This window comes from Exiguobacterium sp. Leaf187 (assembly GCF_001423925.1).
Taxonomy (GTDB): Bacteria; Bacillota; Bacilli; order Exiguobacteriales; family Exiguobacteriaceae; genus Exiguobacterium_A; species Exiguobacterium_A indicum.
This window is the reverse complement of record NZ_LMPR01000011.1, coordinates 888-57,517: the sequence shown is the minus strand read 5'-3', so window position 1 is coordinate 57,517 and position 56,630 is coordinate 888. Positions and strand designations below refer to the sequence as shown.

At 48.2% G+C, this 56,630-nt stretch carries 60 protein-coding genes, 2 tRNA genes and 1 riboswitch (1 of these 63 only partly in view); of the genes, 32 read left to right on the top strand and 30 right to left on the bottom strand.

All coding sequences use genetic code 11. The features are described 5' to 3' along the window. Positions 1–1,521, top strand: partial view of an arginine--tRNA ligase gene (argS, locus tag ASF99_RS14335; RefSeq protein WP_023469677.1) — the 3' portion only. Its footprint begins 162 nt before the window's first position; the window shows 1,521 of its 1,683 coding nt (coding positions 163–1,683); the start codon falls outside the window, past its left edge; the stop codon is at positions 1,519–1,521. Between the two features lie 30 nt (positions 1,522–1,551). Then, complete coding sequence (locus tag ASF99_RS14330) at positions 1,552–2,157, top strand: hypothetical protein (protein WP_050678446.1); 606 nt, start codon at positions 1,552–1,554, stop codon at positions 2,155–2,157. A 62-nt stretch (positions 2,158–2,219) separates the two neighbouring features. Here ASF99_RS14330 and ASF99_RS14325 read toward each other — a convergent pair whose 3' ends face one another. The 3 genes from ASF99_RS14325 to ASF99_RS14315 all read right to left on the bottom strand — a co-directional run bounded on the left by ASF99_RS14325 (position 2,220) and on the right by ASF99_RS14315 (position 4,273). Beyond that, positions 2,220–2,813 carry a metallophosphoesterase family protein gene (locus ASF99_RS14325; RefSeq protein ID WP_035395612.1) on the bottom strand — a complete coding sequence of 198 codons (594 nt, stop codon included), beginning with the start codon at positions 2,811–2,813 and terminating at the stop codon, positions 2,220–2,222. Between the two features lie 76 nt (positions 2,814–2,889). Then, a complete protein-coding gene (locus ASF99_RS14320; RefSeq protein WP_023469674.1) occupies positions 2,890–3,303 on the bottom strand; it encodes a carboxymuconolactone decarboxylase family protein in 414 nt (137 codons plus the stop codon). 91 nt (positions 3,304–3,394) lie between these two features. Then, positions 3,395–4,273, bottom strand: coding sequence for a LysR family transcriptional regulator (locus ASF99_RS14315; protein WP_055969588.1), 879 nt, complete (start codon positions 4,271–4,273; stop codon positions 3,395–3,397). Between the two features lie 121 nt (positions 4,274–4,394). Between ASF99_RS14315 and ASF99_RS14310 the strand changes: the two genes are divergently transcribed. Further along, positions 4,395–5,180 (top strand): 3-hydroxybutyrate dehydrogenase, encoded by a 786-nt coding sequence (locus ASF99_RS14310; protein ID WP_055969587.1) that lies wholly within the window; start codon positions 4,395–4,397, stop codon positions 5,178–5,180. Between the two features lie 109 nt (positions 5,181–5,289). Here ASF99_RS14310 and ASF99_RS14305 read toward each other — a convergent pair whose 3' ends face one another. Next, entirely contained in the window at positions 5,290–5,784 is a 495-nt protein-coding gene (locus tag ASF99_RS14305) for a YajQ family cyclic di-GMP-binding protein (protein WP_023469671.1), read from the bottom strand. 111 nt (positions 5,785–5,895) lie between these two features. On the opposite strand from ASF99_RS14305, the gene pulA reads away from it, so the two are divergent. After that, positions 5,896–7,902, top strand: a complete 2,007-nt coding sequence (gene pulA / locus ASF99_RS14300; RefSeq protein WP_235515953.1) for a type I pullulanase — start codon at positions 5,896–5,898, stop codon at positions 7,900–7,902. 182 nt (positions 7,903–8,084) lie between these two features. After that, complete coding sequence (locus tag ASF99_RS14295; protein WP_023469669.1) at positions 8,085–8,567, top strand: site-2 protease family protein; 483 nt, start codon at positions 8,085–8,087, stop codon at positions 8,565–8,567. Between the two features lie 46 nt (positions 8,568–8,613). On the opposite strand, the gene ASF99_RS17145 is transcribed toward ASF99_RS14295, so the two are convergent. After that, positions 8,614–8,787, bottom strand: coding sequence for a YycC family protein (locus ASF99_RS17145; protein WP_023469668.1), 174 nt, complete (start codon positions 8,785–8,787; stop codon positions 8,614–8,616). Between the two features lie 115 nt (positions 8,788–8,902). Here ASF99_RS17145 and ASF99_RS14290 point away from each other — a divergent pair, with 115 nt between their 5' ends. From ASF99_RS14290 to ASF99_RS14280, 3 genes are all read left to right on the top strand, one after another. After that, positions 8,903–9,697 carry a hypothetical protein gene (locus ASF99_RS14290; protein ID WP_023469667.1) on the top strand — a complete coding sequence of 265 codons (795 nt, stop codon included), beginning with the start codon at positions 8,903–8,905 and terminating at the stop codon, positions 9,695–9,697. Between the two features lie 69 nt (positions 9,698–9,766). Beyond that, complete coding sequence (locus tag ASF99_RS14285; protein WP_055969583.1) at positions 9,767–11,857, top strand: MMPL family transporter; 2,091 nt, start codon at positions 9,767–9,769, stop codon at positions 11,855–11,857. 92 nt (positions 11,858–11,949) lie between these two features. Next, complete coding sequence (locus ASF99_RS14280) at positions 11,950–13,065, top strand: NADH-dependent flavin oxidoreductase (RefSeq protein WP_023469665.1); 1,116 nt, start codon at positions 11,950–11,952, stop codon at positions 13,063–13,065. 420 nt (positions 13,066–13,485) lie between these two features. On the opposite strand, the gene ASF99_RS14275 is transcribed toward ASF99_RS14280, so the two are convergent. The 8 genes from ASF99_RS14275 to ASF99_RS14240 all read right to left on the bottom strand — a co-directional run bounded on the left by ASF99_RS14275 (position 13,486) and on the right by ASF99_RS14240 (position 21,352). Next, positions 13,486–14,052 carry a 3'-5' exonuclease gene (locus ASF99_RS14275; protein ID WP_035395622.1) on the bottom strand — a complete coding sequence of 189 codons (567 nt, stop codon included), beginning with the start codon at positions 14,050–14,052 and terminating at the stop codon, positions 13,486–13,488. 108 nt (positions 14,053–14,160) lie between these two features. Beyond that, entirely contained in the window at positions 14,161–15,549 is a 1,389-nt protein-coding gene (locus tag ASF99_RS14270; protein ID WP_035395624.1) for an MATE family efflux transporter, read from the bottom strand. A gap of 150 nt (positions 15,550–15,699) precedes the next feature. Continuing rightward, entirely contained in the window at positions 15,700–16,773 is a 1,074-nt protein-coding gene (locus tag ASF99_RS14265; protein WP_023469662.1) for a site-2 protease family protein, read from the bottom strand. A 67-nt stretch (positions 16,774–16,840) separates the two neighbouring features. Further along, the gene (locus ASF99_RS14260) at positions 16,841–18,112 is read right to left on the bottom strand and encodes a sensor histidine kinase (protein ID WP_035395628.1); all 1,272 of its coding nucleotides are present in this window, start codon (positions 18,110–18,112) and stop codon (positions 16,841–16,843) included. Beyond that, the gene (locus tag ASF99_RS14255; protein WP_035395630.1) at positions 18,109–18,792 is read right to left on the bottom strand and encodes a response regulator transcription factor; all 684 of its coding nucleotides are present in this window, start codon (positions 18,790–18,792) and stop codon (positions 18,109–18,111) included. The genes ASF99_RS14260 and ASF99_RS14255 overlap by 4 nt, the downstream gene beginning before the upstream one ends. 19 nt (positions 18,793–18,811) lie before the next feature. Next, positions 18,812–19,696 carry a hypothetical protein gene (locus ASF99_RS14250; protein WP_055969580.1) on the bottom strand — a complete coding sequence of 295 codons (885 nt, stop codon included), beginning with the start codon at positions 19,694–19,696 and terminating at the stop codon, positions 18,812–18,814. Positions 19,697–19,793: 97 nt separating this feature from the next. Further along, entirely contained in the window at positions 19,794–20,345 is a 552-nt protein-coding gene (locus ASF99_RS14245; protein WP_035395634.1) for a maltose acetyltransferase domain-containing protein, read from the bottom strand. A gap of 122 nt (positions 20,346–20,467) precedes the next feature. Beyond that, complete coding sequence (locus ASF99_RS14240) at positions 20,468–21,352, bottom strand: SDR family oxidoreductase (protein WP_055969577.1); 885 nt, start codon at positions 21,350–21,352, stop codon at positions 20,468–20,470. A 131-nt stretch (positions 21,353–21,483) separates the two neighbouring features. On the opposite strand from ASF99_RS14240, the gene ASF99_RS14235 reads away from it, so the two are divergent. Continuing rightward, on the top strand, positions 21,484–21,966 hold the full coding sequence (locus ASF99_RS14235) for a VOC family protein (protein WP_055969574.1): 483 nt from the start codon (positions 21,484–21,486) through the stop codon (positions 21,964–21,966). A gap of 210 nt (positions 21,967–22,176) precedes the next feature. Here ASF99_RS14235 and ASF99_RS14230 read toward each other — a convergent pair whose 3' ends face one another. Further along, complete coding sequence (locus ASF99_RS14230; protein WP_035395637.1) at positions 22,177–23,526, bottom strand: FAD-dependent oxidoreductase; 1,350 nt, start codon at positions 23,524–23,526, stop codon at positions 22,177–22,179. A gap of 411 nt (positions 23,527–23,937) precedes the next feature. Between ASF99_RS14230 and ASF99_RS14225 the strand changes: the two genes are divergently transcribed. Then, a complete protein-coding gene (locus tag ASF99_RS14225; protein ID WP_050678462.1) occupies positions 23,938–24,555 on the top strand; it encodes a YitT family protein in 618 nt (205 codons plus the stop codon). Between the two features lie 99 nt (positions 24,556–24,654). After that, a complete protein-coding gene (locus tag ASF99_RS14220; protein WP_023469653.1) occupies positions 24,655–25,221 on the top strand; it encodes a GNAT family N-acetyltransferase in 567 nt (188 codons plus the stop codon). 71 nt (positions 25,222–25,292) lie between these two features. Here the strand turns inward: ASF99_RS14220 and ASF99_RS14215 are convergent, their stop codons facing one another. From ASF99_RS14215 to ASF99_RS14175, 9 genes are all read right to left on the bottom strand, one after another. Continuing rightward, complete coding sequence (locus ASF99_RS14215) at positions 25,293–26,672, bottom strand: hypothetical protein (protein ID WP_055969571.1); 1,380 nt, start codon at positions 26,670–26,672, stop codon at positions 25,293–25,295. Further along, positions 26,669–27,586 (bottom strand): FTR1 family iron permease, encoded by a 918-nt coding sequence (locus ASF99_RS14210; protein ID WP_023469651.1) that lies wholly within the window; start codon positions 27,584–27,586, stop codon positions 26,669–26,671. Before ASF99_RS14210 ends, ASF99_RS14215 begins: the two co-directional genes overlap by 4 nt. A gap of 12 nt (positions 27,587–27,598) precedes the next feature. Then, a complete protein-coding gene (locus tag ASF99_RS14205) occupies positions 27,599–28,333 on the bottom strand; it encodes a hypothetical protein (protein WP_235515952.1) in 735 nt (244 codons plus the stop codon). Further along, on the bottom strand, positions 28,330–29,058 hold the full coding sequence (locus ASF99_RS14200; protein ID WP_023469649.1) for a glycosyltransferase family 2 protein: 729 nt from the start codon (positions 29,056–29,058) through the stop codon (positions 28,330–28,332). The genes ASF99_RS14205 and ASF99_RS14200 overlap by 4 nt, the downstream gene beginning before the upstream one ends. Further along, positions 29,055–30,491, bottom strand: a complete 1,437-nt coding sequence (locus ASF99_RS14195) for an alkaline phosphatase family protein (protein WP_035395644.1) — start codon at positions 30,489–30,491, stop codon at positions 29,055–29,057. Before ASF99_RS14195 ends, ASF99_RS14200 begins: the two co-directional genes overlap by 4 nt. Continuing rightward, positions 30,488–31,342, bottom strand: a complete 855-nt coding sequence (locus ASF99_RS14190; RefSeq protein ID WP_055969568.1) for a lysylphosphatidylglycerol synthase transmembrane domain-containing protein — start codon at positions 31,340–31,342, stop codon at positions 30,488–30,490. The genes ASF99_RS14195 and ASF99_RS14190 overlap by 4 nt, the downstream gene beginning before the upstream one ends. Beyond that, positions 31,324–32,235 carry an NAD-dependent epimerase/dehydratase family protein gene (locus ASF99_RS14185; RefSeq protein WP_035395647.1) on the bottom strand — a complete coding sequence of 304 codons (912 nt, stop codon included), beginning with the start codon at positions 32,233–32,235 and terminating at the stop codon, positions 31,324–31,326. Before ASF99_RS14185 ends, ASF99_RS14190 begins: the two co-directional genes overlap by 19 nt. A gap of 26 nt (positions 32,236–32,261) precedes the next feature. Beyond that, positions 32,262–33,446, bottom strand: coding sequence for a hypothetical protein (locus tag ASF99_RS14180; RefSeq protein ID WP_035395649.1), 1,185 nt, complete (start codon positions 33,444–33,446; stop codon positions 32,262–32,264). A 156-nt stretch (positions 33,447–33,602) separates the two neighbouring features. Then, entirely contained in the window at positions 33,603–34,130 is a 528-nt protein-coding gene (locus tag ASF99_RS14175; RefSeq protein WP_023469644.1) for a YbjN domain-containing protein, read from the bottom strand. A gap of 200 nt (positions 34,131–34,330) precedes the next feature. Here ASF99_RS14175 and ASF99_RS14170 point away from each other — a divergent pair, with 200 nt between their 5' ends. The 3 genes from ASF99_RS14170 to ASF99_RS14160 all read left to right on the top strand — a co-directional run bounded on the left by ASF99_RS14170 (position 34,331) and on the right by ASF99_RS14160 (position 38,958). Beyond that, positions 34,331–36,784 carry a CoA-disulfide reductase gene (locus ASF99_RS14170; RefSeq protein ID WP_055969565.1) on the top strand — a complete coding sequence of 818 codons (2,454 nt, stop codon included), beginning with the start codon at positions 34,331–34,333 and terminating at the stop codon, positions 36,782–36,784. A gap of 181 nt (positions 36,785–36,965) precedes the next feature. After that, entirely contained in the window at positions 36,966–38,411 is a 1,446-nt protein-coding gene (locus tag ASF99_RS14165) for an alanine/glycine:cation symporter family protein (protein ID WP_055969563.1), read from the top strand. Positions 38,412–38,496: 85 nt separating this feature from the next. Then, a complete protein-coding gene (locus ASF99_RS14160; protein WP_029342856.1) occupies positions 38,497–38,958 on the top strand; it encodes a hypothetical protein in 462 nt (153 codons plus the stop codon). A gap of 125 nt (positions 38,959–39,083) precedes the next feature. Here ASF99_RS14160 and ASF99_RS14155 read toward each other — a convergent pair whose 3' ends face one another. Beyond that, positions 39,084–39,896 (bottom strand): aldo/keto reductase, encoded by an 813-nt coding sequence (locus ASF99_RS14155; protein WP_023469640.1) that lies wholly within the window; start codon positions 39,894–39,896, stop codon positions 39,084–39,086. 158 nt (positions 39,897–40,054) lie between these two features. Between ASF99_RS14155 and ASF99_RS14150 the strand changes: the two genes are divergently transcribed. Further along, positions 40,055–40,258 carry a hypothetical protein gene (locus tag ASF99_RS14150; protein ID WP_035395656.1) on the top strand — a complete coding sequence of 68 codons (204 nt, stop codon included), beginning with the start codon at positions 40,055–40,057 and terminating at the stop codon, positions 40,256–40,258. Between the two features lie 41 nt (positions 40,259–40,299). On the opposite strand, the gene ASF99_RS14145 is transcribed toward ASF99_RS14150, so the two are convergent. Together ASF99_RS14145 and ASF99_RS14140 are read right to left on the bottom strand one after the other, a co-directional pair. Then, on the bottom strand, positions 40,300–41,610 hold the full coding sequence (locus tag ASF99_RS14145) for a Na+/H+ antiporter NhaC family protein (protein ID WP_055969558.1): 1,311 nt from the start codon (positions 41,608–41,610) through the stop codon (positions 40,300–40,302). An 80-nt stretch (positions 41,611–41,690) separates the two neighbouring features. Next, positions 41,691–41,795: riboswitch (SAM riboswitch) on the bottom strand. Positions 41,796–41,864: 69 nt separating this feature from the next. After that, positions 41,865–42,878: a metal ABC transporter solute-binding protein, Zn/Mn family gene (locus tag ASF99_RS14140; RefSeq protein WP_055969556.1), complete on the bottom strand. Its 1,014-nt coding sequence runs from the start codon at positions 42,876–42,878 to the stop codon at positions 41,865–41,867. A gap of 170 nt (positions 42,879–43,048) precedes the next feature. On the opposite strand from ASF99_RS14140, the gene ASF99_RS14135 reads away from it, so the two are divergent. Beyond that, positions 43,049–44,038 (top strand): alpha/beta hydrolase, encoded by a 990-nt coding sequence (locus ASF99_RS14135; RefSeq protein WP_055969800.1) that lies wholly within the window; start codon positions 43,049–43,051, stop codon positions 44,036–44,038. Between the two features lie 17 nt (positions 44,039–44,055). Beyond that, positions 44,056–44,646 carry a histidine phosphatase family protein gene (locus tag ASF99_RS14130; RefSeq protein WP_050678475.1) on the top strand — a complete coding sequence of 197 codons (591 nt, stop codon included), beginning with the start codon at positions 44,056–44,058 and terminating at the stop codon, positions 44,644–44,646. Here the strand turns inward: ASF99_RS14130 and ASF99_RS14125 are convergent. Further along, the gene (locus ASF99_RS14125; protein ID WP_050678476.1) at positions 44,643–45,134 is read right to left on the bottom strand and encodes a YwpF family protein; all 492 of its coding nucleotides are present in this window, start codon (positions 45,132–45,134) and stop codon (positions 44,643–44,645) included. The two genes, ASF99_RS14130 and ASF99_RS14125, sit on opposite strands and share 4 nt — an antisense overlap. Positions 45,135–45,277: 143 nt before the next feature. On the opposite strand from ASF99_RS14125, the gene ASF99_RS14120 reads away from it, so the two are divergent. Beyond that, the gene (locus ASF99_RS14120) at positions 45,278–45,604 is read left to right on the top strand and encodes a hypothetical protein (RefSeq protein WP_029342848.1); all 327 of its coding nucleotides are present in this window, start codon (positions 45,278–45,280) and stop codon (positions 45,602–45,604) included. A 50-nt stretch (positions 45,605–45,654) separates the two neighbouring features. Here the strand turns inward: ASF99_RS14120 and ASF99_RS14115 are convergent, their stop codons facing one another. Both ASF99_RS14115 and ASF99_RS14110 read right to left on the bottom strand, forming a co-directional pair. Further along, on the bottom strand, positions 45,655–47,106 hold the full coding sequence (locus ASF99_RS14115; protein WP_055969553.1) for a nicotinate phosphoribosyltransferase: 1,452 nt from the start codon (positions 47,104–47,106) through the stop codon (positions 45,655–45,657). A gap of 17 nt (positions 47,107–47,123) precedes the next feature. After that, positions 47,124–47,657, bottom strand: coding sequence for a cysteine hydrolase family protein (locus ASF99_RS14110; RefSeq protein ID WP_050678478.1), 534 nt, complete (start codon positions 47,655–47,657; stop codon positions 47,124–47,126). A 163-nt stretch (positions 47,658–47,820) separates the two neighbouring features. Here ASF99_RS14110 and ASF99_RS14105 point away from each other — a divergent pair, with 163 nt between their 5' ends. Genes ASF99_RS14105 through ASF99_RS14095 form a run of 3 tightly spaced genes read left to right on the top strand, consistent with a single transcriptional unit; the run spans position 47,821 to position 48,869 of the window. Next, a complete protein-coding gene (locus ASF99_RS14105; protein ID WP_023469630.1) occupies positions 47,821–48,096 on the top strand; it encodes a 4a-hydroxytetrahydrobiopterin dehydratase in 276 nt (91 codons plus the stop codon). Then, positions 48,086–48,586, top strand: a complete 501-nt coding sequence (locus ASF99_RS14100) for a hypothetical protein (protein ID WP_050678479.1) — start codon at positions 48,086–48,088, stop codon at positions 48,584–48,586. Before ASF99_RS14105 ends, ASF99_RS14100 begins: the two co-directional genes overlap by 11 nt. Before the next feature lie 19 nt (positions 48,587–48,605). Further along, positions 48,606–48,869 (top strand): hypothetical protein, encoded by a 264-nt coding sequence (locus ASF99_RS14095; RefSeq protein WP_023469628.1) that lies wholly within the window; start codon positions 48,606–48,608, stop codon positions 48,867–48,869. Positions 48,870–48,917: 48 nt separating this feature from the next. On the opposite strand, the gene ASF99_RS14090 is transcribed toward ASF99_RS14095, so the two are convergent. Continuing rightward, a complete protein-coding gene (locus ASF99_RS14090; protein WP_055969550.1) occupies positions 48,918–49,658 on the bottom strand; it encodes a rhomboid family intramembrane serine protease in 741 nt (246 codons plus the stop codon). Between the two features lie 68 nt (positions 49,659–49,726). Between ASF99_RS14090 and acpS the strand changes: the two genes are divergently transcribed. From acpS to ASF99_RS14035, 11 genes are all read left to right on the top strand, one after another. After that, positions 49,727–50,107 carry a holo-ACP synthase gene (gene acpS / locus ASF99_RS14085; RefSeq protein WP_055969547.1) on the top strand — a complete coding sequence of 127 codons (381 nt, stop codon included), beginning with the start codon at positions 49,727–49,729 and terminating at the stop codon, positions 50,105–50,107. Next, positions 50,085–51,158, top strand: coding sequence for an alanine racemase (gene alr / locus ASF99_RS14080; RefSeq protein ID WP_023469625.1), 1,074 nt, complete (start codon positions 50,085–50,087; stop codon positions 51,156–51,158). Before acpS ends, alr begins: the two co-directional genes overlap by 23 nt. A gap of 139 nt (positions 51,159–51,297) precedes the next feature. Further along, positions 51,298–51,522 (top strand): hypothetical protein, encoded by a 225-nt coding sequence (locus ASF99_RS14075; RefSeq protein WP_023469624.1) that lies wholly within the window; start codon positions 51,298–51,300, stop codon positions 51,520–51,522. Between the two features lie 3 nt (positions 51,523–51,525). Next, complete coding sequence (locus ASF99_RS14070) at positions 51,526–51,876, top strand: type II toxin-antitoxin system PemK/MazF family toxin (RefSeq protein ID WP_023469623.1); 351 nt, start codon at positions 51,526–51,528, stop codon at positions 51,874–51,876. Between the two features lie 194 nt (positions 51,877–52,070). Continuing rightward, complete coding sequence (locus ASF99_RS14065; protein ID WP_023469622.1) at positions 52,071–52,397, top strand: STAS domain-containing protein; 327 nt, start codon at positions 52,071–52,073, stop codon at positions 52,395–52,397. Beyond that, the gene (rsbW, locus tag ASF99_RS14060; protein ID WP_023469621.1) at positions 52,394–52,876 is read left to right on the top strand and encodes an anti-sigma B factor RsbW; all 483 of its coding nucleotides are present in this window, start codon (positions 52,394–52,396) and stop codon (positions 52,874–52,876) included. The genes ASF99_RS14065 and rsbW overlap by 4 nt, the downstream gene beginning before the upstream one ends. Further along, positions 52,842–53,639: an RNA polymerase sigma factor SigB gene (gene sigB, locus ASF99_RS14055; protein WP_023469620.1), complete on the top strand. Its 798-nt coding sequence runs from the start codon at positions 52,842–52,844 to the stop codon at positions 53,637–53,639. The genes rsbW and sigB overlap by 35 nt, the downstream gene beginning before the upstream one ends. 63 nt (positions 53,640–53,702) lie before the next feature. Next, entirely contained in the window at positions 53,703–55,823 is a 2,121-nt protein-coding gene (locus ASF99_RS14050; protein ID WP_055969544.1) for a Tex family protein, read from the top strand. Next, a complete protein-coding gene (locus ASF99_RS14045) occupies positions 55,820–56,260 on the top strand; it encodes a SprT family protein (protein ID WP_023469618.1) in 441 nt (146 codons plus the stop codon). The genes ASF99_RS14050 and ASF99_RS14045 overlap by 4 nt, the downstream gene beginning before the upstream one ends. 149 nt (positions 56,261–56,409) lie before the next feature. After that, positions 56,410–56,484 (top strand) — tRNA-Asn (locus tag ASF99_RS14040). Positions 56,485–56,491: 7 nt separating this feature from the next. Then, a tRNA-Ser gene (locus ASF99_RS14035) sits at positions 56,492–56,583 on the top strand. Positions 56,584–56,630 lie beyond the last annotated feature (47 nt).

Here is a 56,630-nt window from a genome sequence, read left to right as displayed (position 1 = left end):
AACATGATTGCTTCGGAGCTCGCAGAAAAAATTGACGCGCCGTTGTTCTCGAACGTTCAAGCTGTTGGTCCTTACATCAACGTCTTCTTGAACCGGGAAGTCGTCTCGCAAGAAATCGTCAACCAAGTCCTGACGGAGCAAGAGGCGTTCGGATCAAGTGAAGCGAATGGAAAAACGATCGTCACTGATTTTTCATCACCAAACATCGCGAAACCCTTCTCGATGGGGCACTTGCGTTCGACGGTCATCGGGAACGCGCTCAACCAAATCTCACGTAAAAAAGGGTACGACGTCGTCGGTGTCAACCACTTAGGGGACTGGGGAACACAGTTCGGGAAATTGATGGTGGCTTACACGATGTGGGGTGAGGAAGAAGCGGTCCGTGCAGAACCAATCAAGGAATTGTTGAAATTATACGTCCGGTTCCACGAAGAAGCGGAAACAAATCCGGCACTTGAGGATGAAGGACGTCTCTGGTTCAAAAAACTCGAACAAGGTGATGAGCAGGCAACGACGCTTTGGACGTGGTTCCGTGAAGTCTCACTCGTCGAGTTTAACCGTGTCTATGAGATGCTCGGTGTTAAATTCGATAGCTTGAACGGAGAAGCCTTCTACAACGATAAGATGCAACACGTCATCGATTTGCTCGAAGAAAAAGATCTCCTCGTCGAATCAGAAGGGGCAATGGTCGTCGACCTCGAAGCAGAAGGTATGCCACCTGCTTTGATTAAAAAGAAAGATGGCGCAACGCTTTATGCGACACGTGACTTAGCAGCTGCTGTCTATCGTCTCGAAACGTACCGCTTTGAGCAAGCGTTCTACGTCGTCGGTGGGGAACAAGCGCTTCACTTCAAGCAATTGTTCGCAGTCTTGAAGAAACTTGGATTTGAGAACGTCGACGGAATGCACCATGTGCCGTTCGGTCTGATCATGAAGGACGGAAAGAAAATGTCGACGCGTAAAGGTCGGATCGTCTTACTTGAAGAAGTACTACAAGAAGCGATCGACGTTGCGAAGCAAAACATCGCGGAAAAAAATCCGAACTTAGCGAATGCCGAAGCCACGGCTCGTCAAGTCGGTGTCGGCGCCGTCATCTTCCACGACTTGAAGAACGAACGGATGAACAACATCGAGTTCGATCTTGAGCAGATGTTGAAATTCGAAGGCGAAACAGGACCGTATGTCCAGTACACGAATGCCCGTGCGCACTCGTTGCTCCGTAAAGGTGGCTATGATGGCACACCATTCGCTGGTAGTGCCGATGATCATGCATGGGGTGTCGTCTCGATGCTAAACCAATTCTCGACGGTCATCGATCGCGCGTTCACACGTCGCGAGCCATCAATCATCAGCCGCTACGTCTTAGATCTTGCACAAAGCTTCAATAAATACTACGGACACGTCCGTGTTCTCGAAGATGACGCAGCAAAACAATCGCGTCTTGCACTCGTCAAGTCGGTCACGATCGTCTTGACAGAGGGTCTTCGTTTACTCGGTGTCGGCGCTCCAGAAGAAATGTAAGACCAATCCACGAATAAGAAGAGGTAGATTATGAAGACTGAGACGAAAGAACGATTACAGCAAGCTGCTTCACAGATGAAGCAGGAGCCTTTGGCAGAAACGGTCGCCTTTATGGCTGATTTTCACGGGAAAGTCGCTGCTTGGTTACCGGGAGAGTCTGTCGATTTCGTTCACGATTTCGTGACGGCGCCGGAAGCCGATTTGATTGCTCCGATTGAAGGAGACGCATTACGGACGAAAGATAATTTTGAATTCTTCATGCGTAAGAAACAGACACGAAAAAAACTGGGTGAACTGTTGACGCTTTGGAAGTCGGCACGTACGACAGAGACGTTGAGTCAAATCGATGCGATCGGATTGAAAAAATGGCTCGCTCGTAATGAATTCCGTTCGGAAGACAAACCATGGGATTATTTGAACCGTCTGCATGTTCTCCTGTTCCTTGATTTGATGACGACGATCATCGATGATCATCGATTGACGAGTCTGCATGAGCAACTTGTCGGTACGACACCAGTCCCGACGAGCTTCGTACGTCGTCAAGGGGATGTCCGTCAAGTCATCGAAACATTCGCGGAAGAGACGAACTTCACACAAGTGGATGTCGTCAAGGCATCGCTTGTCCGTTATCTCTGATCAATAAGATGCATGAACAAAAGCCGTCGAGCCCTGTGCCCGACGGCTTTTGTCGTATCCTCTTACTTCGCCTGATAGAATACGATCGTTTGTTGCTCTGAATCGTAAAGACACCATTCTCGTTCGAAGACGACGGGACCCAGATTGACGGCATATCGTTTTCCTTTGATGGATAAAGTTTGACCTAGTGGGCTCGATTTGGCGATACCATTTCGAAACAAACCTCTGATATGACTATGACCAAAAAAGAGTAACGGTTCGCGTTGTTGTGACAGGTCGGGTAGAAAATCCCGCGACCAACTGAGTTGATCTCCATGAATCAATAACGCCCCCTCGATCCGTTGTTTTCGAGGGCAATCGCGTAATGCATCGATGACAGGAGACAGATGTGGTGGAACGAGAGACAGGATGCGCTCTTCTTGATTACCCAGTAACGTCTTAAAATCAATCAGCTCTATAAAATCATCATCGAGCGTCACGACGAGGGAGAGCGATTCGAAAGAATAGCGCTTCGCTCGCTTTTTACCGACATGGCATTCATGAACATCACCGAGACAAAACAAATGCGCATCGGGAGCGATCCGCCGTATGTCAGCTAGGACAGCCGCTGTGTCGGCTACTGAACTGTGAAGATCCGCAAAAAGGGCATAACGCATGATCGATCACTCCTTTGTTAAGGAGATACCCGAAAATGCGTCATGCCCATCTTTTTTCAATCAAGTCATGCGTATCTTATTCTGTTTCGACTGTGACGCCACGTTCTGCGAAGACGACTTTTGCGACTTCGAGTGCGTTCAAGACACGTGGGAATCCAGTGTAAGGAACAAGATGCATGATAGCTTCGACGATTTCGTTTCCTGTTAAACCAGCTGTCAATCCAGTATTGATGTGGAGAGCGAGCTGTGGTTCTGTACCTTGTGTGACGAGGGAAGCAATCGTCACGATTGCGCGGTCACGATTGACGAGACCATCACGGCTGTAAACTTCACCGTATGCGAAATCCGTGATCCACTCACCGACTGCTGGAGCGATATCTTTCAGGGATTCAGAGATTTTGTCATGCGTCGATTGTGCAGCGTTTGCGTCTGTGAATTCGCTGAGTTTTTTAACGCCTGTTTCGTGACGTGATTCAAAATGAGTTGCCATGGTAAAGGACTTCCTTTCTTTTTTAACGATGTTCTCATCGTAAAGGAAGAATTTCCATTCTACAAATACATGGTTTTTATGAAAGGTATGCTTATTTGGAATACATATCGCTGACGAATTGAATCCATTTCCGCGTCACGTACGATTGGTAGCGACCGGTTGGAACGGCGATTCCTAAGTGCCACGGGACTCGTGTTTCAAGTGGGATCGTTTTGACGCCACGAATCGAAAAGCGATCCGCGATCGAACGCGGAAGGACGGTCACGGTATTTCCTTCTGCGACAAGTAAACATAAGAAGTCCCACTGCGAGCTCACCCGAGACACGTTAGGCGTAAATCCGGCATCTTGGCAGGCGTTCAAGACAACATCGTGGAGCGAGAACGTTTCGTTGAACAAGACGAACGGCATGTCGGAAACTTCTTCTAACGCAATCATCGACCGATCAGCGAGTGGATGATCACTCGGTAAGAATAAATGGAGTTCTTCTTCAATGAAGGGGTGTGTCGTTAAATGCTCATCCGAAGGCAGCACCGTTGCGATCAAATCGACTTCACCGGCGACGACCGCTTTTTCTAACGCATGTCCACCGGCTTCGATTAATTCGATTTGAATCATCGGATACATCTCTTCGAAGCGACGCAGTAGACCTGGGAAAAACAGCGAACCAATTAGTGGGGGTACGCCGAGACGAATCGTTCCCTTCGTCAGATGCATGACATCATAGAGATGAGAAGGCAGATCAAATAACTGTCGCAGAATCTTTTCACCTTCAATCAATAAGGTCTCGCCGGCATCCGTCAGGACGATTTGTCGTTTGCTCCGGTCGAACAATTCCATCTCAAGTTCTTCTTCTAAGTGACGGACCATTTTACTAAGCGTCGGTTGCGTGACGTGGAGATGTTCAGCGGCACGAGTGAAGCTTTTGAAGCGTGCCACTTCCGTAAAGTATTCCAGTTGGCGGAAATCCATTAGTATTCTCCTATTCTTTTGAGTTATAGATGTCATAACAAGTATTCATTTTTATTATTCTTTCAATCAGCGTACAGTAAAGAGACCGAACACGTAAAGATAAAGAAAGAAGGAATCCATCATGATGAAACAACTCGAAGGAAAAGTCGCGTTAATTACAGGAGCAGCAAGCGGAATCGGTCTTGAGATCGCTGAAGAATTCGCTCAAGAAGGTGCGAAGGTCGTCATCGTCGATCTTCAGGAAGAAGCTGCAAAACGCTCTGCTGAAACGCTTCGTGAAAAAGGCTTCGATGCGTTTGCTGTCGCAGGTGATGTGACAAGTGAAGAGGCAATCAAATCAAGTATCGATCAGACGGTCGCACATTACGGAACGATTGATATCGTCATCAACAACGCGGGAATGCAGCACGTCTCACCAATCGAAGAGTTCTCGACTGAGAAATTCGACTTGCTTCAAAGCATCATGCTTCGTGCACCATTCCTCTATACGAAATATGTCTTCCCGATCATGAAAAAACAAGGCTCTGGACGGATCTTGAACATGTCATCGATCAACGGATTGATTGGTTTTGCAGGGAAAGCTGCTTATAACAGTGCGAAACACGGCGTCATCGGTTTAACGAAAGTCGCAGCATTAGAAGGGGCAACTTCGGGTATCACGGTCAACGCGATTTGCCCAGGATATGTCGATACACCACTCGTCCAAAACCAATTGTCTTCGCTCGCTGAAACACGGAATGTACCGCTCGAACGTGTACTAGAAGAGGTCATCTATCCACTTGTTCCGCAACAACGGTTACTCCAAGTCAAAGAAATCGCGGATTACGCTATTTTCCTTTCAAGTGACAAAGCGGCAGGTGTCACGGGTCAAGCTGTCGTTCTCGATGGTGGTTATACAGCGCAGTAAGCAACGATATAAATGAAGGGAGGTACTTTTTGGATACAATCCAGAAAGCACCTCCCTTTTTTGTTTGATGGACTGAACAAAAACGTTCAGCTAATTTGACGTGAGTGGATTAACGGAAGTTAATGAACTGAACATCGACCGATAACGGAAGTTCACGAACGATTTGCATGACTTGTTGCAAGTCGTCACGTGATTTACCTGTGACACGGATTTGATCATCTTGGATTTGTGTCTTCACTTTTAATTTCGATTCCTTGACGGCATTGTTGATCTTTTTCGCATCGTCACGATCAATTCCGCTCTTAAGGATGACACGTTGGCGAACCGTATTCCCAGCAGCCTGTTCGACTTTTTCGTACTGCAGGTTTTTGGTCGGGACTTCGCGCTTGATCAATTTTGCTGTTAAGACATCTTTGACTTGATCGAGTTTGAAATCGTCATCTGAGATTAGAATCAAATCCTCTTTTTCGAGCTTCATGTCGCTCTTTGAACCTTTGAAGTCGAAGCGGTTCGTGATTTCCTTCAATGCGATCTGGACGGCGTTCTTGACTTCCTCGATGTTGATTTGTGACACGATATCAAATGAATTATCTTTTGCTGCCATGTTAATCTCCCCTTTCATTCCACTCTCTATTTTAGAGAGGAATACCGGAAGCGTCCACTGCTTTGAAATTTTGTTATAATAAAAACCATGAAATGAAAGGGGTGCTTAGCTTTGAAACAAACAGCAGACATGTTGACGCTCACACCGCAAGAACTGGATGAGCGATTTGCCTATAGTGGAAATGATTTAGGAGCGACCTTCTCAGAGACGGCGATTCGCGTGCGCTTATGGGCGCCGACGGCAGAACGTGTCGTGATTCGTCTCTACAAGACACTACGCGCACGAAAAGTCGAAGAGGTCGAGATGATGGCAGGCGAACGGGGAACGTACGTCGTTGAACTCGATCGAGCAGCATATGAAGGTTATTTCTATACGTTTCAAGCGAGCATCAACGGACAAAAAGTCGAGGCGGTCGATCCGTATGCGAAAGCCGTCGGAACGAACGGAAAACGCGGTGCGTTAATTGACCCGACAAGTGTGACACCCAAACGATGGATTGAAGAACGCCCACTGTTCCATTCTTCGCAAGACGCAGTTGTGTATGAATTACATGTACGCGATGCAACGAGTCATCCGGCTAGTGGTGTCGTCGCACGTGGTACGTTCGCTGGGCTGACGGAAGCAGGGACACGGACACCAAATGGCGGATTGACAGGACTTGATTATTTAGCGGATCTTGGTGTGACGCATGTCCAGTTACTGCCGATCTATGATTTTGGCTCAGTCAATGAGACAGCGCCGAACGACCCGGATAACTATAACTGGGGGTATGATCCGGTGAATTACTTTGCGCCGGAAGGTTCGTACTCATCGAATCCGGATGATCCACGAACGCGGATCCTTGAGTTAAAGCAATTAGTACAAGCGTTACATGATCGCGGGATCCGTGTCATCATGGACGTCGTCTTCAATCATACGTATGATGCAGCAACGGTTCCGCTCGGTCAATTCGTTCCTGGCTACTTCTATCGTCAAGAGGCGGATGGTAGCTTGTCAAACGGTAGTTTCTGTGGGAATGATACCGCATCTGAACGTCTGATGATGCGGAAGTTCATTCTCGATTGTGTGACGTACTGGGCGAAAGAGTACCATCTGGATGGTTTCCGATTCGATTTGATGGGACTGCATGATGTCGAGACGATGAATCAGGTACGTCATGCACTTGATCGGATCGATCCATCGATTCTGATCATCGGTGAAGGCTGGGATCTCGATACGCCACTTGATCCGGAAGAAAAAGCGAACTATTTCAACGCACCGAAGATGCCAGGAATCGCTCACTTCAATAACGGTTTACGGGACGGGATCAAAGGCGACGTTCAAACGCCGGAAGACCGTGGTTTCATCAGCGGGGCATTCGACCGGACGAGTGAAGTCAAACGGGGAATCGCTGGTAACGTCTCTTCACAAGGATTTGCCGATGAGCCAAATCAGGTTGTCTCGTATGTCGAAGCGCACGATGATTTGACGATTTGGGATAAGTTAACGGTGTCTCGCCCTGAGGATACGGAAGAGACTCGTCGGAAACGGCAAATGCTCGCGAATGCCATCATCTTGACGGGGCAAGGCATTCCGTTCCTCCATGCCGGACAAGAGTTCTTCCGGACGAAGGACGGAATTCGTGACAGCTTCAATGCCGGAGAGGTCGTCAATCGTCTCGATTATGAACGGGCGGAAACAGAGCGTCCGGCCGTCGAGTACGTCAAAGGATTGATTGCCCTCCGTCGTCAGTATCCGATGTTTCGTCTCGCAAACGCAGCGATGATCAAGAAGCATCTTCGTTTCCTCGAAGAAGGGGAAGGTGTCATTGCCTTTGAACTGAAACGAACCTATGAAGGATACATCGAACGGCAGCGTGTCTACCATAATGCGACGGAAGAGGATATCACGATTGAATTGCCAAACGGTGAATTCGAGGTGTTGGTGGAGTCGGGTGCCGTTAAGTTGCACGCACCACGACTGCATGAAGAGAAACAGTTGGTCGTCCAAGCATTGACGACGACGGTCATCGCCGAACGAAAAGCGGATTACAAGAAATATGCGGTAGCAGGCGGTGCAGCACTGACGATCATCGGATTGTTGTACGCAGCGAACAAACGTCGTAAGAAAACCGATTAAATCAAAAAGGACGAAGCGCTATAAGGCTTCGTCCTTTTTTGCGTGGATGACAGTCCGATGTCAGCCTGTCATGAAATTGACTTGCCTGAATTCATCGAAACCTTGTTTGAAGCGTCACCTTTCGGGAAAAAACCTCTTAAGTAGTATATGGGATGTTGTTTTTATGAAAGGATGTACGGCGTATGTTTGGTTTCGAGGATTTATGGAAATTCTTTTTGTCGTTCTTTTTATTGTTGCCTATCGTGACATTGATTCATGAGATGGGGCATTACTTTTTTGCCCGATTGTTCGGTGGAAACATGGAGATCAATATCGGTTCTGGAAAATCGTTACTCCGTGTCGGACCGATTCGTTTAAATCGTATCTATTTTTGGGATGGATGGTGTCAATATGAGGCACTACGTCACGAAACGAAGTTTGCTAATATCATGGTCTACGCTGGTGGATCGATCGCGAACTTAGTGAGTATCTTAGTCGTAAATGGTCTTATTTATGCCGGCGTGTTCGAGGCATCGATTTTTACGTACCAATTTGCGTATTTCTCGTTTTATTTCGTCTTTTTCTCCCTCTTCCCGATCGATCATCCGAATGGTTATCCGAGTGACGGAAAAGCAATCATCAATGTCTTCCGTTACGGTAAATCCGACTATCATCCACAATCTTAAACGAAGATTAAAGCCTCCTTCCATCATTGGAAAAGAGGCTTTTTACTCAAGATTCCGATTCGCTAGACGAATCAGATTCCGTTTTCGCTTGTTCTTGCTCGAGTTCGACGAGCTTTTGAATCAAGATATGGCGCGGCATATGCATCAGTTGTTCAAGTGGTACGTTCAGACGTTTTGCGAGTTCGACAGCCGTCTCTGCTGATAATTGTAAAGGTTTCATCGTGTTCGTCCTCCTTTTTCCATGAGGCTAGTATAACAGGAGGTGCAAGTCGAGCGCATCAATAGTAGCGAGAAACTGAGAAGGTTGATACCGTATGAAGTAGGAAGTGATGCATATGTATAAACCTGCTGCAGAGCTGTTACTCCATGAATCCGTCTCACTGTTCGATCGAATCGGGGAGGATTTGCTTCTTTTTCGAGATCGCCACGGATTTATGAAATGTGATGCGGATTTAAGACCACTATGGGAAACAGCATGTGCGTATGTTCCATTCTCCTGGTACATTGAGCCAGGCGGTGGGCGATTGTTCATCGTATTTGAAGAGTCAGCTTATTTTGGTTTACTAGATTTAGAGCAAGGGCATTTAGATTATATCAAGCGACCCGCTGCTTTTTCCGAAGCGTGGTTCAGTAATTTATTCTTGTGGCAAGACGATGAGATCTTCCTATATTCGGCAGAAACGGATGTTGTCTGCGTGAACGTTCAAACAGGGGACTGGCGGTACTCAAACTATGAAGAGGCACCGTTGTTCGGACGCTTGATTGAGCGAGGATATGATACACGTTTGACGTTCGAACGGTTCATCGCACCTACGACGATCATCTCCTATGATGATCTACAAAAACGGTATGTGATTTGGGATGCCGCGACGAATCAGGAATCGATTATTCCTTTTTCGGATTACGCGGAGTACTCGCTCGTTGACCACCGGCACCAATTGTTTTCGATCACCGATTCATCTCGCTTTTACTTGTATGAGAAGAGTCAGCTGAAATATAAGTTCGAGGGATGCCATTCCTCCGTTTTACTCAAAAGTGTGTTACTCGATGAAGAGGCGCGACGTCTTGCGATCGTGTCGACATCGGCGACATTCGGCAACACATGGGTTCAAATTTTTCAAAAGACGTAATGAAACATCCTTTTCGCTTTTCAGCAAGAAGGATGTTTTTTGTACGTTTATACAGAAAGGGGACGCATCATGCAACGGCTTGGTCATCTGATGAGTACGTATTTTCGAGGAGTGTTGATTGTTTGGGCAATCCTGCTCGTCGTGCTTGGATATTTCGCTTATCAACTACCCGATCGGCTAGAAGGAAACGGATTTACGCGTGACGGTGATTTTCAACGCGTCGAGACAGTACTCGATCAAGACTTCGGTCAGGATCCGCATACGATCATCGTTCTATTTGAAAATCAAGAGAATCTACGACAAACGATGATGCAACATGTCGAGCGCTTCCGTGATATTAATGGCGTCGGGAACGTCATTGGTCCCGTCGAAAATCCGCGAGCGATTCGTGACGATAAGGGATACGTGACGGTCGGTGTACCAACACTTGATGCGAAATGGGCAGCTGCGGTCACGCGTCAACTGGATGATACCGGGACGATTCGACTAACGGGTGAACCAGTCGTCGTCGATGATTTGAATACAGCGTCAAAAAATGACCTCATCCGAGCTGAGTTGATCGGAATTCCGGCAGCCTTGATCGTCTTACTACTTGTTTTCGGTACACCCGTTGCCGCCATCTTACCGTTGATCATGGGACTCGTCACTTTTGTCTTTGGTGCCGGTGTTCTTTATTTCGTTGCCGGACAACAAGAGTTATCGATTTTCGTCTTAAATGCGGTTGCGATGATTTCCCTAGCACTCGGAATTGATTTTTCATTGCTATACGTCAATCGATTCCGCGAAGAACGGCAGGACGGGCAAGATATTCGGAAGGCGGCGATTCGTTCGGTCGAGACGGCAGGACGCTCGATTTTATTTTCTGGAATCTGTGTATTCGTCGGACTTGCCGGATTGTTATTGATTGATGTTGATGTCTTCCGTGCTGTCGCGATCGGGACGCTCGTTTCGGTCCTTGGGGCCGTCATCAGTGCATTGACATTGTTACCGGCACTATTGATCGTTTTCGGGAAGGTGCTAGAAAAAGGGCGACTCTTCCGGCAACGAGCAGGTCGTAGTGAAGATCGTTGGCGCCGCCTCGCTCGTTTCGTCATGAAGCGCCCGGTCGCAGTAACGATTCTATCTTTATTGCTTCTTTTACCTTGTTTATTGCCGTTACGTGACTTGACGTTAAACATTCCGCAAGCGACCGCTTTACCGGAATCCTATCCGTCGCGTCTCGCTTTTGAGTCGTGGGAAAAAACATTCGGGAACGATGGAACGGATGCCGTCCTCATCTTGTCTGCTGATGCTTCCTCAGAGGTGGGACGAGAAAAAATCGAAGATGTGACGATTCGACTCGAGTCGGATCCCGATGTACGCTCCGTCGTATCCGCCGCAACGATCGCCGAACAGCAACAGATTCCGCTCGAGCAGTTAGTCGCTGTTCCGGCCGGGCGCGAAGCTTTGACGGCATTTCTATCAGAGAACGACCAAGCACGAATTGATGTTAACTTAAAAGGAGATCCCGGCGATGCTGCTTCGCAAGACTGGGTGCGAAAGATGCAGGCGGACGGTTATCTTGTCGGGGGACCGGCAGCCTTCAATCAGGAAATTTATGATGCCATTGAATCGAAACTCCCACTAACAGTCGGTGTCGTCGTTTTGGCGACATTCATCATTCTGCTGATTGCGTTCCGGTCCATCTTGATCCCAATCAAGGCGATTCTAATGAATTTGCTTAGTCTAGGAGCGACATTCGGATTACTCGTCATCTTGTTTGAGTCCGGCGCAGTTCTTCCGCAGGAGACGATCGGCATTTTGACACCGGTCTTCATCTTCTCACTCGTCTTTGGTTTATCGATGGATTATGAAGTGTTCCTCGTCTCGCGAATGGAAGAATATTATGACGAGACAGGCGATAACGATTATGCGACCGAGATGGGGCTTGCGAAGACGAGTAAGATCATTACGTCTGCTGCCTTGATTATGATCGTCGTCACAGGGGCGTTTGCCTTCACGGGCGTCAGTCCAATTAAACAACTTGGCGTCGGTATCGCGCTTGCGATTTTTATTGATGCCACAATCGTCCGGATGCTACTCGTCCCCGCACTGATGAAACTATTTGGTCACTGGAACTGGTGGTGGCCGGGTGGTCGTCGTAAAGCGATTCGCAAGTGACACATCGCGTAAGCACATCAGTAGCTATTCGGAGGAAGACGAGCGTATACTGTCGATATTCAATTCAAGAAATTAGAGGAGGCACTTCACTCATGGCAACTCAAGCAATGTTTGAACCATTTACATTACCAAACGGTGTGACGCTGAAAAACCGCGTCTTGATGGCACCGATGACGAACTATGCAGCACAAGAGAACGGCGAAGTATCGGATGCGGAACTCGCGTACTATGCAGAACGTTCAGGCGGCGTCAGTGCGGTCATTACAGCATGTGCGAATGTCACAGCAGACGGTCAAGGATTCCCGAATGAGTTCGGTGCGCATCGTGACGATCTCGTTCCAAGTCTGAAGCGACTCGCAAAAACGATTCAAGATAAAGGCGCAAAAGCGATCTTACAAATTTTCCACGCTGGTCGTATGGCACCACCAGAACTCGTCGGTGGGCAAACAGTCAGTGCAAGTGCTGTCGCACCTGTACGTGAAGGAGCAATGACACCTCGTGCGCTAGAGGCGGAAGAAGTTGAAGCAATCATTGAAGCATTCGGTCAGGCGACACGTCGTGCGATGGAAGCTGGATTTGACGGTGTTGAGATTCATGGTGCGAACACGTACTTGATTCAACAATTCTTCTCACCACACTCAAACCGTCGCGAAGACAAATGGGGCGGTAGCTTAGAAAAACGTCTCGCCTTCCCATTAGCGGTCGTGGATGCAGTCGAAGCTGTCGCGAAACAGGATCCTTCGTTCATCGTCGGATACCGTTTCTCTCCAGAAGAGATCGAAAATCCAGGAATCACACTCGATGATACGATGCGCCTCGTCGATGAGCTGGCGAAAAAAGACCTCGATTACTTGCACGTTTCCGTGATGGACTTCTTCGCAGGTTCGATTCGTGACGAAAATGCAACGACATCACCAATCACGCTCGTCCAAGAACGTGTTGGCGAACAAGTACCTGTCATCGGTGTCGGATCGCTGCACACAGCGGACGAAGTCGAACAAGGTTTGGCTGTCGTTCCAATGATCGCTCTCGGTCGTGAACTGATCATGGAACCGAAGTGGGTTGAGAAAGTCGAAGCGGGTGACCTTGCGTCAATCCGGACAGAACTTGATCCAGAAGCACAAGCAGAACTCGTCGTTCCAGATGCATTATGGGCAGGCATCACAAGTCGTCCAGGCTGGTTCCCGATCAAACAAACAAGCAAATAATAGAACAGCATCAAAAAACACTCTAGATCTCGTGTCTAGAGTGCTTTGAGACTGAAGGTAAAGTGCAATTTTTCTCTAACGAGAAGGATTGCGCTTTTTTGTTCGTCTCGCATCGTTTTCCTGGGACAAGCATCGCGCCGCTTCGCTTCGCTGCAGGGTCGCTCTTGCTTGTTTTTCCCTAGGAAGCGATGTCGAGTGAACAAAACGCGTCTCGGATCCTTCTTCTAGATAAAAAAGAATAACGCGTTTACACGCCACTCCTACAGGAAAAAGCGCATTTATGCGCTGTCAGAGACAAACGAGACCCGTTTCCTGCTCGAATAGAGCGGGAAAACTGGCTTGTGTCTCGCCTGAGGAAAGGGCGTGAAAAGATGCGTCATTTTTTGGAGTCAGCCCTGTTGTCTACAATTTTTTTGTTTATTAATAGGCAACCTGTCCCATCCGAACGCCACAAAACGTATGCAAGGAGACCGGATCCTGTAGATTCGTTCGTTCCAACATATCGTTTAGGAGCAAGGCACAGACGTAGGCATCCTCTTTCGCGTCATGGTGCTGGAAAGAGACGTTGAGGAATTCAGCCATCGTATTCAATCGATGGTTCGGTAACCACGGATACAGTTTGCGGGATAATTTGACCGTGCAGCCGTAGGTGAAAGCGGGCATCTGGTACATATCGTATTTTTGAATCGCTTTTTGGAGCGCCCCCATATCAAATGATGCATTGTGGGCAACGACCAGTTGAGCACCTGCGATTAAATCGTATAAGCCCTGTGCTTCCATCGCTTCAGGTAACGTCGGTGCATCGAAGACATCACTCGGACGAATTCCATGGACCCGGATGTTTCCAGCATCGAAGTTCTCTTCTGGATTGATTAAGACCTGTTTACTCTCCGTGACGCGACCGTTGGAGAGAACGGACCAACCAAACGCACAAATGCTTCGGCTATTCCGATTTGCCGTTTCAAAGTCAATCGCTAATGTATACATGCAGCAGACTCCTTTCTGTCATTCACTAGTAACAGAATACATGTTCGTATTATAGAAGTCCATTAAAAAAGACCATCTGCAAGGCAGATGATCTGATATCCATTCCAGTCACTTCGCGGTGGCGACTTTTTGTTCCTCTGCGACGTACTCCTCCGGTTTAAATAATAGAACGCGATCTTTATAGGCGAAGACAAGGGCCGTCAAGACAGCCATCGCATCAGCGATCGGGAAAGCGAACCAGACACCATTGACACCGAAGAACAGGGGTAAGATCAAAACGAGTGGAATCGTGTATAACGTTTGGCGTGACAAGGATAAGAATAAAGCGACTTTCGCTTTGGCGAGCGATTGATACATCCCGTTGACAATCATTTGAATCCCATAGACGAACGATAAAGCGAATAAGATGCGCATCGCACTCGAGCCTTCCTGCAGCAGTGCTGCTTCTTCCGTGAACAAGCCGACCCAGAAGCGAGGGAACAATTGAATCAGTAACCACAAGCTGATCGATAACGATAAGCCGTAACGGATTGCCAACTTGATGGCAAGTGACATCCGGCTAAATTGCCGAGAACCGAAATTATACCCGACGATCGGTTGCATCCCTTGCACGATCCCCATGATTGGCATACCGACGAGCGCCATGAACTTATTGATGACCGCAAACGTCGCTAGTTCCGTCGTACCACCGTACCGGACGAGCATGTGGTTGACGGTGATGAACAAAATCGATTGGGAGACTTGCATGATGAACGACGATGATCCGATTTGCATCATCCGAAACGTTAAACGGAAATCGGGTTTGAAAGCATTCCGATTGAGTGTTAACCCCGTTTGCCGACGTTTCGTAAAGAAGAATCGGAAAACAAGTGCAGCACCGACGATTTGCGCAACGACTGTTCCGAGTGCAGCACCTTGGATGCCCCAATCAAGACCAAAGATGAACAGAGGTGTCAGGACGATGTTGATGGCAACTGTCGTCAGCATGACGCGCATCTGATAGTTCGCGCGTCCTTCTGCGCGGAGCATTGCACTCGACGCCATCGTCAACATGAAGAACGGAGATCCGATCAAGAGGACGCGTAAGAAATCGATGCTATACGGCATGATTTCATCTGTCGCTCCAAAGAGACGAAGTAACGGTTCGACGAAGATGAAAGCACTGATGATGGCGAGCATACTGATGAAGAAAACTGCTATCAAGACGTTCGCATAAGCACGACTGGCACCATCCGTCTGTTTTTGACCAAGCCGTTGTGACGCAATCGCAGCCCCCCCGATACCGATTGAGTTAGCGATCGCCATCAATACGAGCTGGACGGGGAAAGCGATTCCGACAGCGGCAACGGCAGCCGTACCGATGCCTTGAGCGACGAAAATCGTATCGACGATATTATAGAGTGCCGTGACGAGCATCCCGACCATCGCCGGTAAAGAGAGACTAAGTAAGAGCTGGTTGATAGGTGCTTCACCCAAACGGGCAGTATTTTTATTCATGGAAGGAGAGCCTCCTTTTTTAGACAAGTGGTAAGTAGGGTTTTACTCAGAGTAGTCGCTTCTATGAAGAGATGCAAGAAATCACTCTAGTCAATGTGTTCGTCTTATAAAAAAAGGATGCGCCATGAAGCGCATCCGATGGAACTCGTTTTAAGATGGTGTAGGCAAGTACCCTTTCGAGTACTCGAAAGCAATGAATAAAATGGCACCGAGCGCCAAGTAAGCGAGTAAGGTGATCGTTTGTTGTTTTTTCGGCATCTGGTGATACTGGACCGACTCTTCAGCGAGTCGGAGCGGTTCGATCCGCTGATCGATTCGTCGCAACAACGCATCGTAGTCGTTCGCAGCATCATATTGATACCGTAACAGATCGTCCGCTTCCTGACGTGCCTCTTCCGGACTCGCTTGTCGCAAATCTTGTAAATCGAGACGAAGCGACCAAGCGATCGGGTCGTACGTACTTTCGACCGTTTGTTCTTCCTCCACTTCCGGTGCAAGAGCGACTTCCGCGTTTGCACGTTCTTGTTCCGCCTTTGCGCGTAAGACGCGTTCGCGTGCAGCACGGTATAACATCAAGGTCGATCGGTTCGCCTCATATTGTTTTGCGAACTTATACCGTTTCCAGACAGCACTGCCGCCGAAGAAAGCAATCAAGAGCAGAATCAGGCTGAAGTTCGTGATGCCGTAAGCAATCAAGGCAGCAAGACCTGCAACCCAAACGATGATCGGAAGTCCCGCAAGAATCCGTCCGCCGTCAAGCGGACTGACGGGAAGTAGGTTGAAGAGATTCAATAGAGCCCCGAGATGGAAGATGACGAGCCAAAAGTCATTTCCGGTCACAGCGTATCCAATCGCAAGCGGAATCAGGGACACGAGACCCGCGAGTGGTCCACCGTACGCAAGAATCGCTTCTTGTTTTGGTGTCCGGAACGTATCTTTGATCCCGATGACGGCTCCCATGAACGGTACGAAAATCGCGGGACCCGTTTTAAAACCGAGTCGTTTCGCAGCGAGTAGATGTCCCATCTCATGAATGAATAGGAGATAGAGCAATCCGACCCCGAACCAGACACCGAATACTTGAGCGTAAAAGAGAAGCGAAACTCCGAACGAAATCAGAGTGCCTCCAAACTTCGAAAATTTCAATAAGGCAAGGATGACCTTTCCTTTCGTTAAGAGAAAGGCGCCGGCAACAGCAAGTCCACCCCAACGTTTTTTAGCCATCGTGAAATTCCTTCTTTCATCATGTGACGTTCTTCCTTAAGTGTACGACACAAATGTAGAAAAAGTTTCATTTAGACTGCTCGGGAATCAGATAGAAACAACTGCCATCTGGTTGACGGGCTTCACTACCGACCTGAAAATGATGCGTCGTCGCTAGAGCTGCAGCAATCGACAATCCGAGTCCACTTCCTGAACGATCGCGTGCTGCATCAAGTCGGTAAAACCGGTCAAATAACCGGGTACGTTCTTCGTTCGTTAGAGATGTTCCTCGATCAAGAACAGCGAGTCGCTCCTTGCGCAGATGCAATTCAGGAGAAGTGGCATATTTCAGGGCATTATCGATATAAATCGTCAAGATGCGTAGCACCGCTTCGCGATTCGCCAGGATCGTTCCAGAGGCATCAACAGGGATGATCGTCCCTGTCGCGTGATACATCCGATCAGCGAGTTCGCTCCCAAGCTCGGCTAAGTCAATCTCTTCGACAGACGTTTCTTCATAACCGAGACGAGACAGTTCGAGCATGGGCTCGATCAAGGTCGTCCGCATCGCATGCGTCTCCTGTAAGATATTTTCAATCGATTCATCGAGGACGTCCGGCTTCGTTTTGCCCCATCGCTTCAATAATTGCGCATACCCTTCGATGACGGTCAGCGGTGTCTTCATCTCATGCGAGACATCGGCGACGAACTGCCGTTGTTGTTCCATCGTCTGATCGACACGCCCAATCATCTGATTGAAGACGCGACCGAGGCGACCGATCTCATCATCACGTTCGGTCTGCACGGTCTCAAGCGTTCCAGAAGACGAGATCCGTTGCATCGTATCATTCAGTTGCCTGAGCGGGCGGAGCGTCTGATACGCAATCCAGAAGCTACTGATGAACGCGATGACGATTCCAACGACCAACACGATGGTGAAGGTCAAGACGAGTGTCGAGACCGTATCATCGACGCTTTCATCTTCGAATAAATAGGCTTGATCCTGATAGACGATACCGAACCAATCACCAGATTTGAAAGGTTCGTTCGAACGCGGGATACCGGGTAGGTCACTTGCTTGTACGTCTCCGTTAACGGTAGACGAGTCGTCGTCATCTTCATCATTTGAAATGACCCATCGTCCATCTTCGTTCGATAAGACGACGGAATCCTCATGAAGCGTCAACAATGCCCGGACCGATGAATCATCCTCCATCAATTCCTCCGCCTGTTCCAGTTGGGTATAACGCGATTCAATCAAATGATTGCGGACGACGAAGGTCACGACGATGAACGAAAGCAACAATAAAAGTGTCGTAAAGGCGGTGACGGATAAAGCAAGTTTCGTTCGAAGCTTCATGGGTTCGCCTCCCTCAGTACATAACCAACCCCACGAACGGTCTGGATCAAAGCAGGAGGGTGAGCATCGACTTTTTTTCGAAGGTAACGGATGTAGACGTCGACGATATTCGTCTCGCCGAAGTAATCGTATCCCCAGACGCGATTTAAGATTTGTTCGCGTGTCAGGACATGTTCTTTGTTTTCCAGTAAATACGTCAGGAGTTCGAACTCCCGTGGTGTCAAATCGAGTCGCAATTCATCGCGAAATGCTTCATGTCGATCAAGATCGAGTACAAGATCTGCGAACTGTAACGTGCGCGATGCGTTACTAGTTGAAGTCGGAGTGCGTAGTAACGCACGGATCCGGGCAAGGAGTTCCTCCATCTCGAACGGTTTCGTCACATAATCATTCGCACCAAGATCGAGTCCTGCGACCTTATCGTAAACTTCCCCACGTGCTGTTAGCATAATGACGGGGATATGAATACCTTTTCCACGGAGCCTGCGCAACACCTCGAAGCCGCTCAGCTCCGGCATCATCACGTCGAGTAAGACGAGATCAACCGAATGCTCAGCGGCAGCGAGACCATCTTTTCCGTTGGGGGCGACACGTGTCGCGTACCCGGCATATTGGAGTTCGAGTTCAAGGAGGCGTGCGATTTTCGCATCGTCCTCAACGATTAAGATGGTAGTTGGCATAAACATCCTCCTTTAATGATCATTCATCGATTTCTTTCACTTCGTCTGACGCGTTTAACTCAAGTTTAACGGAACCACCGACTCGGATGTCATCATCTTGTTCCATGTTTGATGCACGAGAGTACGATTTTTGCGTACCATTCTGTTCGATGATGATTTCTTGATTCGTTATTTTAGCGAGCGTGCCGCGGACTTCTTGTTCCCGTGCATCGTCACCGTCTTCGTCGCGTGTAGCATTACGATTCTCGTCGTCATCTTCGCGGTCGATTTCACGGACTTGACCGTCTGCATTCAATTCGATTTTCACGATATCCCCAGATTTCGCATCGTCGCGTTCCGCACGATCCGCAATCGCGTAGACCGTCTCTTGTCCATCTTGTTCGAGTGTCAATTCACTTTGTGATAGGGCACGAAGGATGCCGTACCGTTCATTCGCATCGTCTGATGAATCATCTGAGCGATTGCCATCGTCCTCTCGGTCATTCCGATCGTCTTGATCTTCTCGCTCCAGTTCCGTGATTTGCTGATTCGCATTCAGATCGATTTTGACCCAATCGCCTTCTTGCACGGCTTCGCGTTCGACTGACGAAGCAAAGTCATACGTCTGAGTGTCACCGTTGACGTCGATCGTCATTGAACGATCCGATAGTTTTTGTAATGTGCCTTCGATTTCTTGATCGTCACGCATCGAAGCAGGAAGCTTTTGTTCGACTTGGCGCGAAGCAGCTTCGACTTTTTGCTCTGCCTGCTGTGAAGTGGTGACCGTCGAGTTGACGAGAGAGTGTCCCGGACCTGTGAAGAGTAGGAACGCACCGGCTCCTGTTAAGACTGTACCCGTTACGGCAAGTGTAGCGATTCCTTTTTTGAAACGTTTATTCCCTTTATCTGTTCGTTTTTCAGTCATGATGATGTCCTCCTTTAGTAGTGGCTGTTGTTCTTATACATAGAATAACCAGACCATGTGAAAGGAAGCTGAGGAACAGATTAGAATTTGATGAGAATTAGATTGTTTTGATGACTCGGGCTGGATTTCCACCGACGACGCTGTTTGCCGGTACATCCTTGACGACGACACTACCTGAGGCGATGACAGCATTATCTCCGATCGTCACACCGGGATTGATGACCGCGCGTCCACCGATCCAGACGTTATTCCCGATGACGACCGGTTTCCCGAATTCATAACCGCTGTTGCGCTCGACAGGATCGAGTGGATGGGTCGCAGTATAGATATGTACTCCTGGAGCAAGCATGCAGTTGTCACCAATCGTGATCGGACAAATATCGAGCAAGACACAGTCGTAGTTGGCATAAAAGCGAGCCCCTAACGTAATGTTGTAGCCATAGTCACATTTAAAGGTCGGTTCAATGTAAAAGTCGGCTTGCTCCGTCTGGAATAATTGTTGAAGAAGTGCCTTCCGTTTAGTCCCATCATGAACACTCAATTGATTGAACTCATAACAGAGCGATTGTGCCCGGATACGGTCAGCTACGAGTTCCGGATCTTGTGCTAAGTAGAGTTCCCCTTGAATCATCTTTTCTTTTTCAGTCATCTGATTCACTCCTTCATCGTTATTACTCTCATTAGACTAAATGGTGCCTCGTGATGCAACTGATATCCCGTTAAGACACATGAAAACAGGATAGCCGAAGCTATCCTGTCGAGATTCAATCCTTATGCCAATTCGATTCCGCCTGTGACACCATAGATTTGCGCCGTAACATAGCTCGCAGCGTCTGAAGCGAGGAAGACATACACATCCGACAGTTCGACCGGTTGACCACTTCGTTTCAGTGGTGTTTCCTGCCCGAACTCTGGAATGTTCTCGCTTGGCTGACCACCCGAGATTTGAAGCGGTGTCCAAATCGGACCAGGTGCGACGGAGTTGACACGGATTCCTTTTGGCGCGACTTGTTTAGCGAGTCCACGCGTGAACCCGTTGATGGCAAACTTCGTCGATGCATAATCTAAGAGGTTCGCGCTTGGGTTGTATCCTTGAACGGATGTCGTCGTAATGATCGAAGCCCCTTCTTTCAAGAGTGGCAAGGCTGCTTTGACGACCCAGAAAAGGGAGAAGACATTGATTTCGTATGTCTTACGTAATTGCTCCGTTGACAGGTCGAGAATATCTTCGACGGCTTGTTGTTTACCTGCGACAAGTGCCAAAATGTCGAGTCCACCGAGCGATTCGTGTGCTTCTTTAATGAGTTGCTGACAGAACGCTTCATCACTTAAATCACCAGGTAAGAGATATGCTTTTTGTCCCGCTGCTTCAACGAGTGCTTTGACTTCTTCCGCATCCTGTTGTTCTTCCGGTAAGTAGTTGAGCACGATGTCAGCCCCTTCACGAGCATAGGCAATGGCTGCTGCTCGGCCGATGCCGGAGTCGCCACCCGTAATCAGTGCTTTTTTGCCGATCAATTTGCCAGAGCCTTTATAACTCTCTTCGCCACAATCGGGAACAGGTTCCATTTTTGCTTGAACTGCTGGTGCGTCCTGATATTGTTTTGGGAAATCGTCATTGAAGTATTGGGTTAACGGATTTTTCGATGCAGCCATGTAAACATTCCTCCTGAAAGTTGGTTTTGGTATAGGGTGTATGTTCCCTCAACAGGTCGGATTAAACGTTTCTGATCGTAGTAAATTTGGAAATTGATGGTTTACACTAGAAAAAGAGGAGTGTGAAGAAGATGATTACTGGATTGTATGAAGCTCATTTACCGGTCAAAGAACTCGAACGATCAATTGCCTTTTATGAAAAATTGGGACTTGCATGTGCGTTCCAAAATGAACGCGTCGCTTTCTTTTGGATCGAGCACGGCAAGAGTTGGTTAGGTTTATGGAAAGCCGGTCAAGCCGAGTTACCGTATCATCCATCGATTCGACATGTGGCGTTTCGAATGGAGCAAGAAAATATCGATAAAGCACAGGACTGGTTAAAGGAGATGGGCATTATCGTCCGATCCGCCTTTGGTGTAGCGGCAGCCGATCAACCGCTCGTTCTCGATAACCATCCACATGCGCACGCGGCGATCTACTTCGAGGATCCAGATGGAAATTCACTCGAGTTGATTGCACCGTTACGCTTTGACATGGAGACGGTGAACGGCACAATGCCGTATCAGGACTGGCAGCATCTATTTGAGACTGAATCGGAGAAAAAGACGACATAACTGGGGTTTTCATTCGAAATCGCTTCCTAGGAAAAAACAAGCAGGAGCGACCCTGCAGTGAAGCGAAGCGGCGCGATGCTTGTCCCAGGAAAACGATTCGAGACGAACAAAAAAGCGCAATCCTTCTCGTTAGAGAAAAATTGCGCTTTGTCTTCAGTCTAAAACAAGCAACGGTGATCCGTTGCTTGTTTGATTTATCGTGTAATGCGCTTAGACACGAGCGGATTGACGCTCATTCATTGCTTGCAGAGCTGCTTGGTTCAGCAAGTTCCACGGTTTGTTGTAGTGCGGTTGGAAAAAGAAGTCGACGAAAGCGAGCTCTTCAAGTGTCATATCGTTTTGAATCGCGACAGACAGTGTGTTCATCGCTTGTGTCAAATCAACTTTTGAGATGATTTGTGCACCGACGACACGATGGGTTGCTGTCTCGAAGACGAGCTTCAATTGGACGTCTTCTGCTGTTGGCATGAACTCTGGGCGATACGCATCTGTGACTGTTGTGCTACTCACTTCAAGTCCGAACAAGGGTGCCGCTTCTTCTGTCAAACCAGTCGATGCGATATTCAAATCATATAAGCGAAGACCTGATGTGCCTTGTGTTCCTTGGTAGCGAATTTTTGGTGCGCGCAAGTTTTTACCGATCAATGTTCCCATCCGGACAGCATTCGTTGCGAGTGGAATATAGGCATGTGTCCGAGCTGGATTATAATAGACGGCACAGCTGTCACCAGCAGCAAAGATGTTCGGGTTGCTTGTGCGCATATAATCGTCAACGATGATGGCACCGTTCGGTAGCATGTCGACCTGTCCTTTTAAGAGTTCCGTACTTGGGCGGAAACCGACACAGAGAATGACGAGATCCGTTTCGAACGTTCCTTTGTCTGTGACGACGTGTGTCACAGCGCCGTTTTCCCCTTTGAAGCTTTGGACGGTTTGCCCGAGTTCGAGACGAATACCACGGTCTGTCAATTCACGTTCGATGACGTCAGTGAATGAGCGGTCGAGGTATTTGTTGAGAATGCGATCCGCACTATCAATGAACGTGACGTCTTTTCCGTATGCTTCAAACGCTTCGACGAGTTCAGCACCGATATACCCTGCACCAACGACTGTGATCCGTTGTGCTTCTGTCGCTTTTTCAATGATTGTTTGAGCATGGTGATAGTTTTTACAGAGCTCGATTTGATTCAACTCGATGCCAGGAAGCATCGGAATGATTGGCCATGATCCTGTCGTCATGATGAGTTTATCGTACGTATCGTAAACGACTTCACCAGTCATGAGGTTTTTCGCAACGATCGTTTGGCGTTCACTATCGATTTCAAGCACATCATGTTTCAGACGCATCTCAGCGCCGAGTTCAGCGAGTTCACTTGGTGATGAGTAGAAAAGTGATTCCGCATGTTTGACGACACCACCGACGTGAAGCGCGATTCCACAAGAGAGAAACGATACATTGTCATTCCGCTCATAAACGGTAATCTCGACGTCTTGTTGCGAAGCGAGTTCTTTGACTGCTGCTGTTCCTGCGTGTGTACATCCGATGACTGCTACTTTCATGGGTAAAGTCTCCTTTGTGTTTTGTTTGTGATAAATATCACATTCATTTGATATACTTAGTGTAATCCTTCACAAGGTCGTTTTCAAGTAGTTTGTTCAATGTTGAGCATAATCTTGTCTAAATTGTGAATGAGTGAGCAAAAGTGTTTGGATTATGTGAAGAACGCGTAAAACTGTTTTAGTTACTGAAATTCGGGTTATAATGAATGTAGATTTTTAATGAAGGGGTGGAAACCGATGGATACCGAGAGGACCAATCATCTATTCAGCTTACCTGATTTTTAGCAGTACCGGTCAAAACGAACAAGACGGTAATGGCTTATAAAAATCAGGGAGAGCGAAAATAGATGAATACCCAAACGGGACGTATAAAACCTCTCCCACGATGTAAACGGGAGAGGACAATAAAACATGAAACGAATCGCAACCATCTTAACCGGTACGCTGATCATGGCGTTCGGTTACTACACATTGAATGAACAGTTCGGATTAGCAGAAGGCGGCTTCATCGGATTATCGTTGCTCGGTCGATACTTTTTTGATATCAATCCTTCGATTTCAATGATCGTGCTCGATATTCCATTTTTCATTGGTGCCTTGTACTTCAAAGGGAAACGTTTCGTCAGTGAAGCGTTACTTTCAGCAGGTGCGTTATCAATCTTTTATGAGATGTGGCACCGACTCGATTTGTTCCACTTTCCAGAACAGGCTTGGCCAGCGACGCTCATCGCAGCAATCGCTAGTGGCATCGTGACCGGATATGGTCTCGGACTTGTTTTGAAAAGTGGAGCGGCAACAGGTGGAGACGATTTGTTATCGATGGGACTCAGCAAACTGACAGGTCTATCGATCGGGACGATCTTGTTCGGACTCGATGCCATCGTGTTAGTCATCTCACTCGTCTATCTGCCGCTCAGCTTAACGTTATATACGTTACTGGCTGTAGCGATCGCTGGACGTGTCGTTGCTGTCATGACACGGGAGCCTGTCATCGTACCGGCACCTGTCGTACAAAAAGTCACGCAGTGAAATGGATGAATGTCTAAAAAAATCATGTATCGGATTCGACATCGTCGAGTCCGATTTTTCAGGTTTATTGATTAGAAAAAACGAAAGGAGAAGGATGAGATGATTCGACAAGCACATGCTTCTGAAGCACAACAGATTGCCCCGTTGATTGAGCAAGCGATTCATGAGATCGCTGAGACACTGACGGGAACGACAAAGCGGGAGGAGGTTCTAGATCGACTCGCGTACTTCGTCGCTGAAACAGGAAACCGATTGAGTCATGAAAACATCCTCGTAAAAATCATCGAGGATGAAGTAGCGGGTATCGTCATTGCTTATGCAGGGACGGATGCGAAACGACTCGACGAACCGATCAAAGACCAACTGAAGCGCTGGACGGGTCAAGATATCCAAATCGATGTTGAGACGGAAGGACCGGTCTATTACCTGGATACTTTATCGGTTGATGCGCGTCATGGTGGAAAGGGAATTGGTACGGAACTGTTACAAGCAGCGGCGGAAGAGGGCGAGAAACGGGGACTACGAGCATTCACCTTAAACGCTGATCAAACGAATGCAGGGGCACAGCGATTGTATCGCCGTCTCGGCTTCGAACCGATTCGGACGATTGAAATCAGCGGCGGTACCTTTGATTATATGGAACGTCGTTACGATACGCAGCAATGAAAAAACCATGTCGATTTCCACTGCGTCATTCGGGAATCAACATGGTTTTTCGTATACATGCAGTCGTGCCATCAAGGTGGCGTTAGTTGATATAGCATCGCTTGCGCGTCTTCTGGTTCGTATCGGGTATCACTCGTGAAGTGGACGACCAGTTCGACTTTTGGTCGCACGCCTTGAGCGTGAAGGCGCTCGAGCAATCGACCAGTCACGTAACTCTGGTCGGATTTTGGTTCTGCATTCCATTTACTGATTGACCCGATCGGAACGATCGCGGCATCCGGTCGTTCGGACTGGAATTGGCGAGCTTCCTCGTCGGTAAAGACTGTCGCGCCGATTGGAAGAGTCGCTACGTAACGCGCTAGTTCGATCGTCGCCGGAGGACGCGTTGCTTGTTCGTTCAACGCGAGGCTACCGATCGTCAACTGAACGACTAAAAACGGCAGATACATCCGCAACGGAAGCTGACGGATCAACCAGATGAGTAGCAACAGGACAAGCGGTAAGACGTGACGGGGTTTATCGATATTTTGTCCGAGCCAGACCCAGACGAAATAGAGTCCAGCCGTCGCTCCCCAAGCGACATCGACCGTCCAACGTCTGCGTAAGAATAGTAGCAGTCCAGACACTAGTCCGATCCACGTGCCATAGCCGATCCCATGCCAGAAGAGTTGCTGAAGCGTCTGGGCAAATCGTTGAACGATGGAGGCATCATCGGTCTGAACAGAACCACCCCAATCGGAAAAATGACCGCTGACGAAGCGGAGTGATAATTGAAGAAACGAGTAGGGTCCACCGACAGAAAAAGCGACCGGTAGCAACCAAGCCAGTTGTGCGAGAACAAGAAGGGCGCACTCGGATAAGAGTTGCCAGTAATCCTTTCGTACCTGCCACAGCAGGACAAGCAACATGAAACCAAACGGCGCATAGGACAGTCGAGTCGCCATCAGTAAACCAAACAGAAGATACGGGAGCCAGCGACGAATCTGATGCCGTGCGCGTTCGATGCTCCAGCCGTACCAGACGAGTAGTCCGAGGGCGAGCCCATCCGACATCCCTGTCGCAGCGAACGTCACGAGTGAGGCAGTGGAGAGAACGGTAAAGGCAGCGATCAGCCGAGTCGTATCATACGCATGACGGCGAAAGAGCGAGTAAAGTGGCAAGAGCGCACTTGCCAGTCCTAGTGTGGAGACGAGTCCGAGCGCTTTGACAGGTATCATCAGTGGCAGAAACAGGTTGGCAAATAAGATGAAAAAGGGATAACCCGGAAAGTGCGGACGTAAATCAGCCAAATCATAATCGGTCACAGCGAGCGTAAAGTTCGCAATATCGTAGCTCGCGATGAAGGGACTGACGTAAATGATCCGTAAACCAATCCAGCCACCGATGAATAGAAGCGTGATCCAAAAAAGCGATCGTCCACGCGGACGTGAACGATCGCTTCGGACGGTCAAGAAACCTCCTGTAAGGACTTTGATGACTTCGATGGTTTGTTTTGACGGAGCAACATCCAACCGGCAAAGGCGAAGTAGCCCCACCAAGCGACGACTTGTTCGAGCGATGGGTTATGGCTGTATCCGAACATCGCGGCCATGAACGTTCCGATCTGTCCACTGATCAATGTCGAGTTTCCTGTATCACGCAAGTATTGCACCTGATCGATATAGTGCTCCGGCATGAAGCCGACGATATTGTATACAGCAGCTGGTGTGCCGTCAGCATTCATCAAGAGACTACCGAGCAAACCAAGATCTTGGAAGCGTCCAATCGTTTGGACGAGCATGCCGGCTGCGATGAATAGAATGAGTACGCCCGTTACTTGGAAGAAGCGTTTGACGGGAATCTTCATGGAACCGGAAACGAATAAGTATCCGAAGATCAAGGCGAGTAACAGACCGGAAACCGCACCGTAACTCGTCAGTACTTTTTCGATTTCCCCACCTGAGATGGCAGCGAAGAAGAAGACGGTCTCAATTCCTTCTCGAACGATGACGAGGAAGGAGTGGATGATCATCGTGATGGCACTACCCGTCGAGACGGCAGCGGCGACCTTCGCTTGGGAGGCTTTTTGATTCTCTTTCGCTTCCTTTCCCATCCAGAGGACCATGTGTGTCAAGAGCAGGACGGAGACCATCATGATGCCGAGACGGAGATACGTATCGCTTCCGAAGCTCGCAAAACTCGTAAAGACGACTTGGAACAGGAACGCGACACCAAGGCTAGCGAGAAGTGCCAACCCGACACCTGCGTAGACCCACTTTTTATATTGTGGAGCGTTCAATCGATCGAGATAACCTAAGATCAACCCAACGATGAGAACAGCCTCGAGACACTCCCGAAGCGTAATCAAAAACGCTTGAAAATCCATCTGTCTTCCTCCTTATGAGCGGCGTTTCTTCTTCCATTGACCAATGACGACGATGACGATGAGGACGATGACGAGTCCGAGCGCAATCAATTTCCAAATCGCGTCCGTTCCGAACGTTTGACCGAGGAAGGAGTCTTCTTCTGTGAAGACGCCTGTTTTTTCTTCACCCGGCAGGACGAAAAGAGGCGTCAACGTATCTTCGATCATCGTAATGTTCTTCTTGAAGGATTCTTCATCACTCGCTTTTTTCCCGACCCCAAACAGACCAGGATTTCCGAGTGCTTTTAAGGATTCATCAAATGCAGTATACACGTCATCGGATGTTTGTGCATCCTTGCTTTCCTTGACGTAAGGTGCGAGCACATCGTATGTCCCGCGGGCTTTCGCGAGTAAGAGTTTCGCTTGACCGAAGTCCTCGAACTGCTCTTCAGCAAAGTGCAGGCGACGTTCGATATTTTGGCGGAGAGCGACGCGATACGCTTGTTTGGCAGCCTCGGCATCTTCTTGTTCGAGAGCCGTGTCGATCTTCGCTTTCGCTTCAGGGAAATACAGTTTGAATTCTTTATCATAGGCGGCAAGCGTCTCTTTCGCAAGCGCGTAATCCTTGGCATCGAGTTGTTCTTCAAATTGTTTATACGCTTCCGCAAAAGCTTCCTTTCCTGGGTCTCCGTAACTATAAGCGGAAACCGTGGAAGTGCTCACGAACAGTGAGAGCAGGAGGAGCGGTAGCAAAAGAAGGCGTTTCATCCGAGATGCTCCTTTCGTTCCATGCGTTCTTCAACGCTAAGCTGTGTGATCGGTCGTCGCCATTCCCGGTAAATTGCGGGGAGGACACGTTGGACGTAATTCAGACGGATAAAAGACTTTCCTGCTTCCCGGACCCGATAACGAATCGGGACTTCGTGCAGGCGGAAGCCTTTTCGGACGAGATTGAGAGTTAAGACTTGGGCATAGTTATAATCGTGAATAATCTCAGCATGGTGACACGCTGCGCGTGAAAAAGCACGCATTCCACTTTGACCATCATGGATTTTACGTTTCAATAAAAGGCATTGCAACCACGTGAAGACATGATTCCCGATATAGCGATAGAGTCGCATCCCGTCGACGGTACCGAGAAAGCGAGAACCGAATACGTAGTCGGCCTGATTGTGTAAGATCGGTCGCACGATATCCGGGATTTGATCGGCCGGATATTCGTTATCCGCATCGATCATGACAGCAACATCCGCGTCAAGTTCGTAGGATTGCCGGAGTCCTTCCCGGACTGCAGCGCCGAGTCCTTGATTTTGTTCGAACCGATAGACATGTGCGCCGTGTTGACGCGCGATCGTACTCGTCGCATCAGTCGAACCATCATCGATGACGAGGGTCTCGACCGGAATACCGTCGATCATGTCCGGGATCCGTTTTAAGACGAGTGGGAGCGACACTTCCTCATTGTAGGCCGGTAAAAAGACGATGATTTTCATTTAGACTTCGCCTCCTTGAACGCTTCTGTCAATAGCACACCACGGCTATCGTGCGGGATGTCTGCCCCTAGGACTTTTGTGATCGTTGGTCCGAGTGACAGGATATGGCGGTGCGTATCCACTTTCAGACCGGCATGAACGTTCTTACCATACATCCAGAACGGAACGAACCGTTCGCCTTCATCCAAGTGACCGTGTCCACCGATTCCGTCCGCTTGACCGTGATCCGCCATGACGATGAGTGTCGCATCCTCGAGTTTACCAAGGCGATCGAGCTCCTCACAAAACTCGGAAAGGAGCGCATCCGCTTCCTCGATTTTTTCGACATACTCGGAATAGAGAGTGCCTCGACTGTGTCCCGTTTGATCCGTTCCGATCAACTGAATCGCGAGCAGATCCGGATCCTCTTCATGGACGATTTGTTTGGCACGTTCTACGATATTTCGATCTGCAACATCGTTATGCATGACTGCTGTGACGGTCCGCACGTCGGTTGAACCGAACGCATCGACAAGGTGTGCGATACCAAGGATTTTTCCTGACTTGTCAACGGCACGGAGGCGATCGAAGACGGTATCCGTTTTAACGCCGGTCGTATTCCAGACCATGTTCGAATGAATGCCATGATCTTCCGGGCGAGCACCGGTGAACATCGAACTGAAGCAGACGACGGTCCGGGCAGGGTAAACCGTCTCCATATTCGTATATTCCGTTCCTTCCTGACGCAATCGTTCGAGGAACGGCGTGTTTGCTGCCATGTAGCGATCTTTACGCATCCCGTCGACAATCAGGACATAGACTTTTTCTGAAGTCGGAAGATTGGCATCTACCGTCATTGCCTCGGGCAACTTCGGTTTCCAGTCGAACAGGTAGTGATGCAGGATCCATGCAAAGACGAATAGACCAATTGGGAACCAGATGAACGTCATGTCGAGTGTCGACGCGTCATTTGCCGTCCACCAGTACATGAGCAACAGAGCAACCTTAGGCAGTTGCTCCTGCGCGTTACCACTTGTCGAATCACTATTCTTCAGAACGAGTTTCCAAAAACGCGTGAAGTTTGTCCAGCGCGTTCCGATCCGGAGATGATAATAGATCGTTCCCCAGAAAAAAATCGTGAAGAAGAAATAAAGACCTGCGCCATAGGCGAACAAAGGTAAGTAATCTGCATTCGTACCCCGAAGGAACAGCCAAACGATGACCGGGATCCAAAGGTAATTTCGTAAAAATAACGGAAAATCATAACGCCAAAGCAAGATGAACAAAGGAAGCGTCACGATGAAACCAAGACCAGCTTCTGCGAGTGGCATCTGCGTCCATAAGGCGTACGTCAAGAAGACGCCGATCGTAAAAATGGGTGTGAAGGGTTTTCCTTCATTGAGTAAGTTCCAGGCGCGTGCTGCGACTTTTTCAAAGCGAGAAGCGCTTTTCATCGTCTTCCTCCTTTCCAATCAGTGTATTTGAGCTGACGAATCAACAACCGAAGCGTAGCCGGATACCGAATGAGAACGTACAGCGGAATGAGAAAAGCAAAGGCATATTTAAAGAAGTGCGTCATCAAGGCAACGTCGTACGCATGGGCAACACCGGCTTGCCGTAACACCGTACCCATCGCGAGTTCATACGTACCGAGACCACCCGGCGTGAACTGAATCACACCGGACAGGACACCGGCACTCATCGCAATCAATGTCGTCGGGAAGGACACATCGATACCTGCTCCGTGCAAGAGGAGGAAGACGGCGAGTGCCTCGACTGCCCAAGCGAGCGTTCCGAACAGAACGAGCGATGGGAGATGCGGGACATGTCGGCGTAACACGAGCAATAACGCGGTCGCAAGGAGCGCGACGAGCAAGACGATTGGGTGAAACAACCAACCGATCAGAATGAAGGTACACAGAACGATCAAGTCAATACTTCGTTGTAAGACGAAGATCGCGCTCGTCTGTTTCCATGGACTTCCGACGGCTCTCGCCGTCACGAGTCGGATCATCTCTCCCAGTTTGACCGGTGAGAGATGATTGATCGTCAGTCCGAGATACAGGCTCGACAGGTATACAGCAGTCGGTGCACGTTTGGCATCAGCGCGGCGCCAGGCGACCGCGCGTAAATAAAAGGCGATCGCATACGTCAAGGTTGCAAGGATCGTCCAGGGACTCTTGAATAAAGCTTCAATGTACCGATACGAGACCGGTAACTCCAGGAAAAAACGGAGCAGTAAAAAGATGACAAGCCCGGTAAGCGTCAGATACAGAAACGTTCGAATCAGCGGTTTTGATGCCACGCGATCACCTGCTCCAGTCCAACATCGATCTCGATTGACGGTTGGTAACCGAAGGCTTCTTTTGCAGCCGTCGTATCACTCCATGTCATCGTCACGTCCCCACGTCGTGCAGTTTGAGTTTGCACGGGCACATCAAACCGTTGACCGATCCGTTCAGCTAGAGTGCGGACGGAGACCGGCTGATTCGCGCCGAGGTTATACGTCCCTACTGCACGAGCCAGCAACGCCTGTTCCATTCCGCGGGTGATGTCATCGATATACGTGAAGTCACGGATCGGATCACCGAAGACGGTGAGTGCCTCTCCGCGTAATGCCTGTTCGATGAATCGAAACAGCGCCATATCAGGACGACCCGAAGGACCATAGACCGTAAAGAAGCGAAACAGCGTCACGTTTACATCATATAAATGAGCATAAGCATGACAAAAGCTTTCGGCACTATACTTGGCTGCCGCATAAGGACTGGCGACGTGTCCCGTTGCCTGATCTTCTTTCAGCGGACCAGTCTGTTCCCCGTAAACGGAAGAAGAAGACGCGAAAAAGACATGCGGCATGCCATGTCTTTTTGCGGCTTCTAACAAGGTCACCGTCATATCGATGTCCTCACGAATATAGTGATGCGGTTCCTCGAGCGAACGCGGAACACCTGGAAGAGCTGCGAGATGAAAGACGGCGTCGAACGATGTCTCCATCCAGGCGTCGAGATCGTGATGAACGTCACCGATCGTAACGGTAACACCGGCACGTCTTAATGCAGCTGCTCGTTCTTCTTTTAACTGAACATCATAGTAGTCCGTGAAAGCATCAAGTACATGGACGGTATGGTGCTGCTGGAGCCGGAGGGCGAGGGCGGCGCCAATGAAGCCGGCACCTCCTGTGATTCCGATATTCATCTTATCCCTCCGTTTCCATTTCCTTCTTAGTTAAGTGGTTCGAGTGCGTCTGTGATTCGTTCACCTGTCGTTTCAGCCTTGACGTCGCCTTTTTCGACGAGTGCGAACCATTCGTTTGCATCTTTTGCGACTTGCGCTGCTTTGTCCTTGCCGAGACGATTCTCAAGCGTCGGTTTCATCGCAACGACGAACATGTTCGCTTCCATTGCTTCTGCACGTGCTGTATCGACGTCTTTCTTCTCGATCGCTTCTTGTGCCTCTTCATGATACCCGTCGACTTTTTCAGTCAACGCTTTTGCGAACAATCCTTCGATTTCTTTGTAAGAAACGTCAGCTGGCTTTGTTTTTGAGAAATCATAGCGCTCTTTCAGTGTTTTGACAGCCTCTTCGTCTCCGCCCGCTAATGATTCTTCGATCGCGAGGAGGAAGCCATATCCTTCTGCTTGTTCCATTTGTAATTCTTTTTCGTCCGTACCGGCTTTGACGCCATCCTCGATTTTTTGTGCATAACCGAGTGCAGCTAAATAGAAGGAACGATAAATCGATTTATCCGTCACTTGTTTCGCAACATTGAAGTCACCGATTTCTTTCGCGTCGATGGCTTCTTGCTGAGCTGCAAGACCTGATGTGATCGCTTGAGCGATGGCGTCTTCGTTTTTGAAGCCGTAGCTCGCGTCCCGTTTTTCAGCTGTCGGAATGAAGACGGTCTTCGCCATCGCTTCCACGTCCTTGAGTGCTTCCGTTGCAGCTTCCGGTTTACCAGCTACGAGTGCTTCTTCAGCTTTTGCTTGTGTTGCTTTTTGTAATTTATAGAAATACGATTGTAGACCTTTATCCACGAGTTGACGCGCGATGTTCTCATCGAGATCCTTCGCTTCCACACCTGCTAAAGCAGACTGGATGACTTGTTCGATTTCTGGTGCTGTCGTCTCGACACCACCTTTTAGTTTCGATTCATAACTTGTCGTGACCATCTTCCAATCGATCGCTTGTCCTTCTTTTGCTTTGTCGAGTTCTGTTTTGATTGAGCTGAAGATCGTCAATTCATCTGTCAGTGTCGTTGCAGCGATCCCCGCATCTGCTGATTTAGTTTCGGTCGACTGTTCCGTTTTCTCTTTTTTCGGTGCAGTCGTATCCGTTTCATTCGAACCGCAGGCAGCTAAGATACCGGCTACCATGAAGATTGAAGCTACTTTTAAACGTTTTTTCATAATCGTGATTCCCCCAGAAGAATTAATAAGACGTTTTCCGTCATGTAGTCGTTTTCACAAATCTAACTATAGCGAGAATAATTCTCATTGTCAATTGAACTTTAAAGAAAAAAACGGCTTCGGAGCAGGGCTCCAAAGCCGTTTTAAAATGAGAAATTAGAACTGTTCGTACAGTTTTGTCAAATACGTGTAGACTTCGTCTGATGCTTGGAACATCATGACAGAATGTCCGAAGATCGCAGCTGGGTTGAAGCCATGATCAAGATCGATCGTTGATGCGATCGTGACATCACGGTCGCTGTCGAGAACGACGCGGAAGTATTTGAACTCTTGGTTGAAGTCATTGATGGCGTTCAGAATCGGGAGATCCTCGACACCGTCTGGTACGTGTGTCACCGTACGAGCGAATAATTCGACATCTGTCGTCGTCTTACTGAAGACGATCATCATCATCGGTTCTGCTCCTGCAGGTGTTTTTTCTTGTGTCATGAAGAAGACGTGTGTCTCATTCTCACGTGCTTCCATTGGAATGCCTTTTTCAACGAGGAAAGCTTGGAATGCTTCCAAGTGTTGTTGCTGTTGTGGCGCGATTCCTTGTTCGTTTGTTTCGGGTTGACGATCTTGGTGAATCGGTGTCACTTTATTGTTCTCGTTTGATTCGTTCGAGTTACGTTCCTGGTCCATTTCAAAATCCCCCTTTATATACTATAAATTCAGTTTCAAGCATTTCAGAAGGAATTGCAACTAATGTCCGTTAAGATAGGAAGAAAATACAAAAGAGTAGAGATATGTCATGTTTGTGAATCTGAGAGCAACTGACTTGAAAATACATACCTGACAGGGTATATTAAGTGGCAGATAGAAAATCAAGGAGGAATCATCAGATGAAAACGATCATCGTAGGCGGCGTCGCTGGTGGCGCTACGGCTACAGCGCGACTGCGCCGGATTGACGAAACGGCAGAAATCATTTTGCTTGAACGAGGAAAAGAGATTTCGTTCGCGAACTGTGGACTGCCTTACTATATCGGAGATGTCATCAAAGATCGCAATAAATTACTCGTCCAAACGCCAGAAGGCATGCATGCACGGTTTAATTTAGATGTCCGCAATTTGTCGGAAGCGATTCGGATCAACCGTGAAGCGAAGACGGTCACGATCCGCAACGTCGAAACGGGTGAAGAATACGATGAATCGTACGATCATCTGATTCTTTCTCCAGGTGCAAAACCGATCCGTCCGAACATTCCAGGACTCGATGACGCAACGAACGTCTTTACGTTACGGAACATCCCAGATACGGACCGGATGCGGGAATACGTTGATACAAATCGTCCTGATAAAGCACTTGTCATCGGCGGTGGATTCATCGGTCTTGAAATGGCAGAAAATCTCGCAGAACGTGGGGCGCACGTCACCCTCGTTGAGATGGCGGATCAAGTCATGGCTCCGGTCGACCCGGAAATGGCAGCCATCGTTCATGAACATCTTCGTGCAAAAGGCATCGAGTTGATTCTAGAAGATGGCGTCGCTCGTTTTGAAGAGGCAGGTCGCCGCGTCGTCCTGACAAGCGGACGCGTGATCGAAACAGAGATGAATATCTTATCAATTGGTGTCGCACCGGAGAGCACGCTCGCAGCAGATGCTGGTTTAACACTTGGCATCAAACAGACGATTCAAGTCGACGATCAACTGCGGACATCTGATCCATCGATCTTTGCGATTGGTGACGCGATTGAAGTCAAAGACTATATCACGAAGGAAGCGACACATGTTCCACTCGCGTGGCCGGCAAACCGTCAAGGACGCCTCGTTGCTGACATCATCGCCGGACGCGACGTCCGGTATAGCGGCACACTCGGAACAGCGGTAGCAAAAGTCTTTGATTTGACGGTCGCTTCGACCGGTAACAATGAAAAACGGTTGCGTCAACTTGGTCTTCGTTATGAAGCCGTGCATCTCCACCCGGGATCGCATGCGGGATACTACCCAGGGGCGAGTCCGATTTCGATGAAGTTACTATTTGATCCAATCGAAGGAACGATCTACGGAGCGCAGGCAATCGGCATGACAGGTGTCGAGAAACGGATCGATGTTCTCGCGACAGCGATCAAAGGTGGATTGACAGTGCTTGATCTACCAGATCTTGAACTATCATATGCACCGCCGTATAGTTCAGCGAAAGATCCGGTCAACATGGCAGGGTATATCGCGTCGAACATCGTGCTTGGTGACAGTGCGAACGTTCATTGGCACGAAATTGACGCGATCGTCGCCAATGGCGGCTTATTACTCGATGTCCGTGAACCATCGGAAAACGAGTTAGGCGCGATTCCGGGATCGGTCAATATCTCGTTACCGACGTTACGTGAGAAGTTGACTGATCTGCCGAAGGATCAAACGATCTATGTGACATGCCAAGTCGGATTACGTGGATATGTTGCGAGTCAACTGTTGCAACAATACGGTTATGATGTGAAAAACTTAAGCGGCGGCTACAAAACATGGTCGGTCGTGCATCGTGATCAAGAAGCACGAAGCCAAGCGAAGGAGGAGACAGCTGTGACGGTAACGAAACGTGAGCCAACAACGAAGACTGCACCAGAACAAGTGGCGCTGCTCGATACGTGCGGCTTACAGTGCCCAGGTCCAATCTTAGAGCTGAAAACAAAAATCGATCAGATGACGGACGGCGAGCAAATTTTCGTCAAGGCGTCAGACCCAGGATTCTTGCCAGACGTTCAAGCATGGGCGAAAAAACTAGGTCACACAGTCCATTCAGCGGAGATGAATCAAGGTGTCGTCGAGGTCATGCTTGAAAAAGGGCAAGGAGAGACAACAGTTCCAGCACCGGTTCAAGTCAATCCGGCAGATGATGCGACGATGGTCGTCTTCAGTGGTGACCTCGATAAAGCACTTGCGTCCTTCGTCATTGCGCAAGGTGCACAGGCAATGGGGAAACAAGTGACGATGTTCTTTACGTTCTGGGGCTTGAACATCATTCGAAAACCAGACGCACCGGCAGTCGAGAAAGCCGGCATTGAACGGATGATGGGCATGATGATGCCGAAGCATGCCGGGGAGTTACCGCTCTCAAACATGAACATGGCAGGCGCCGGTCAAAAAATGATGAAAAAAGTCATGAAGGATAAACAAGTCGATGCACTCGAGACGATGATGGCAAAAGCACAAGCTGCTGGTGTCCGAATGATCGCCTGCACAATGTCGATGGATATCATGGGCATTAAGAAAGAGGAATTACTGGATGATATCGATTATGGTGGCGTCGCGAGTTACCTTGGTGCAACGGACGGTGCCAATCTGAATCTGTTCATCTAATCTAAAAACTGTTTATGTGAAAGTGTCAAACCTGACATCTGATGTGAGGTTTGACACTTTTTTTGCGTCCTAAGGTATAGATGAGTTTGATTTTTCAAAAAAAATTGCGTATGATAAATCACATGTGAAAAAAACTTACATACAAATAGAGAGAAAAGATGGATGGAAGTGAGGAGATTTGATGGAAAAGGAATTAATGACGTTAGTGAATAGAGTCAGTGATTTGTTATGGACAAATGTATTGATCACGTTACTCGTCGTGTTAGGCATTTATTTTACATTTCGGATGCGATTCGTTCAATTCCGGATGATTCCGGAGATGATTCGCTTATTGTTCCAAGGGACAGATGATGGAAAAGACGGTGTCTCCCCGTTTCAAGCATTCGCGATCAGTACGGCAGCACGTGTCGGTACCGGAAACATCGCGGGTGTAGCGGCTGCAATCGCACTCGGCGGTCCGGGAGCAGTCTTTTGGATGTGGTTAATTGCCTTGATTGGATCGGCGTCAGCATTCGTCGAAAGTACGCTTGCTCAGATTTACAAGGTACGTGACGGAAAAGAATGGCGTGGTGGTCCAGCATATTACATGGAAAAAGCACTTGGACAACGGTGGTTAGGAATCGTCTTTAGTGTTCTGATCACGATCTCATTTGGCTTTGTCTTCAACTCTGTCCAATCGAATACGATCTCGCTTTCTCTACAAAGTCAATATGGCGTGGATAAGATATGGATTACGGTCGGATTGGTCGTCTTGACGGCACTGATCATTTTTGGTGGTGTCCGCAGTATTGCGACAGTCGCTTCATTCATGGTTCCGATCATGGCAGGTGGTTATATCTTAATCGCCCTCTATATCATGGTGACGAATCTTGAAGTATTACCAAGTGTCTTTAAATTGATTTTCCAAGAAGGATTATTCGAGTTTAAGACATTAGCAGGGGGAGCAATCGGGGCGGCCGTTCTGAATGGTATTCGTCGCGGTTTGTTCTCGAACGAAGCCGGTATGGGTTCAGCACCTAACGCAGCGGCAACAGCGGAAGTCTCTCACCCGGTCAAACAAGGCTTGATTCAATCATTCGCGGTCTTCGTCGATACATTGATGGTCTGCTCGGCGACAGCGATGATCGTTCTCGTCAGTGGAGTTCCGACAAAAGATGCGAATGGAGATGCCTTAGCTGGTATTGATTTAGCACAGGGCGCACTTGCATCACAAGTTGGATCATTTGCGACAGGATTCATGGCACTCGCCATCTTCCTATTTGCGTTTAGTTCCGTCGTCGGAAACTACTACTACGGTGAATCGAACATCAACTTCATCCGTGAAAATAAACAAGTCATGATGGCATACCGCGTACTCGTCCTCGTCATGATCGTCTTCGGTTCACTTGTCGAGTCGGCTAGTCTCGTGTGGGCGTTAGCGGACATCTTCATGGGACTCATGGCGATCGTCAATCTGTATGCGATTTTCCGTCTTGCAAAGATAGCGAAGCTTGCCCTAGATGATTACATGACACAACGAAAAGCAGGGAAAGAGCCGCGATTCTATGCGGACTCGATTCCGAACTTGCCGGGGAAAGATACGCTTGAAGCATGGCAGGAATCAAAAGAAGATGAAAAAGCGATCTAAGGAAAGGGAGTCAGAGAAATCTGGCTCTTTTTTTGTATAGAACGAATTTAAAAAGGGAATACAGAGTACAGAAGGGAGGGGGAGAATGGAAAACGTACATTTCGTCCGCGTCACGGATGCGGTCTGGGAGTCGTTCGGAAACGATCCCCACATCATCATGGACTGGATTTTATTCATTCATGAGACACAACCCGATCATGAACAATTATTCGCTCTCGAACAGACGAACGCCATCTATCATTTGATGAATCAAATCGATATCTACATTGATCAAGACACACATTACAACCTGGGACGAGCGATCGTTGGCGAAGAGTTGATCGTCAACGAAGAAAAAGCGGCGATTGTCGGTATTCTTCCCTTGCCACTCCTCATCATATCGGCTGAGGTGATGCGGAATTTCGATCAACGGGCACTCGCTTCGATTCATGATGAAGCTGGAACACCGGGCGAATTCGAGGATATCTGGGAACAGTTTGCTGATTTACGTGCCTATTTTCAAAAAGCAGAAGAAGCGGAAGATACGATTTTAATTTATTATGTCTGAACAGCTTCAAGCATAAAAAAAGAGACTCGCTTCCAAGTCGTAGACTGGAAACGGGTCTCTCGTCGTTCAGATGAAGCAAGACGTCTTCACATGGAAGCCGTTCTTTTTTTACGATAACCTTTAGATTAAAAATCGATTTCGTCCGGATCTGGTCCGAGGCGGACATCCGTTGCGATACGATCAATTTTCTCAAGATCATCAGCATCGAGTTGGAAATCAAAGACGTCGAAGTTTTCCGCAATGCGTGCTGGAGTGACGGATTTCGGAAGAGCGACGATGCCGTTGTCGAGGTGCCAACGTAAGACGACTTGTGAAGGTGTCTTGCCGTGCTTCTCTGCGATTTCCTTGAAATCATTGATTTCGAGGAATTTCCCTTGCATGAGTGGGCTCCATGCTTCGACTTGGATATTGTGATCTTGCAAGTATTCGTGTAGTTCGTGTTGCGGCAATTGTGGATGCAATTCGACTTGGTTGATCATTGGAGCCATCAATCCCTCTTCTGCCAATGTATCGAGGTGATGTTCCTTGAAGTTCGAGACACCGATCGCTTTGATCTTGCCTTCTTCGTACAATTCAACCATTGCTTTCCACGCTTCGATATAGCCTTCGACCGGCCAGTGGATGAGATAGAGGTCAAGATAATCTGTTTCGAGACGTTCGAGCGATTCTGCGAATGCTTCCTTCGTCCGACCGGCACGAATATCATCGTTCCAGACTTTTGACGTTAAGAAGAGATCCTCACGTTTCACGCCGCTTTCCTTGATTCCTTTTGCGACACCGCGCTCGTTTTTGTAGACAGCAGCTGTATCGATGTGACGATAGCCGACACGTAGTGCTTCAGCGACAGCAGCAGGTGCTTCTGTCTCTTCATCTACTTGCCAGACACCGAATCCGATTTGGGGAATCGTAATACCGTTTGAAAGTTTTGCGTATTGCATGTGTTACTCCTCCTCATAAAACGTAGTTTAGATTTGCTCGTTTAGTTTAGCATGAACGAACGAAGACGTCCGTTTCTATGCTCATGGAGAAATAGGATATGATATAAAATAGAAGCGTAATAAAATCTGAATGCCTGTCCGAAAAAGGAGGATAACAGATGGCTCAAAAGAATAAAAAGCTATCAAAGGGAGCTTGGCTTAGTATTGGTGCCTTGCTGGTCACACAAGCAGTGAGTCTGTTTTTCAGTGCACGAAAGTCAGGACGTAATCCATGGGTGTGGGGAGGTGCTGGACTCCTTCAGTTTCCACTTCCGGCAATCGCCTATTTGATCTTAGAAAGACAAGCAAAGCAGAAAAAATAACAAAACAGGTCTGATCATAGCGATCGGACCTGTTTTTATGATTAGGAAGAAATTTTTTCTTGCTTCGCAGCTGTCTTCTTCATGCGTGGCAATCCGAAGAAGATGGCGATTGATCCACAAACGAAGAGGAGGAACGGATAGAACAGATACGGAATCAGTTCAGGAGAAGCCGTCTTCGTCAATTCTGCTGCAATCAATAGTTGTGCCCCATACGGAATGATGCCTTGAATACCACAAGAGAAGATATCAAGGATACTCGCTGATTTCTTGCGATCGATTTCATACGTATCGGCGATTTCAGCTGCCAGTGGTCCAGCGACAAGAATCGAGATCGTATTGTTCGCCGTTGCGAGGTTCGTCGCACTAACGAGTGCCGCCATACTGAATTCGGCACCGCGACGCTGTGAAATCTTGCGCGTCAGCGTCTCTTTCAAGTAAGCAATTCCACCGTTGAACGTAATCAAACTGACGAGACCACCCATGAGGAGCGTCAAGATTGAAATCTCTGCCATGCCCATCATTCCTTTTGACATCGAAAGGACGAACCCACTTAAACCGAAGCTATTGTCAATCATACCGATGATGCCAGTGAGCAATGTACCACCGACGAGAACGAGGATGACATTAACACCAAATAGTGCAAGGACGATGACGGCGAGATATGGAATCAATTTGTAGAACTCGAATGCTTTAGCCGTTACCGCATCGCCAGAACCAGAAACGAATGCGAGTAAGATGACCGTCAAGATGGCAGCCGGGAGAACGATCATGAAGTTCGTTCGGAACTTATCACGCATGTTCGTTTTTTGCGTTCGAACGGCAGCGATCGTCGTATCTGAGATGAACGACAAGTTATCGCCGAACATCGAACCCCCAACGACTGATGCTGCTGCGATCGCGACGTTGATGCCTGTTGCTTCATGAATACCGAAAGCGATCGGCGCGAGCGCGGCAATCGTTCCGGTAGATGTCCCCATCGCCATCGAGATGAAGGCAGCGATGACGAACAGACCGCTCATCAGGAGTGACGGAGGTAGGAACGTCAAAGCAGCATTGACGGTCGCATCGATGGCACCGATTGCTTCTGCCGTTCCAGAAAACGTACCGGCTAATAAGAAGATGAAGACCATGATCATGATATCGGGATTTCCGGCACCGGTTGCGATTCGTTCGACCGTTTGATTGATGGATCCTTTCGTTGTGATTGCAGCAAAGATTAAAGCAATCAATGCGGCGATAAGGATCGGAAATTTGTAAAAGTCGTCATAGAAGATCCCGGCTCCGATGAAGAGGACCAGGAATACGACGAGGGGAAGCAGTGCCCATTTGTTAGGCGTGATCGTTTCATTCATTGTTGACACCTCGTTTCTCAAAGGTACAAAAAAAGACCCCTTCGCAAGAAAGAAGGAGGTCTTTATGAAAAAAGACGCTCTTCTTATCTCTCAAGCTTTCGCTTGCTGGATTTGGCACAGTACGAATCAAATCGTCCGCTGCCGAAACATCATTGGGCCAGTCCCTCCGTTTCTCGCGATAAAAAGAAGTCATTCAATTGTTGTAAAACACGTTTCTTACCGTACCGCATTGAGTAACGCGTGTCAACTGTACTTTACTGAAGTGCTTGTTTTAATGTTTGGACGTTTTCTTCCATCAACTTGAAGTACGAGCTGTTTTGTTGCGCTTTCGTGACCGACTCTAGATTATGAATCGTCACGGATTCAGCTCCGATTTCTTTTTGGATGACACGTGCGACCTTCGGTGAGACCGTCTCTTCGAACGCGACGTATTTCAAATCATGCATCCGTGCTTCTTTCACTAAAGTGGCCAGTTGCTTTTGTGACGGTTCATCGGAAGGAGAAATTCCCGCGATCGGCAGTTGTGTGAAACCATATCGTTCTGCGAGGTAACCATAAGCGGCATGCGTAACGAGAAGTTCTTTTTTTGATCCATCAGCGACGGCTTGTTTAAATTGTTCGTCCAATTCATCAGCTTGCTGATCGAACGCTTTTAAGTTTTTCTCGAATGTTGCTTTGTCTTTTGGTACTTCTTTTGATAAAGCAGTTGTAATCGAGTGTGCCATTGCTTTTGCGTTGACAGGGTCGAGCCAGACGTGTGGATCGTATTTTCCGTGGTCATGACCCTCTTCTTCATGCGCATGTTCGTCCGTTGCGTGATCATCGTGCCCTTCTTCTTCGTGAGCATGTTCGTCTTCTGTATGCCCCTCTTCTTCATGTGCATGAAGCGTAGCATCCGATTCTAGCAAGTTGACGTCTTTACTCGTCTCAATGAAGCGGACGTCCGTGCCTTTTAAGCTCTCTTGGATTTTTTTCGAATACGGCTCGAGCGTCGTGCCCGTTAAGAGGAACAAGTCACCCTTAGCAATTTCAGTGAGTTGTTTTGACGTCGGCTCGTAAGAGTGAGGATCTGCTCCAGGTGGGACGATCATCTTGACGTCGACTTGATCACCACCGATTTCGCGGGCAATAGCAGCTGTTGCGAACGTCGATGCATAGACTTCTGTCTGGGTTTTATCTGAAGTCGATGAATCGGTATTCGAACCGCAAGCGGCGAGGACACTTGCACTCGCGAAGGCGATTGTTAAAGCAGGAATAATTTTTTTCATTATATGATACCTCCATTATTAAAACGTAACAATTCCGATTTGGACTTTCTCACTATAGCGGAACGCTGGTGAAGCGTCAAGTAGGAATACCGAGACGTTCGACATCTTTTAAAACGGGGTAAAAGGATAATAAAGTGAAGAAACTGGCACGTCTTTTTGGAGGTGATCAAGTGAAACGTGAAACTGCATGGCTAATGGGGGGAGCTGCATTATTGACGACGGCAGCAGCGGGAGCGAGTATCTGGAACAATTATGGTGCACTACTTCGATGGACCGAACCCGCCTTGCCACTCACAGAAAAACAACTTGCACCGCGGACGCTCACCTACAAACAGGTGGGAGACCGCATCTTACAACTCGATCTCTATTATCCACCAGGAGAAGGACCGTTTCCAGTTGCCATCTATGCACACGGTGGTGCATTCGTTCGTGGAGAGCGCGATGACATGTTCTGCTTTAGTCCAATCGTTGATCGACTACTTGAACTCGGAGTTGCCGTCTGTAGTATTGAGTATCGTTTGTTCGAAGAGGGCAGTTATTTTCCGGATAACCTCGAAGATGTACGGGATGCGTTATGTTTTTTGAATAAGGAAGCAGAGGGTCTTCGCATTCTAAGAGGACGGATGATGGTATGGGGAGATTCAGCCGGAGCCGCACTCATGCTGACGACGGCACTTGCCCCATCTGCTTTCGTTGGTGAGCGCGATGAGCGGCACATGCCATTGATCAGTGGTGTGATCGCTTTATATCCACCGACGAACTTTTTGCTGTTTAATTTCATTCAGACTTGGATTGCCCATATTAAGTTCTACAAGGGGGGACGAGAAGAATGGCGCAAGCTGATGACGCACGTCTCACCCGTCACACATTTATCGTCGGATGCTCCGCCAATCATGCTCTTGCACGGTAAAAAAGATCCGATTGTTCCGTTTTCTCAAGCCTTGCATTTCGTTGAGAAGGGAGCGGATGTCGGAGCCGATGTTCGTTTGTTTTCCTTTCCGAATGGTACGCACTCACTTGCTAGTTTCGCTCAGACGGAAAATCCGTTAAAGATCGAACGATTGCTTGAACGAATTGAACATTTCACCTGTCAGGTACTACTGTTGCCACCTCGACAACTTCCGAATGGAAAACATGATACAATCAGTCATATTTCTTAAATGAGGGAGACAGAGACATGACTGAAATTTGTTTAGTGCGGCATGGTCAGACGGATTGGAACTTAAACGAACGGATTCAAGGAAGAGAAGATATCCCGTTGAATGCAACAGGAAGAAGACAAGCGGAACTCAGCGCCGCTTATCTATCGAATGAAAAGTGGGATGTCTTAGTAGCAAGTCCCTTGTCGCGTGCCGTTGAGACGGCGGAAATCATCGGTCGTGCTGTTGGCTTAACGATTACAGCGACAGACGAGCGACTTGTCGAACGCGAATTCGGAGCCGCTTCCGGTGAACCAGTCGCAGCGATTTACGAGGCTGTTCAAGCGAACGATACGACACTTGTGCCGGGTCTTGAAACGGAACAAGCCATCCAGGATCGCGTGTTCGATGCGTTACAGGAAGCGACACGCATGTATGAAGGGAAACGAATTCTAATCGTCTGTCACTCGCATACGATCAAGGCAGCCTTATCATCGATTGATGCGACGTTCAGTTACCGGACACCTTTGAAAAACGCGTGTGCGAATTATATCCATCATACAGATCACTATACGATTGACCGAATCAACGTAGCGGACCACATCACGGATGAGGTCGAAAAACCTTAAGAAACGGGTGCGTTCGGATGCTCTGTCAAATATTGCTTGAATGTTTCTTTAGCGATGCTTGTGATATGGGCGCCACGTTTCGAACGACGATCCTTATATTCTTGAACGAGTTCTTCGCCAGCGAATCCATCTTCGACGACTTCGCGTAAGATCGATTCAGATAAATCATTCTTCATCATGACCATCTTACCCGTGAAGACATACGAGACGTTTTCGCTTAAGACAGTCCGTTCAAGGGGCGTGACGATCATCGCGGCAGGGTCATTATCAGGTCGTGAGATCGTGATTTCAATCAAAGCACGTAAATGTTTTGTGAACAATTCATCGACGATCGGCTGATCCGTTGGAGGAACGACGATTTCTGCAACCCACTGTGCCGTCTGTTCGGTACTGACCGTCAATCCGTCCTGAATGGCGACGGGAATCGTCGTATCACGTCCTGACTCGTCCATTAAAATGCGTAAAGTGCATAACTTAAAGGTTTTCATGAAAAAAATGCCCTCCCTTGATCGCTTACGATTTTCCTACAGTATACCGTGAGGAATGTGGGACGGGAAACTTTTCCTGACGAAATCCGTATGAACTATGTTTAAATAAGACTAGATACTACTAAACAGGAGGATCGTTCATTATGCCGCAAGTACTCATTGGAATATTAGGAATCCTGGGTATCGTTCTACTTGCCCACCATATCATCATGTATTGGCATGCTGAACCGACAGACCGCCCGACGCTTGCATATCGCATTGCGCTCCTGATTGCCTGTTTGCTACTCATTAGTGGAAGTGATCATTTAATCAGTATTTTCTACGCGGATTCCTTAGCTGAATTCGGTCAACGCATCACGTATATCGTCTTCATCGGAGGTGCACTTGGCTTCGCATGGTACTTTCGTAAGAAGATGGAACAAGCGCCAACAGAAATGACACCTGTCGGAAACGAAGCAGGATTAACATGAGAAAAAGCGCCGTTCATCCTGAGGGAGGAAGAACGGCGCTTTTTGGCGTCTTATTTTAACCCACTTGCCAGTCGGGTATCCCGAATCATGTCGAGTTTGAGCTTCCAGAGACGATCGCTGAATGTGACAGCATAGATCTCTGGCAAGCGCAGTCGTTTGTACTCTTCCCACAGACGACCAATCTGTGTTTCGTGGAAGTGGCGACTCTCTTCGATCGTCGGCACTGTATAGATCAACTCTCCATCCTTGAAGATCGGTTCAAGTAAGCGCTCGACCTTGAACTGTTCGATGCGGTTCCGGAACGATGGGTCCCGGACGTCGATGAGATCGACAGCTTCAAGTGTTGACGGATCTTCGTCCATCAACGTCACGTAATCGCCTTTGAACTTATCCGTCACCGGATCGATGATGCGATAGACTTCCTTGATATGGGGCGTCGTCGTCTTGGCTTTTGACGAGGATACTTTAATGACGGGTGCGAGCTCGCCATCTACTTCACGTGCGACCAATTTGTAGACCATCCCAAGAGCCGGTTGTTCGTAAGCTGTAATACCACGTGTTCCGACGAGGAATGTATTGGCTTGGGCACCTTGGATGCGTAAGTCCTGAATGACGTACTCATCGAGGTCCCCTGACAAGACGATGTCGACTTCCGGGAAGCCAGCTTCGTCAAGCATGTTACGGGCACGTTTTGACAAGTAAGATAAGTCGCCAGAATCGATCCGGATGCCACGCAGTTTATGCCCTTTGGCTTGGAGTTCCTTCGCAACCGTGATGGCATTCGGAAGACCACTCTTGAGCGTATCGTACGTATCGACGAGTAATGTCGCCTGATCCGGATAATGAGAAGCGAATGTCCGGAATGCCGTCAATTCGTCATCGTGGAATTGAATGTCGGCATGTTCCATCGTTCCACCACACGGAATGCCGAAGTCGCGTCCTGCTGAAGCAAGGCTTGTGACGTCAAAACCAGCCAGGTACGAAGCACGCGTACCGAAGTAAGCGGCATCGATGCCTTGCGCGCGACGGGCACCAGCTTCGAGGAACTTCGCACGAGGAGCTGATTGACGAATACGTGCGTACTTCGTCGCGATGAGCGATTCGTGGTTCGCGATGTTCAAAATCGCGGTCTGTAAGAGCTTCGCTTCAAAGATGCGTGCCTCGATCCGAATCAGTGGTTCGTTCGGGAAGACGATTTCGCCTTCTTTGACACTTGAAATCGAACCATTGAACTTGAACTGACGCAGTTCATCCTTGAACTCATCCGGGAAGCCGATCATCTCTTGCAAGTACGTGATATCTTCTTCCGTGAAACGGAGTGTTTGAATGTACTCGATGATATTTTCGAGACCCGCAAAGACGACATAGCCTCCTGCGAACGGATTCGAACGGTAGTAAACATCAAAGACGGCGCGTTCATTATGACGTCCTTCTTTCCAATAGATATACATCCACCGTGGTAAGTACAGATCGGTATGGAGTGCAAGATTACGTTGTAACATGACGGACAGATCCCTTCTTATTCGCCGACGACTTCAGCGCCGATCGATTGTTTAAAGTGTGTAAGCGCCCACTCGTGACCAGTCGCGTTAAAGCTTGCGACCGCATCGGCATGGACGACGATACGATACCCGAGATTGTAGGCATCGACAGCTGTATGAAGGACACAAATGTCCGTACAGACACCGACGAGGTGGACTTCGCGGATACCGCGTTCACGCAAGCGTAAATCGAGGTCCGTCCCGGCGAACGCACTATAACGCGTCTTGTCGATGACGTGATCGGCGACCCGTGCCATGGCTGCGACTTTCCCGAACAGATCACGTCCATGTGTCCCGCGGATATTGTGTGGCGGGAAGAGGACGGTTTCTGGGTGGAACGTATCGCCTTCTTCGTGAATATCGTTGGCGATGACGACGTAATCTTCCGTTGAAAATTCCTCCATCAACGTAGCGATCCGTTCTTCAATCGCTTGTCCTGGTTTTCCACAAGTCAGCTTTCCTTCGTCAGCAACGAAATCGATCGTGTAATCAATGACAATCAGAGCGCGCATATGCGTAAGCCCCTTTCCGATTTTGAATTAGTGTTCTCTTTCACATTGTACTCTATCTCACACAGAAGGCAAAAGGAAGAAATCGGATACAAACAGGTATAGAGAAGTAAAAGAATGGGGTATAAGGTATAGGACGAAAATGATAGTAGAGGAGGAGAAAGGGATGGCTAGGTTGAATGAGTATGAAGTGGAAGAGCGTCTTGAGCGGTTGCAAGATTGGAGTGTCGTGGATGATGAAATCGTCCGGACCTATACACTTGCATCGTTTCCTGCGGCACTGGATTTTGTACAGGAAGTCGGGAGTATCGCTGAAAACTTGAATCATCATCCACGGATCGTGATCGACTATAAAAACGTCACACTTGCGGCGACGACTCATGATGAAAACGGATTGACGGAAAAAGACTTTCAACTTGCGGAGGCCTGTGATGCCATCTAAACTTTCGATTACATTTGGTAGCGGTTCGTTCGTTGAACAAATTCGCTCCCGTGATGCTCATATTCGTGTCGCTAGCGGAAGCGGCGATGCCATCCTCTGGATGGAAACAGACTCGAAATCGCCTTTTCAAAGTGGCAATACGTACACGTTGCTCGAATCACGTGGCAATTTTTCGGATGAAGGCAGTCTCTTCTACTGGTCGATTCCGGCAGATCAAAATAGCGGGGATCTATTCGTACATCAAGTGATGTCGAATCCGAAAGTCATCGGAGCAGAATATGGTGGCTTCCAGGCCTTTCGGATTGGACGTGTCGAGAAGGGAACGGATCTTGTCTTATTGATTCAGTTCCAAGAGACAGGGGACGGGGCTCGTTATGCAAAATCAGTTGAACGTCTTACGGTAGACCAGTATGCTGAAGAGGCAGGGAAGTCGTTCGCGCCTTCTCCCGTCATGAAACGGTATCAAATCGTACCACCAACAAATGAGTGAGATGCAGGGGGACTAACAGATGAAGAAGAACTATTTTGTCGTAGCAACACTTGGTGGCGCACTTGTCGGCGCTACTTTATCACTACTGCATAAAGATACGCGCCAAGCGCAGTTTGCAGCAGTGAAACGGACATTCAGCGGCGCAGGAACACAATTGTCTGCTGTCAAACAAGATCCAAAAGGGCGCTTTGAAGAACTAAAAGCACTCTATACGGACAATCAGGAGACGATCCATAACCTGATTGACGACGTGAAGGACTTAGCAGAAGTACTTCGCAAATAAGCAAAAAAAGGACTCGCGCGTGTAGCGGAGTCCTTTTTTTATGCCATTTTACAAGTAGCGGAAGAATAATCCGAGTACGGCAAACGCGATGATGATATAGAAGAAGATCCGACCGAGTTGACCAGAACCGCTTACGAAGACAGGTCCACCGCTCGATCGACGACCGGTTTGGAACGGACGTGTGAATGGAACGGCACGATTACCAAAGACGAATCCGAAGAGGAATCCGAGGACGAAACCGTACAAGTGACCGAATACAGCGACATTTGAGCCGAGTAACGTAAAGACTGCCGTGACCGCAGTAAAGATATACACAAGACGTGTATCGTCTGCTAGGATGACTGTCCGCTTGAATCGGCTCAAGTAGACATAAAACCCAAGCAAACCAAGAATGGCACCCGATGCTCCAGCTTGACCGTAAAACGGTTCATTGATTTTCGTGAAGTACGTCAAGATGTTCGCGAGCGTACCGACGAGCAAGTAAAAAGCGGCAAATCGAGCATGTCCGATCATCCGTTCAAGCGGTGGAGCGAAGATGACGAGAGCAAACGTGTTGAACGCAATGTGCCAAAAATCATAATGCAAGAACGTGGCCGTGACGACACGCCACCATTCACCTTGTCCAATTAAGAGATTGATTGCTGCGCCTGCACTTAAAGGAGAGAACGTCAGATTAAGGAGTGCACCTAACTGTTCGATGACAAACAGGGCGACTTGGATTAAAATTAACAACGAAACGACCGGATAAGAACGTGTGAACGTTTGTAGGTTTTCCGTTCGACTAAACATGACAACACCTCGCTTCATCTTCATTCTATATGAAGATGGCGAAGAATAGAACTGTGGAGGCGTCTCGGATGATTTATGGAATTGGCATCGATTTGGTGGAACTGGATCGAATCGAGCAAACGCTTGAGCGGCAGCCACGTTTTGCCGGAAGAATCTTAACGCAGATAGAGCAGGAACGCTATCAATCGCTCTCAGGACACCGTCGCATCGAGTACCTCGCTGGACGTTTCGCTGCAAAGGAAGCGTTCGTCAAAGCATTCGGAACCGGCGTCGGAAAAGAAGTTTCCTGGCAAGACGTTGAAATTTTAAACGATGAGACAGGGCGACCGATCATGAGTGGACCATTCGATGGCGTCATCCACGTCTCGATCACACATTCAGAGCATTATGCATCTGCGCAAGTCTTATTAGAGAAGAGGGAATGGGATGTACCGACCAACTTGGATTGAAATCGATCGGGAAGCGATCGCACATAATATACGCGAAATCAAAACACGGATGGGCGAACAACAGGTGATGGCGGTCGTCAAGGCGGACGGCTATGGTCATGGGGCAGTGACGGTCGCTGAGATCGCTCTTGAGAACGGAGCTGACTTACTCGCTGTCGCGCTCCTCGAAGAAGCGATCGAGTTGCGAGAAGCGGGTATCCAAGCACCGATCTTGATGCTTGAGGCTTTACTACCGGAACATGCGACGGTCGCTTCGAATTATGATGTCGCCGTTCCTGTCTTTTCAGCCGATTGGCTTCAGGAAGCGAAACGTCATTTGACAGAAATCGATCATCTTCGTCTGCATATCAAGGTCGATACCGGAATGGGACGACTCGGACTGCAACATGTCGATGAGTTGAAGCGAATTCTTGCTGAATGTGATGATGATCTCGTCGAACTCGAAGGCATCTATACGCATTTCGCGACTGCTGACGAGTTGAACAGCCGATTGTTCGAACGCCAACTTGAAACGTTTTTATCGTATGTCGCACTAGTACCGGATATCCGTTACATCCACTGTGCCAATTCGGCGGCAGCGATTCGTCTAGCAGGTCAAGCGCCGTTTAACGTCGTTCGAGTCGGTATCGCTTTATATGGGGCGATGCCGTCGGATGAGATGGCAGGACATTACGAGTTCTTAAAACCGGCGTTTTCACTGAAAAGTCGTCTGATGCAGGTCAAACAAGTCGAGCCCGGTCAAACGATCAGTTACGGGGCGACCTATACGGCACCGACGGATGAATGGATCGGTACTGTTCCGATCGGTTACGCGGATGGCTGGTCACGCAAGTTCCAAGGCTACTCATTGATTGTGGACGGTCTACCGTGTGAAATCGTTGGTCGAGTCTGCATGGACCGGCTCATGATTCGATTACCAAGGGAATATCCAATCGGAACGGAAGTCATTCTGATTGGAGAAGGGGCACCGATCGAGGAAGCAGCCCATTGGCTCGGGACAATCAACTATGAAGTTCTCTGTCAATTCTCGAAGCGCGTGCCGCGTCAATGATTCGTACAAGACATCAATAAGATGGCAAAAATATGTTATTTGTTTGAATTTTGATTGTATTTTCTGAATTCGACTGATATATTGAAGTAGAAAGTGAGTCGTTCGTTAAGGTTTCAGTGAATCTGGAGGTGCCATTATCTTGGTCCAACAACGGGAAATGCAGTTTGTTGAGCGAAATGTAGCGAAGGAGACGATTGGGATGAAGTCGAACCATACGACCGAAGAACGCAAGCGTCAGCTACGTGAGGAATTGAAACGTGGTTACGAAGAAATGGCAGCAATCAATTTATCGATCGTTGGCGAAATGTTCCAGATTGAAACGGAGGCGGAGTTCTCACTCCTACGTCAAGTAAGCGGGGTGTAAGCTTTGATAGTCAAACGTGGCGACGTGTTTTATGCAAATTTGTCACCTGTGGTCGGATCGGAACAAGGGGGAGTTCGTCCCGTGCTTGTTCTACAAAATGATATTGGTAACCGATTCAGCCCGACAGTCATCGTGGCTGCGATCACGGCACAGATCGACAAAGCCAAACTACCGACCCATGTGGAAGTATATCGAGAGCGACACGGATTAGAACGTGATTCGGTCATCTTACTTGAGCAAATCCGTACAATTGATAAACGCCGTCTAACGGATAAAGTCACACATCTAGATCCAGACACGATGATGAAAGTAAATAGTGCCGTCGCAATCAGCTTAGGCTTGGTTGATTTTTAGGCACTTACATAGAAGCGCAACACAAGAAGAGTCGATACTAGCGTATGCGACTTTTTTTGACCTCTTTTTTTATAAAATGGGTTTTAAAGTTTTCTTTACGGGGAAACATACCCAAGTGACCTTTTTATAAAGGGATGAGGTAGGATGAATAGCAAGACCACATAGACAGATTTTCCTTGAGGAGGAACTTGAAGATGGATTTAACAATTAAAACAGAGCAGCTTGACGGTCAGACGCATCTTTATATCGCAGGTGAGATTGATACGTATACAGCACCAAAGCTTCGCCAAGAACTAGTCCCGGCAGTTGAAACAAACGATGTCGTCGTCCATTTGGATGAAGTACACTACATGGATTCGACAGGTCTCGGCGTGTTCGTCGGAGCACTCAAAGCGGCGAAAAAGAACGGTACATCGTTCACGCTCGTCGGCGTTTCTGAACGCATCCGTCGTCTATTCGAAATTACAGGTCTTTCAAGCATCATTACAATCGATAGTGGTGTAAGAGGTGGAACGCAATGAAGAACGAACAACTAAACATGACATTACCGGCAAAACCGGAATATGTAGCCATTGCCCGTCTGACGGTTTCAGGTGTCGCCAACCGGATGGGATACACGTATGATGACATCGAAGATATCAAGATCGCTGTCTCAGAAGCATGTGCGAACGCTGTTCAACATGCGTACGAAGGAAAAGAAGATGGTAGCATCGCCTTGACATGTAACGTCTATCCGGATGATCGTCTCGAGATTGTCGTCAAGGATAACGGCATTACGTTCGATAAAGATGAGGTCAAACGCCAAAGTGAACCGATTACGGATGCACACGATCTCGATTCCTTGCATGAAGGAGGACTCGGTATCTTGATGATCGAAGCATTGATGGATCAAGTAACGATCGAGAAAGCGAACGGCGTCACTGTCCATATGACAAAATATATGAATAGAGATGAGGTGGGTCAAAGTGCCAGCAAAGTCTCAACAACGCCATCACAGTGATGATGAAGTACTTCGACTGATTGATTTGTATCAGCAGGACGACCAAGATGAGGAAGTGCATGCGGCATTACTCGAGCGTTATTCAGACTTGGTAGAAGCTTTGGCCCGAAAGTTCTCGCGTGGTCGACCGATTCATGACGATCTTGTTCAGGTCGGCATGATTGGGTTGCTTGCAGCGCTTCGTCGCTTCGATAAGGAATTCGGTCGCAGTTTTGAGTCGTTTGCTGTTCCGACGATCATCGGTGAAATCAAACGTTTCATCCGCGATAAGACATGGAGCGTCCACGTTCCACGTCGCATCAAGGAACTCGGACCGAAAATTAAGAAGGCAGTCGAGGAGTTGACGACGGAGTTGCAACGCTCTCCGCGCATCGATGAGATTGCTGCGCGTCTTGAAGTATCGGAAGAGGAGGTCCTCGAAACACTTGAGATGGGTAAAAGCTATCAAGCGTTATCCGTTGATAGTTCGATTGAGGCAGATCAGGAAGGTAGTACTGTTACGTTACTCGACCTCGTCGGGAATCAAGAAAACGGCTATGACTCCGTCGATCAGCGTCTGATTCTTGAAAAGGCATTTGCTGTCTTAACGGACCGCGAACGTTCGATTCTCGAATGTGCCTACTACCGTAATATGAGTCAAAAAGAAACGGGCGAACTACTCGGCATTTCGCAAATGCACGTTTCCCGTCTCCAACGACGCGCTTTACAGAAGTTACGTGAAGCGATCAAAGTCGAACCAAATGAAGTATTCTCAAAAGACTGACCTCGTGTCAGTCTTTTTTCTTTTCCATGCGTTCTTCGGTATAATGAATGAGAGGTGAAGCAGATGGAAAAGAGAATCGCAAGTGAATTGAATGTACGTCCTGCGCAAGTGAAGGCAGTCTTACAATTGACGGAAGAAGGCGGTACGATTCCGTTCATCGCCCGCTACCGGAAAGAACAGACAGGTGAACTCGATGAGGTCGCGATCAAAGCGATTCTCGATCGACATAAACAATTAACGCAACTTGAAAGTAGACGGAGTGACGTCCTTGAAAAAATCGAGGAGCAAGGTGCATTGACGCCGGAACTCCGTCGAACGCTCGAGGAAGCGACGACGTTACAACAAGTCGAAGATATCTATTTACCGTTTCGACCAAAACGTCGGACAAAGGCGGAAATTGCACGGGAAGCAGGGCTTGCACCACTTGCCGACTGGTTCCGCGACAAGTCTGCTTATGATGAAGCGACATTCCATCGCTTGAGCAATGGGCTGGATCCGGAAGAAGCGCTTACTGGGGCACAATCGATCATTGCCGAGGAGTGGGGCGAACAAGCGACGGTGCGTGAGTTCATTCGTAAGCAAATGCGCCGTTCAGCAGAAATCGTCACGAAACAGAAAAAGGATGCAGTCGATGAAAAAGGTGTCTTTGCACAGTATTATGCCTACAGTGAACGGATTCAACAGATCGTTCCGCACCGGATTCTTGCGATTAACCGTGCGGAAGCATTGAAAATCGTCTCTGTGAAAGTCGTGTTAGAGGAACAACAGGTTTTACCGACATTGCTTCGTTCCTACGCACAACTGGCGCCAAAGAAACGTGATATCGTCGAAGCGGCGATCACGACGGGCTATAAAAAATCGGTCTTTCCTGCCATCGAACGAGAAATTCGAAATGAACTGACGGAAAAGGCAGAGTTCCAAGCGATTGACGTCTTTGGTAAGAATCTCCGTCAACTCTACATGCAACCACCGATGAAAGGGAAAGTCATGTTGGGACTGGATCCGGCCTACCGGACAGGATGTAAGTGGGCAGTCATCGATCCGACAGGTGAAATGAAGGAAGTCGGCGTCATTTACGTGACGATGTCAGAGCAAAAAGCAAAAGAAGCACGTCAAACCCTTTCGCAGCTCGTTGATACATATGGAATCGAGTTGATTGCGATCGGGAACGGAACTGCTTCACGGGAAACAGAAGCATTTGTTGCGGACTGGATGAAGGGGCAAACAGATATCGCCTTTACAATCGTCGACGAGGCAGGGGCGAGTATTTATTCCGCTTCAGAGATTGCCCGGACGGAGTTTCCAGAGCTTCAGGTCGAACAACGATCCGCGATTTCGATTGCGCGTCGTTTGCAGGATCCACTCGCTGAACTTGTCAAAGTCGACCCGCAGTCTGTTGGAGTTGGTCAATATCAACATGATGTCTCGCAAACGAAACTGAAGGAGACGCTTGATTTTGTCGTCGAGACGGTCGTCAACCAAGTCGGAGTTGATGTTAATACAGCGTCAGAACCGCTTTTGAGTTACGTCGCAGGGATCACGAAGGCGACAGCGAAAAAAATCGTTGAACGCCGCTCGGAACTTGGGACGTTTAAGACACGCCAGGAATTATTGAAAGTTCCTCGTCTTGGTGCAAAAGCCTACGAACAGGCAGCAGGATTCCTGCGAATTCTAGAAGGTACGCATCCGCTCGACCGGACGCCGATTCATCCGGAACAGTACAAAACAGTCGAGAAGTTATTTAAGACACTAGGCTTAACGCTGGATCAAGTTGGAACGGATGCGGTGCGGGAACAATTGTCTACATTGTCATTACCGGAGATGGCACAGACGCTCGAGATCGGAGAGCCGACATTACGTGACATCATCGAAGCGTTACAACGTCCGGGTCGTGACCCTCGGGAAGCGCTCGATAAACCGTTGCTCCGCCAAGATGTTCTATCGATGGATATGATCCAAGTCGGGATGGAGTTCCAAGGGACAGTCCGGAATGTTCTTGATTTTGGTGCGTTCGTTGATATCGGAGTGAAAGAGAATGGTTTAATTCATATCTCGAAGCTCAGTCGTAAACGTGTCAAGCATCCACTTGATGTCGTCGCTGTCGGGGATATCGTGACAGTATGGGTGACGAATGTTGAACCAGAGCGGGGACGGATTGGTTTGACACTGGTTCCGCCGAAATGACGAATGAACAATTACAACGATACGTCGAGCAACTGTCGCTCGACGTATTTTCCTTACCGTTTCGACATAAAGCTTATTTTAATCCACGGCTGAAGACGACAGGTGGTCGCTATTTCTTAGGCGATCATCATTTAGACTTCAATAAACGATATATCGATGACATGAAAGTCTTCCGCGGAATCGTGATTCATGAACTGTGTCACTACCATTTACATCTAGCAGGAATGGGACACCGTCATCAAGATCAAGACTTCAAGGAATGGTTAGAGCGCTACGATGGGCTTCGATACAGTCCGAGAAGACAAGAAGACGAAAAAAAATCCTATCTTTATGAATGTGAGAAATGCAGCACATTATATAGAAGGAAAAGACGCATGAATACGGAAAGATATCGATGTGGTCGATGTCGTGGAAAGATTTTTTACAAAAGTAGTTGACGTTCATTTCGGAGCATGATAAATTATAGAAGTCGTCAAAACGACAGCAACTAAACAACTTATCGTCACTAAAAACTTTTTTAAAAAAGCATTGACGGAAAGAAAAAAAGTTGCTACTATATAAAAGTGTTCCGAACAGAACGTAACGTTCCGCAATAGCTCAGCGGTAGAGCAACCGGCTGTTAACCGGTAGGTCGTAGGTTCAAATCCTACTTGCGGAGCCATTCTTTTGGAGATGTACCCAAGTGGCTATAAGGGGCGCCCCTGCTAAGGGTGTAGGCCGGGAAACTGGTGCGAGGGTTCGAATCCCTCCATCTCCGCCAGACCTCTTATGTGAAAATGTTTCTTGAGAATAATTATTAATTACGAT

Bases quoted from the DNA above. Each gene is read 5' to 3' on its own strand.
- ASF99_RS14330 (WP_050678446.1), top strand. From the start codon at position 1,552: ATGAAGACTGAGACGAAAGAACGATTACAGCAAGCTGCTTCACAGATG.
- ASF99_RS14325 (WP_035395612.1), bottom strand. From the start codon at position 2,813: ATGCGTTATGCCCTTTTTGCGGATCTTCACAGTTCAGTAGCCGACACA.
- ASF99_RS14320 (WP_023469674.1), bottom strand. From the start codon at position 3,303: ATGGCAACTCATTTTGAATCACGTCACGAAACAGGCGTTAAAAAACTC.
- ASF99_RS14315 (WP_055969588.1), bottom strand. From the start codon at position 4,273: ATGGATTTCCGCCAACTGGAATACTTTACGGAAGTGGCACGCTTCAAA.
- ASF99_RS14310 (WP_055969587.1), top strand. From the start codon at position 4,395: ATGATGAAACAACTCGAAGGAAAAGTCGCGTTAATTACAGGAGCAGCA.
- ASF99_RS14305 (WP_023469671.1), bottom strand. From the start codon at position 5,784: ATGGCAGCAAAAGATAATTCATTTGATATCGTGTCACAAATCAACATC.
- ASF99_RS14295 (WP_023469669.1), top strand. From the start codon at position 8,085: ATGTTTGGTTTCGAGGATTTATGGAAATTCTTTTTGTCGTTCTTTTTA.
- ASF99_RS17145 (WP_023469668.1), bottom strand. From the start codon at position 8,787: ATGAAACCTTTACAATTATCAGCAGAGACGGCTGTCGAACTCGCAAAA.
- ASF99_RS14290 (WP_023469667.1), top strand. From the start codon at position 8,903: ATGTATAAACCTGCTGCAGAGCTGTTACTCCATGAATCCGTCTCACTG.
- ASF99_RS14285 (WP_055969583.1), top strand. From the start codon at position 9,767: ATGCAACGGCTTGGTCATCTGATGAGTACGTATTTTCGAGGAGTGTTG.
- ASF99_RS14280 (WP_023469665.1), top strand. From the start codon at position 11,950: ATGGCAACTCAAGCAATGTTTGAACCATTTACATTACCAAACGGTGTG.
- ASF99_RS14275 (WP_035395622.1), bottom strand. From the start codon at position 14,052: ATGTATACATTAGCGATTGACTTTGAAACGGCAAATCGGAATAGCCGA.
- ASF99_RS14270 (WP_035395624.1), bottom strand. From the start codon at position 15,549: ATGAATAAAAATACTGCCCGTTTGGGTGAAGCACCTATCAACCAGCTC.
- ASF99_RS14265 (WP_023469662.1), bottom strand. From the start codon at position 16,773: ATGGCTAAAAAACGTTGGGGTGGACTTGCTGTTGCCGGCGCCTTTCTC.
- ASF99_RS14260 (WP_035395628.1), bottom strand. From the start codon at position 18,112: ATGAAGCTTCGAACGAAACTTGCTTTATCCGTCACCGCCTTTACGACA.
- ASF99_RS14255 (WP_035395630.1), bottom strand. From the start codon at position 18,792: ATGCCAACTACCATCTTAATCGTTGAGGACGATGCGAAAATCGCACGC.
- ASF99_RS14250 (WP_055969580.1), bottom strand. From the start codon at position 19,696: ATGACTGAAAAACGAACAGATAAAGGGAATAAACGTTTCAAAAAAGGA.
- ASF99_RS14245 (WP_035395634.1), bottom strand. From the start codon at position 20,345: ATGACTGAAAAAGAAAAGATGATTCAAGGGGAACTCTACTTAGCACAA.
- ASF99_RS14240 (WP_055969577.1), bottom strand. From the start codon at position 21,352: ATGGCTGCATCGAAAAATCCGTTAACCCAATACTTCAATGACGATTTC.
- ASF99_RS14235 (WP_055969574.1), top strand. From the start codon at position 21,484: ATGATTACTGGATTGTATGAAGCTCATTTACCGGTCAAAGAACTCGAA.
- ASF99_RS14230 (WP_035395637.1), bottom strand. From the start codon at position 23,526: ATGAAAGTAGCAGTCATCGGATGTACACACGCAGGAACAGCAGCAGTC.
- ASF99_RS14225 (WP_050678462.1), top strand. From the start codon at position 23,938: ATGAAACGAATCGCAACCATCTTAACCGGTACGCTGATCATGGCGTTC.
- ASF99_RS14220 (WP_023469653.1), top strand. From the start codon at position 24,655: ATGATTCGACAAGCACATGCTTCTGAAGCACAACAGATTGCCCCGTTG.
- ASF99_RS14210 (WP_023469651.1), bottom strand. From the start codon at position 27,586: ATGGATTTTCAAGCGTTTTTGATTACGCTTCGGGAGTGTCTCGAGGCT.
- ASF99_RS14205 (WP_235515952.1), bottom strand. From the start codon at position 28,333: ATGAAACGCCTTCTTTTGCTACCGCTCCTCCTGCTCTCACTGTTCGTG.
- ASF99_RS14200 (WP_023469649.1), bottom strand. From the start codon at position 29,058: ATGAAAATCATCGTCTTTTTACCGGCCTACAATGAGGAAGTGTCGCTC.
- ASF99_RS14195 (WP_035395644.1), bottom strand. From the start codon at position 30,491: ATGAAAAGCGCTTCTCGCTTTGAAAAAGTCGCAGCACGCGCCTGGAAC.
- ASF99_RS14185 (WP_035395647.1), bottom strand. From the start codon at position 32,235: ATGAATATCGGAATCACAGGAGGTGCCGGCTTCATTGGCGCCGCCCTC.
- ASF99_RS14180 (WP_035395649.1), bottom strand. From the start codon at position 33,446: ATGAAAAAACGTTTAAAAGTAGCTTCAATCTTCATGGTAGCCGGTATC.
- ASF99_RS14175 (WP_023469644.1), bottom strand. From the start codon at position 34,130: ATGGACCAGGAACGTAACTCGAACGAATCAAACGAGAACAATAAAGTG.
- ASF99_RS14170 (WP_055969565.1), top strand. From the start codon at position 34,331: ATGAAAACGATCATCGTAGGCGGCGTCGCTGGTGGCGCTACGGCTACA.
- ASF99_RS14165 (WP_055969563.1), top strand. From the start codon at position 36,966: ATGGAAAAGGAATTAATGACGTTAGTGAATAGAGTCAGTGATTTGTTA.
- ASF99_RS14160 (WP_029342856.1), top strand. From the start codon at position 38,497: ATGGAAAACGTACATTTCGTCCGCGTCACGGATGCGGTCTGGGAGTCG.
- ASF99_RS14155 (WP_023469640.1), bottom strand. From the start codon at position 39,896: ATGCAATACGCAAAACTTTCAAACGGTATTACGATTCCCCAAATCGGA.
- ASF99_RS14150 (WP_035395656.1), top strand. From the start codon at position 40,055: ATGGCTCAAAAGAATAAAAAGCTATCAAAGGGAGCTTGGCTTAGTATT.
- ASF99_RS14145 (WP_055969558.1), bottom strand. From the start codon at position 41,610: ATGAATGAAACGATCACGCCTAACAAATGGGCACTGCTTCCCCTCGTC.
- ASF99_RS14140 (WP_055969556.1), bottom strand. From the start codon at position 42,878: ATGAAAAAAATTATTCCTGCTTTAACAATCGCCTTCGCGAGTGCAAGT.
- ASF99_RS14130 (WP_050678475.1), top strand. From the start codon at position 44,056: ATGACTGAAATTTGTTTAGTGCGGCATGGTCAGACGGATTGGAACTTA.
- ASF99_RS14125 (WP_050678476.1), bottom strand. From the start codon at position 45,134: ATGAAAACCTTTAAGTTATGCACTTTACGCATTTTAATGGACGAGTCA.
- ASF99_RS14120 (WP_029342848.1), top strand. From the start codon at position 45,278: ATGCCGCAAGTACTCATTGGAATATTAGGAATCCTGGGTATCGTTCTA.
- ASF99_RS14115 (WP_055969553.1), bottom strand. From the start codon at position 47,106: ATGTTACAACGTAATCTTGCACTCCATACCGATCTGTACTTACCACGG.
- ASF99_RS14110 (WP_050678478.1), bottom strand. From the start codon at position 47,657: ATGCGCGCTCTGATTGTCATTGATTACACGATCGATTTCGTTGCTGAC.
- ASF99_RS14105 (WP_023469630.1), top strand. From the start codon at position 47,821: ATGGCTAGGTTGAATGAGTATGAAGTGGAAGAGCGTCTTGAGCGGTTG.
- ASF99_RS14100 (WP_050678479.1), top strand. From the start codon at position 48,086: ATGCCATCTAAACTTTCGATTACATTTGGTAGCGGTTCGTTCGTTGAA.
- ASF99_RS14095 (WP_023469628.1), top strand. From the start codon at position 48,606: ATGAAGAAGAACTATTTTGTCGTAGCAACACTTGGTGGCGCACTTGTC.
- ASF99_RS14090 (WP_055969550.1), bottom strand. From the start codon at position 49,658: ATGTTTAGTCGAACGGAAAACCTACAAACGTTCACACGTTCTTATCCG.
- acpS (WP_055969547.1), top strand. From the start codon at position 49,727: ATGATTTATGGAATTGGCATCGATTTGGTGGAACTGGATCGAATCGAG.
- alr (WP_023469625.1), top strand. From the start codon at position 50,085: ATGTACCGACCAACTTGGATTGAAATCGATCGGGAAGCGATCGCACAT.
- ASF99_RS14065 (WP_023469622.1), top strand. From the start codon at position 52,071: ATGGATTTAACAATTAAAACAGAGCAGCTTGACGGTCAGACGCATCTT.
- rsbW (WP_023469621.1), top strand. From the start codon at position 52,394: ATGAAGAACGAACAACTAAACATGACATTACCGGCAAAACCGGAATAT.
- ASF99_RS14050 (WP_055969544.1), top strand. From the start codon at position 53,703: ATGGAAAAGAGAATCGCAAGTGAATTGAATGTACGTCCTGCGCAAGTG.
- ASF99_RS14045 (WP_023469618.1), top strand. From the start codon at position 55,820: ATGACGAATGAACAATTACAACGATACGTCGAGCAACTGTCGCTCGAC.